Genomic DNA, 56,697 nt, shown 5'->3' with positions numbered 1-56,697 from the left:
GACGAGCAGCTGGCGCCCGTCGGGGGACCAATCGTAGCGGATGATCCCGGTCAGTGCGCCGATGCGCGCGCGCTCGCGCTGCATCTTCTCCGCCTCCGACAACGCCGCGCCGCTGCCGACGCGCGTGCTGTCCACCAGCATCCGCTCCTGCCCGGTGGCGGTGTCGCGCGCCCAGAGATCAAGGCGGAAGCGGTCGTCGGCGCGCGGGCGCAGGAAGGTGAGCAGCCGGCCATCCGGCGAGAGCTTGAGCGCGCGCGGCTGCTGGCCGCCGAGGTCGGGCGCGGCGAAGATGCGCTCGAGCGTGAGTCGCTGCGCCGCGGGTCGGGTCGCGCCGGCCTGCGCCTGGGCGGCGTCATCCACGAGCGCCCCTGTTGCTACCGTCGCAAGCGCCACCACCGCCAACCATGAACGCATCCATTCCTCCGGGATCGCGACCCGGGACCGGGCGCGCCGCCCTTATCGCGGCGCGCGGCGGCGAGGTAAAGCGTCACCCTTGCTGTCGTGGTGGGAGGATCCTCCGGGTGAAACGCCGATTCCGATGTCGGCGCCGACGCTAGCGCCGACGACGACGCGGGCGCTCCGTCACTACAAGCGCACCACCCCGGCGGACGCCGGGGTCCAGTTGGGAAGGCCTGCGTGGGCGTCACCAGCCTCCCCCACCTGGACCCCGGCGTCCGCCGGGGTGGCATCTAGAGACGTAAGGCATGTCCTATCCCACTGGCGTCATCCTGAGCTTGTCTCAGGATCGACTGTGCCGCGCACCCAATGGCCGGTGGTGATCGCGGACGGGTGGATCCTGAGACGAGCTCAGGATGACGCCGGCTACAGCGAACCGGCGGTGCGACGCCCCCCCTCCCCCACGAACAAGAAAGGGGCGCGGTGGTCTCCCACCGCGCCCCTCGCGCTCCGGCCAAAAACCGGGCGTCGCTTACTCGGCGGCCTGCGCCTGCGGGCGGTTGTCGCGGCGCTCGGCGATACGCGCCGACTTACCGGTACGGCCACGCAGATAGTAGAGCTTGGCGCGACGCACCGCGCCCTTGCGCACCACCTCGATCGAGTCGACGTTGGGCGAGTAGAGCGGGAACACGCGCTCCACGCCCTCGCCGAAGCTGATCTTGCGCACGGTGAACGACGAGCCCATGCCCTTGTTCGAACGCGCGATGCACACGCCCTCGAAGTTCTGGACGCGGGTGCGCTCGCCCTCGACCACCTTCACGCCGACCTTCAGCGTGTCGCCGGGGCGGAACTCGGGAAGCTTCTTGCTCTCGTGGAACTTGGCGATCTGCTCGGCCTCGAGCGTCTGGATCAGGTTCATCGCGTCAATCCTTACTTCCGTGCCGCGCGCCAGAGGGCGAGCCGACCCGAGCGCCCTCGTGACGCTCCCACAGGTCCGGCCGCCGTAGCCGTGTGTCGATCTCGGCCTGTGACTGACGCCACGCCGCGATCCTCGCATGATCCCCCGATCGCAGCACTTCGGGGATCGTGCGCCCTTCCCATTCGACAGGTCGGGTATAATGCGGATATTCGAGGAGGCCGCTCTCGAAGCTCTCCTCGTCCCCGCTCGAAGCCGCGCCCATTACCCCCGGAATCAGCCGAACGCAAGCGTCCAGCAGCACCAGCGCGGCCATCTCGCCGCCCGAGAGGATATAGTCGCCGATCGACAGCTGCTCGATCGCGCGCGCCTCGAACAGGCGCTCGTCGAATCCCTCGAACCGCCCGCACAGCAGCACCGCGCCCGGCCCGGCGGCGAGGTCGCGGACGCGGCGCTGGGTCAGCGGCGCGCCGCGTGGCGTGAGCGCGATCAGCGGTCGCCCGTCGGCGTGCGCGTCGACCGCGCGCGCGACGATATCTGCGCGCAGCACCATCCCCGCCCCGCCCCCCGCCGGCGTGTCGTCGACGGTGCGGTGACGGTCCTCGGTGAAGTCGCGGATGTTGACCGGGTCGCAGCTCCACCGCCCCTCGCGCAGCGCGCGGCCCGCGAGCGCGGCGCCGAGCGGACCGGGGAACATCTCGGGGTAGAGCGTCAGGATCGTGGCGCGGAAGGTCATCGGGTCCAATTCTCGACGGCGAGGCCGGGGATGCCGGCGAAGTCGCGCTCGTTGTTGGTGACGAGGATCGTGTTGGCGGCCAAGGCGTGCGCGGCGATCAGCCGGTCGAAACTGCCACGGCGGAACGGCAGCCGGGCATAGGCCCATGCTGCCGCCGCGTCGAAGGCAAGGACGTCGAACAGCCGCGTCACCTTCTCGAGAACCTCCGCCGAGGGGCGCTTGCCGCTCGCGCTACCCAAAGCGACCTCGGCCAAGGCAATCGACGAGAGGACGATATCGCCGCGGCGACAGCGCTCCACGCGCGCCCTCAAGGCGGCGGGCTCGCCGGCGAGCAGCGCGATCACGATGTTGGCGTCGACCATGTATCTCACCGGTCGGCTTCCGCCTTCCAACCGGCCCAGTCAGGATCGTCCCATGCTCGGGGCGACGGTTCGAACGCGCGCTCCTCCGCCGATCCCGACGCGAGCTCGGGACAGGCGCCCCAGACAGCGGAGAGATCGAGCCGATCGTCCGTCTCCACCGGTGCGAACTCATAATGGTCGCGCTCCTCGCGCACCACCATCTCCGTCCCCTCCTTCAGCCCCAGCGCCTTGGGCAGGCGCAGCGCGACCGAATTGCCGGACTTGAACACCTTGGCGCGATATTCGTTACTCATCGCCGATCTCCCGTATGCACGGGATGTATATACACGTGGGGACGACAGCAAGATGGACGACTGCCTGATCATCGGTGCCGGTCCCGCCGGACTGACCGCGGCGATCTATCTGGCGCGCTTTCACCTCTCGATCCGGCTGTTCGACTCGGGATCGAGCCGCGCCGCGATGATCCCGTGCACGCACAACCATGCCGGCTATCCCGACGGGATCGCGGGCACCGAGCTGCTGCGGCTGATGCTCACCCAGGCGGAGAGATATGGCGCGCGGCGGGAGGCGGTGAAGGTGATCGCGCTGGCGCGCGACGGCGACGGCTTCGTCGCCACCACCGACGAAGGCATGCATCGCGCACGCACCGTGCTGCTGGCGACCGGGGTAGTGAACCACCGCCCGCACGGGCTGCTCCCCGAGGTACACGACCCGGCGCTGGCGCGCGGGCTGCTGCGCTATTGCCCGGTGTGCGACGGCTATGAGGTGACCGACAAGCGGGTCGCGGTGATCGGCACCGGCGAGCGCGGCCGGCGCGAGGCGCTGTTCCTGCGCGGCTTCACCCGTGACATCACGCTGATCGCGCCCGAGGCAGAGCATCTGCTCGACCCGGCCTGCGCCGAAGCGCTCGACGCGGCGGGTGTGGTGCGGGTCGATGGTCCCTGCGGCGGCTATGCGATCGAGGGCGACCGATTGGCGCTCGACACCGCGCGCGGGCGGATGGCGTTCGACAGCGTCTATCCCGCGCTGGGCTCGCGCATCCGCTCGCATCTCGCGATCGAGGCCGGCGCGCGCGCGAGCGAGGACGGCTGCCTCGAGGTGGACGACCATCAGCGCACCAGCGTGCCGGGCCTGTTCGCGGCGGGAGACGTGGTGAAAGGGCTCGACCAGATCAGCCACGCCATGGGCGAGGCCGGCGTCGCCGCGACGACGATCCGCAACCTGCTGGCGGAGCAGCGCCCGCTGCGGCGATGAACGGTGTTCCTGCGGAGGCAGGTAACCAGGGTGATGAGGCGGGGCGATCGTGGCTCTGGGCTCCTGCGTGCGCAGGAGCACAACGCGATCAGGAGCGATTCGGCCTCCATGCTTCCGTCATCCCGAACTCGTTTCGGGATCCACCGTGCGGCATACTTAGCCGCGGCGCTCGCGGAACGGTGGATCCTGAAACAAGTTCAGGATGACGGCAGGAGTTAACGGCAGGGGTTGAGAGGGAACGGAGCCCCTGCTCACTCCACGAACGCCGCCTCGACCACCAGCCGCGTGCGATCCCACTCGGGCACGGCTCTGATCGGCACCATGAAGCGTTTGCCGCCGTCGCGCTCGATCTCGATCACGTCGCCGGCGCCGAAATTCTCCACCGCGACGACACGCCCGACCGGCTCGCCCGTGGTCGAGACCGCGGCGAGACCGAGCAGGTCGGCGTGATAATATTCGCCCTCGCCGAGCGGCGGCAGGTCAGCGCGGGCGACCGTCAGCAAGGTGCCGCGAAGCCGTTCCGCGGCGGTGCGGTCGGTCACCTCGGCGAAGCGCGCGATCGTGCCGTCGCGCAGCTTCACCAGCGTGAGCGCACCGCCGTTGAACGTGCGATGCGCGTCGAGCGCCTCGGCGAACACCTTGAGCCGCACCTCGCCGGCGATGCCATGCGCCCCCGTCACGGCGGCGAGCACCACCGCGTCGGGGTCGACCGGCGCCGCCTCAGGCCTGGTCGGGCGAGCCGGCGCCGCCGGCGGGGGCGTCGTCGTCCCCTTCGGCGGGCTGCTCGCTCGAGACACCCTGGTTCGTGGCGTCCTGGGTGGTCGAGTCGTCATTGTCGTCGGGCGCGGTGCGCGGGTCGGGATCGATCGTCATCGTGCAATCCTCTCGGCTCTCGATGGAGCCGCAGGTAACGCACGAGCGGACGATCGGCTTCCCGGCCGGCTTACTCGGCGCTCGCCGCCTCGGCCTCGGCCGGCTCGGCGGCCGGGGCCGCGGCGGCCTCCTGCTGCGCCTTCAGCTTCTCGGCACGCTCCTCGGCGCGCTCCTTGGCCTTCTCGCCCGGCTCGCCCTTCTTCGGGTTGCTGCGCGCGGCGCGCTCCTTCACGCCCGCGGCGTCGAGGAAGCGGGCGACGCGGTCGGTCGGCTGCGCGCCGACGCCCAGCCAGTGCTTGGCGCGCTCGGCGTCGAGCACGACGCGCTTCTCGTCGTCCTTGCCGAGCAGCGGGTTGTAGTTGCCGATCTTCTCGATGAACTTGCCGTCACGCGGGCTGCGCGCGTCGGCCACCACGATGCGGTAGTAGGGACGCTTCTTGGAGCCGCCGCGCGACAGGCGAATGCTGAGTGCCATGGTGTTCGTCTTCCTTCTGTCCGTTGGTGCCCCGGCACGCGCCGGGATCGTCTAGGTGATAATCGTTACGCCCGCGCCGCCGCGGCGGCGCGCATCGTTACTTCTTGAAACGGAACCCCGGCGGCAGGCCGCCGGGGATGTTGCCGGGCAGACCGCCGCCGGGAAGCCCGGGCAACCCCGGACCGCCGCCCGGCCCACCGAGCTTGCCCATCATGTCGCCCATGTCGGCGCCACCGATCGCGCTGCCCAAACCGCCGAGGCCGCCCTTGCCGAGCATCGCCATCATGCCCTTGAGCCCGCCCATCTTCTTGATCTTCTTCATGGCGGTCGACATCTCGAGGTGCATCTTGAGGAGCTTGTTGACCTCCTGCACGGTCGTCCCCGAGCCCTTGGCGATGCGGATCTTGCGCTTGGCGTTGATCAGCTCGGGCTTGGCGCGCTCCTTGACCGTCATCGAGCCGATCATCGCGTCGAGATGGACCAGCATCTTGTCGCTGCCCGGCACCGAGTCCATCGCCGCCTGCGCCTTCTTCATGCCCGGCAGCATGCCCGCGAGCGCGCCCAGGCCGCCCATGCGCTTCATCTGCGCGAGCTGGCCGCGCAGGTCGTTCATGTCGAACTGGCCCTTGGCGAGCCGGCTCGCCATGCGCTCGGCGTCTTCCTGCTGGATCGACTCGGCGGCACGCTCGACCAGGCTGACCACGTCGCCCATGCCGAGGATGCGGCCCGCGACCCGCGACGCGTGGAACGCCTCCAGCGCGTCGAGCTTCTCGCCGACGCCGGCGAACTTGATCGGCTTGCCCGTGACCGCGCGCATCGACAGCGCGGCGCCCCCGCGCGCGTCGCCGTCCATGCGGGTGAGCACCACGCCGGTGAGCGGGACCTGCTCGGAGAAGTTCTGCGCGACGTTGACCGCGTCCTGACCGGTCAGCGAGTCGACGACGAGCAGGATCTCCTGCGGCCTGGCCACCTCGGCGACCGCCTTCATCTCGTCCATCAGCGCCTGGTCGACGTGGAGTCGGCCGGCGGTGTCGAGCATCAGCACGTCGAAGCCCTGCAGCCTCGCGGCCTGGAGCGCGCGGCGCGCGATCTCGACCGGCTGCTGGCCCGCGACGATCGGCAGCGTCGCCACCTCGACCTGCGTGCCGAGCGTGGCGAGCTGCTCCTGCGCGGCGGGGCGGTTGACGTCGAGCGACGCCATCAGCACCTTCTTGGCCGAACGCCCGGTCATCGAGCTGCTCGACAGGCGCTTGGCGATCTTGGCGGTGGTCGTCGTCTTGCCCGAGCCCTGCAGGCCGACCATCATGACCACCGCTGGCGGCGCGACGTTGAGCTGGAGCTCGGCCGCGGCGGGATCGTCGCCGCCGAGCATCCGCACCAGTGCGTCGTTGACGATCTTGACGACCTGCTGCCCCGGCGTGACCGAGCGCAGGACGTTCTGGCCGACCGCTTCCTCGGTGACCTCGTCGACGAAGGCGCGCGCGACCGGCAGCGCGACGTCGGCCTCGAGCAGCGCGACGCGCACCTCGCGCATCGCGGCGCGCACGTCGGCCTCGGTCAGCGCGCCGCGGCCACGCAACCGGTCGAAGACGCCGCCGAGACGGTCGCTGAGGCTGTCGAACATCATCTATCCTTCTCATCCGCCGCCAAACGCAAAAGCGCCGGCGGGCGAAACCTCGCCGGCCAGCGGGCACCACATGGGCGCATGTCGATCGCGTTCAACGGTGGAACGTGCGGCGGCTGTTAGAGGAAGTGGCGGCGGGATGCAAGGTTGTGGGTGGGCGGGTGGTCACGGCGGGGACGAGTGGCTGTCCCGCCGGCCGCCGCTGCTTCAGCCACTTACCGTTTTGTGGCTTGCCCCCTACCCTCCTCCGTCATCCCGGACTTGTTCCGGGATCCACCCGTCCGCGTGCCTCACGGCTGGTGAGAAGGCGGCACAGTGGATCCCGGAACAAGTCCGGGATGACGGTAGGATGTGGGGGGAGCAAACGTGCCCCCCCAACGATGGTCGGGCGATCTCAGGCGGCAGCCGCCCGCCGGCCCCTATCCCAGCCGCGCCAACGCCGCGGCGAAGCGTTCCGCGTCCGCCGCCTTCTCGGCGTGGTCGGCGCGCGCCTTCTCCACCGCCTCGGGCTTGGCGCGCTCGACGAAGCTGGCGTTGCCGAGCCGCCCCGCCAGCGAGTCGCGCTCCTTCTCCGCCGCGGCGAGCGACTTCTGCAACCGCTGCCGCTCCGCCTCCAGGTCGATCACGCCCTCCAGGGCCAGCGCGAACGTCTCCGCCCCCCACAGGATCGGCGCGCGCGCGCCGCTCGCCTCGCCCGGCGTCAGCGTGACGCGCGCGAGCCGCTCCACATAAGGTGCGATCGTCGCCGGCACGCTGCCCGCCCCGGTATGGAGCGCGATGCGCGCGCCCGGCGGCACGTTGAGTTCGGCGCGCGCACCGCGGACCGCCTCGACCAGCTCGATCAGCCGCTCGACCTCCTGAGTCGCCGCCGGATCGAGCGCGCGTGCGTCCGCCATGGGCCAGTGCGCGACGATCAACTCGTGCTCGCGCGGCGCCAGCGCGTGCCACAGCTCCTCGGTGATGAAGGGCATGAACGGGTGGAGCAGCACCAGGATCTGGTCGAGCACCCAGCCCGCGACCCTCCGCGTCTCGTCTACCGCCGGCTGAAAGGTCTCGTAGGTCAGTCCATCCGGTGCGAGTTGAGGCTGGATCAAGCCCTTGATCAGCTCCAGATACCAGTCGCAGAAGCGGCTCCACACGAACTGGTAGATCGCGTTGGCGGCGGCGTCGAAGCGATAGTCGGCGAGCGCGAGGTCGACCGCCTGCACCGTCGCCACCGTCTCGGCGACGATCCACTTGTTGACCGCGTTGGACGCGAGCGGCGGCTCCAGCGTAGTCGAGCCGCCGATGCCGTTGGCCTGGGCGAAGCGGCTGGCGTTCCACAGCTTGGTGGCGAAGTTGCGATAGCCCTCGACGCGCTTCTCATCCATCTTGATGTCGCGCCCCTGGCTCTCCATCGCGGCCATGAAGAAGCGCAGCGCGTCGGCGCCGTAGCGGTCGATCAGCCCGAGCGGATCGACCGTATTGCCCTTGGACTTGGACATCTTGGCGCCGTCGGCGGCGCGCACCAGGCCGTGCAGGTAGAGCGTGCGGAACGGCACCTCGCCCATGAAGTGCATGCCCTGCATCATCATCCGCGCGTCCCAGAAGAACAGGATGTCGAAGCCCGAGACGAGCACGTCATTGGGGTAGCGGCCGCCGAGCGTGCGATCCGCCGCGTCGGGCCAGCCCATCGTCGCGAACGGCCAGAGCGCGCTGGAGAACCAGGTGTCGAGCACGTCGGGGTCGCGCGTCAGCGCCACGCCCGCGCCCGCCTCGGCCTGCGCCTCTTCCTCGGTCTCGGCGACATAGGCGCGGCCCTCCGCGTCGAACCACGCCGGGATCTGGTGCCCCCACCAGAGCTGGCGCGACACGCACCACGGCTGGATGTTCTCCATCCAGTTGAAGAAGGTCTTCTCCCACGACTTAGGCACCAGCTTGATCGCGCCCGAGCGCACCGCCTCGATCGCCGGCTTGGCCAAGGTGGCGGCGTCGACATACCATTGGTCGGTCAGCCACGGCTCGATCACCGCGCCCGAGCGGTCACCGAACGGCGTCTGGATCACGCGCGGCTCGGCGTCGTGCGCGACGCCTTCCTTGTCGACGTGCGGGAGCAGCACGCCCGCCTCCTTGAGTCGCGCGACCACCAGCCGGCGCGCGTCCTGCTCGGCCTTGGCGTCGTTGCCGGGCAGGCCGAGGAACTCAGCCGGGATCAGCCCGTCCGCGGTCTGCACCACGCGCGCCTTGGCATCGAGCATGTTGAGCATGTCGCGGGCCTCGATCCCAGCGCGGCGGCCGACCTCGAAGTCGTTGAAGTCGTGCCCCGGCGTGATCTTCACCGCGCCCGAGCCGAGCGCCGGGTCGGCGTGCTCGTCGGCGACGATCGGGATCAGCCGCCCGGTGATCGGTAAGCGCACCTGCTTGCCCACCAACGCGGTGTAGCGCGCGTCCTCGGGATGCACTGCCACCGCCATGTCGGCGAGCATCGTCTCGGGCCGCGTCGTCGCCACCTCGATCGAGCCCGAGCCGTCCGCGAGCGGGTAGCGCAGCCGCCAGAAGCTGCCGCGCACCTCGCGGGTCTCTACCTCGAGGTCGCTGATCGCGGTGCCGAGGCCCGGGTCCCAGTTGACCAGCCGCTTGTCGCGGTAGAGCAGGCCCTGGCGGTGCAGCTCGACGAACACCTTGAGCACCGCGCGCGAGAAGCCCTCGTCCATGGTGAAGCGCTCGTTCGCCCAGTCCATCGAGCAGCCGAGCCGGCGCAGCTGGCGCGTGATCTCGCCGCCGCTCTCCGCCTTCCACTCCCAGACGCGCGCGACGAACGCCTCCCGCGACAGGTCGGTGCGCTTCTCGCCCCTGGCGGCCATCTGGCGCTCGACCACCATCTGCGTGGCGATGCCGGCATGGTCGGTGCCGACCACCCACAGCGCGTCCTTGCCCTTGAGCCGGGCATGGCGCGTCAGAATGTCCTGCAGCGTGTTGTCGAGCGCGTGGCCGATATGGAGTGAGCCCGTCACGTTGGGCGGCGGGTTGACGATCGTCCAGGGCTCGGCGTTGGGGCGCTGGGGGCGGAACAGGCCCTTGTCTTCCCAGTGCGTGTACCAGCGGCGCTCGATCGCGGCCGGGTCGAAGGTCTTGGCGAGCTCGGTCATGCGCCGCGGCTATCCCGCGTCGCGCGAAAAGAAAAGGGCGCGGGTGACCGCCGCGGCCACGCCCGCGCCGACCCGCGCCGGTCCGCTCACACGCGCCCCGGCGGCGCTGCGGGGCTCAGCCTGCGCTCGCCTTGCCGGTCCAGCGATTCATCCAGCCGATCACCTCGCTATACCATTGGCGCGAGTCCTTGGGCTTGAGCACCCAATGGTTCTCCGCCGGGAACACGAGCAGCCGCGACGGGATCTCACGCCGTTGCAGCGCAGTGAACGCCGCCAGCCCCTGCGTATAGGGAATGCGGAAGTCCTTCTCGCCGGTGATCACCAGCTGCGGCGTCTTCCAGCGATCGACGTAATTGACCGGGTTCCACTTCTCGAACGCTTGCGGGTCCTCGAAATAGGCCTTGCCGCCATGTTCCCACTCGTCGAACCACAGCTCCTCGGTCTCGTACGCCATGGCGCGCGCGTCGAAGACACCGTCGTGCTGGACGATGCACTTGAAGCGATCGGGCCAGCGCCCCTCGATCCAGTTCATCATATAGCCGCCGTAGCTCGCGCCGAGCGCGCAGGCGTTGCCGCCGTCCATCCAGTCGAACCTGGCGGTCGCGGCGGCGAGGCCCTTCTGCAGGTCCTCGAGCGGCCAGCCGCCCCAATTGTCGCGGATCGCGTCGGTGAAGGCCTGGCCGTAGCCGGTCGAGCCGTGGAAATCGACCGCCACCAGCGCATAGCCCGCCCCGGCGAACACCGCCGGGTTCCAGCGATACGACCAGCTGTTGTTGCTCGATCCCTGCGGCCCGCCATGGACCATATAGGCGATCGGCAGCTTGCCGCTGCTGCCCGCCGGTCGCACCGCATAGCCCCAGACGGTGTCGTCGTTGGCGCCCTTGAAGCTGAACCGCTCGACCGCCGGCATGTCGATGCCCGCGAGCCTGGCGGCGTTGACGCTGGTGAGCCGCTGCGGCGCGCGCCCCGGCACCACGCGGTAGAAATCGTCGGGCGCGGTGAGGCTGTTCATCGCCACCACCGCGCCGCGCGCGCCGACCGCCACCGCGGCGACATTGCCCTGCTCGGTCAGCCGCGTGACCTGCCCGCTGCGCGCGTCGACGCGCCACAACGGGTTCTCCTGCGTGTCCTCGGCGGTGACGTAGAGCGAGCGCGAGTCGGGCGCCCAGCGCAACGACCCGACCGAGCGGTCCCAGCGCTCGGTCAGCGAGGTCGAGCGCCCGGTGGCGAGGTCGCGCAGCGTCAGGACGTAGCGGTCGGCCTCGTAGCCCGGCCGCCGCATCGCGAGATAAGCGAGCGTGCGGCCGTCGGGCGAGACGCTCGGCTGGGTGTCGGTGGCGCGGTTGGCGGCGGTGAGGTTGGTCGGCGCGGCGCTGGCGTCGGCGGGCACCTGGAAGACGTCGAGGTTGGTCGACAGCGGCTCGATCCGCCCCGCCTCGCGCAGCGCGAAATAGAGCGTGCGCCCGTCCGGGCTCCAGCTCACTTCCTCGCCGCCGCCAAACGGCTTGGACGGCGTGTCGCCGACCAGCCCGCCCATCACCGAGCGCCCGTTGCCGCGCGCGCCCTGCGCGGTGAGCGGCAGCACGAACAGCTGGGAGCGGGTGCCGTCCGCCCAGCTATCCCAGTGGCGCACGAACAGCTGGTCGTACGTGCGGCCCGCGCCGGCGTCGGCGCGCTTCTTCACCATCGGCAGCTCGAGCGTGGGCGCGCCGGGGTTGCGGTCGGCCCAGACCACAAGCTTGTCACCGGTCGGCGCGACCTTGAAGCCGCCGAAGCCGCCCTTGAAGTCGGTGAGCCGGCGCGGCGTACCGCCGGTCACGGGCACCGACCAGATCGCGTCGTCGGCGCTGAAATAGACGGTGGTGCCGACGATCTGCGGGTCGTTCTCGTCGAGCTTGGGGTCGGCGGCGAGCTTCTCGGGGGTCGCGCCGGGGCGGGTCAGATCGAGCCGCCAGAGATCGTAGCGGCCGCGGTCGGCGTCGAGGTCGGTCTCGCGCTGCGCCCACACCAGCCAGCGGCCATCGTCGGACATGGCGGGCGCGCCGACGCGGCTGAGCATCGTGACGTCCTCGATGGTGAGCTGACGCGCGGCGGCGGGAGTGGCGAGCGCGGCGGCGGCGAGCGCGAGCAGACTCGCGACGGAGGTGCGGTTCATGGCGCCACGATACAGCAGAAGGTGACGGCTGAGACAATCCGCGCGGTGGCGCGCGGTGGCGGCGACGCCCTCTCCGCTGCTCCGCTACCCCGGCGGGTCTCCGCTACTCCCGCGAGCGCAAGACCTTTGCGAGCGTCGCGTTTCCCTATCTTCCGTCATCCCGGACTTGTTCCGGGATCCACTCCACCGCGAGAGCAACTGGTGGTGAGTTCGCGGCACGGTGGATCCCGGAACAAGTCCGGGATGACGAGGGGGTTTTGCGAAGGTCCCGGGTTCGCCAGTGTCCAGGTGGGTGACGTCGCGTGTCGTCACTTCGGCCGTCCCAACTGGACCCCGGCCGCCGCCGCAGTGGCGGTCTAGGTGACGAGCACGTCCTCTCATCAGCGCGCCGTGCTCCCGCGCACGCAGGAGCCCGGATGCGGCGAACGCCACGCTCGCGACCCTGGGTTCCTTCGTTCGCAGGAACGCCGGCGCCCCGTCACGCCGCCGCGGTCGCCCCTTCCAGCGCCGCGCGGATCGCCGCGAGGGCCTCGGCCGCCTGCGATCCGTCCGGTCCGCCGCCCTGCGCCATGTCGGGGCGACCGCCGCCGCCCTGCCCGCCCAGCGCGGCGACGGCGCGGCGCAGCAGCTCGACCGCGTTGAAGCGCCCCGCCAGATCCTCGGTCACCCCGACCGCGATTGAGGCGCGCCCGTCGTTGACCGCGATCACCGCCGCCACGCCCGAGCCGATGCGCTGCTTGGCCTCGTCGACCGCGCCGCGCAGCCCCTTGGCGTCGAAGCCGTCGAGCACCTGGCCGACGAAGGCGACATCGCCGATCTGCTCCGGCCCCGCCGGCGCGCCGCCGGCACCGCCGCCGAGCGCCAGCGCCTTCTTCGCCTCGGCCAGCTCGCGCTCGAGCCGGCGCCGCTCGTCGAGCAGCGCGGTCACGCGCGCGGGCACCTCGTCGGGCGTGGTGCGCAGCGACGCCGCCACCGCGCGCAGCGTCTCGTCGCGCGCGCTCAGATACGCGCGCGCCGCCTCGCCGGTCAGCGCCTCGACACGGCGCACGCCGCTCGACACCGCGCTCTCGCCGACGATCTTGAACAGGCCGATGTCGCCGAGCGCGCCGACATGCGTGCCGCCGCACAGCTCGATCGAGTAGGTCGCGCCGTCGGCCTCGCGGCCCATCGACACGACGCGGACCTCGTCGCCATATTTCTCGCCGAACAGCGCCATCGCGCCCATCGCGATCGCGTCGTCAGGGGTCATCAGCCGCGTCTCGACCGCGCCATTGCCGCGAATCTGCGCGTTGACCGCCGCCTCCGCCTCGGCGAGCTCGGCGGGCGACATCGCGCTGGGGTGCGAGACGTCGAAGCGCAGCCGCTCGGGCGCGACCAGCGAGCCCTTTTGCGCCACATGGGTGCCGAGCCGCTGGCGCAGCGCCTCGTGCAACAGGTGAGTGGCGGAGTGATTGGCGCGGATCGCGCCGCGGCGCGCGTGATCGACCGTCAGCCGCACCGCGTCGCCGACTGCCAACTCGCCCGCGTCGAGCGTGGCGTGATGCACCCAGAGCTTGCCGAGCTGCTTCGACGTGTCGGTGACTCGCGCGGCGGCGCCCGCGTCGGTGGCGAGCGTGCCCGCGTCGCCGACCTGTCCGCCGCTCTCGCCGTAGAAGGGCGTCTGGTTGACGATCACGTCGACCGCGTCGCCCGCGGCGGCGCGCTCGACCCGCACGCCGTCCTTCACCAGCGCGAGCACGACGCCCTCGCCGCTCTCGCTGGCATAGCCGGTGAACTCGGTCGCGCCGAACTGGTCGGCGAGGTCGAACCACAATTCGTCCGAGGCCTTGGCGCCCGACCCCTTCCACGCCGCACGCGCCGCGCGCTTCTGCTCGGCCATCGCCGCGTCGAAGCCGGCGCGGTCGACGCGATAGCCCTGCGCGCGCAGCGCGTCCTCGGTGAGGTCGTAGGGGAAGCCGAACGTGTCGTAGAGCTTGAACGCGGTCTCGCCCGCCAGCGTGTCGCCCGGCTTCATCCCGCCGGTGGCGTCGTCGAGCAGGCGCAGGCCCTTCTCCAGCGTCTGGCGGAAGCGCGTCTCCTCCTGCTGCAGCGTCGCCTCGATCAGCGGCTGCGCGCGCACCAGCTCGGGGTAAGCGGCGCCCATCTCGGCGACGAGCGCGGGCACCAGCCGGTGCATCAGCGGCTCCTTGGCGCCGAGCAGGTGCGCGTGGCGCATCGCGCGCCGCATGATCCGGCGCAGCACATAGCCGCGCCCCTCATTGGCGGGCAGCACGCCGTCGGCGACGAGGAAGCCAGAGCAGCGCAGGTGATCGGCGATGACGCGGTGGCTCGCCTGATTGTCGCCGGTGGTGGCGGTGTGGGTCAGCGCGCCCGAGGCGGCGATCAGCGCCTTGAACGTGTCCGTGTCGTAATTGTCGTGGACGCCCTGCATCACCGCGGCGACGCGCTCCAGCCCCATGCCGGTGTCGATCGACGGGCGCGGCAGGTCGCCGACGATCGCGTCGGCCTCCTGCACGAACTGCATGAAGACGAGGTTCCAGATCTCGACGAAACGGTCGCCGTCCTCGTCCGGCGAGCCCGGCGGGCCGCCGGGGATATGCTCGCCGTGGTCATAGAAGATCTCCGAGCACGGCCCGCACGGCCCGTCCGATCCCATCGCCCAGAAATTGTCCTTGGTGGGGATGCGGATGATGCGGTGATCGGGCAGGCCGGCGATCTTCTTCCACAGGTCGAACGCCTGGTCGTCGGTGTGGAAGACGGTGGCGGTCAGCTTGTCGGCCGGCAGCCCCCATTCCTTGGTCAGCAGCGTCCACGCGTGCGTGATCGCCTGCTCCTTGAAATAATCGCCGAACGAGAAGTTGCCGAGCATCTCGAAGAAGGTGTGGTGGCGCGCGGTATAGCCGACATTGTCGAGGTCATTGTGCTTGCCGCCGGCGCGGACGCATTTCTGCGCGCTGGTCGCGGTAGTGTACGGCCGCGTTTCCAACCCGGTGAAGACGTTCTTGAACGGCACCATGCCCGCGTTGACGAACATCAACGTCGGGTCGTTCTGCGGCACCAGCGGCGCCGAGGGCACGATGCGATGCCCGCTGCCGCCGAAATAATCGAGGAACGAGCGACGAAGGTCGTTGGTCGAGGTGGTGCTGGTCGAGCTCATGGCGGGGTGACTTAATCGCCGATGACGGCGCTGCCTAGCCCGGGGCGTTGCAAACGCGCAACGCCGCGACAGGATCGCGCGGGAGCGATGCGACGGCGCTAGGTGAATGTAAGGTTAACATGTAAGGGGGCCGCATAGGAGCAGGGGGTTCTCACGACATGACGGTACGCAAGTGGCTTCTCGCCGCGGCGGCGGGTGCTGCGCTGACGCCGGCCGCCGCCTCGGCGGCGACGATCGTCGCGACGGACAATGAGCTGGTGATGAAGGGCATCGCCGGCTTCGACACGTCGCTCGGCACGCTCAACAAGGTGACGCTCGACGTCAACGTCACCAAATATCGCGCCTGGCAGCTGCGCCTGCCCAGCGGCGCGGCACCGTCGATGACCGACGCCAGCGTCGACTGGGCGGTGAACGGGACGTGGGAGCTGGCCGGCTTCGGCCTGTCCGCGCCGCTGCTGGTGGCGCTCACCGGCACCGGCACCAGCCCCGTCAACCTGATGAGCGGCGGCGGTTTCGACTTCGGCTTCTTCGAGGTGATGGGCAGCGGCAGCGCCTCGGTGACGCTCGACCCGAGCTTCTTCACCGATCGCTCCGCCATCTACTTCAACGGCTTCGATCGCGGCTTCCTCGCTTCGCCGGCCGGCGACACGACGCTGTCGGGGATCCCGGCGGGGGGCAGCGCGATCCATCTGTCGCGCTCGTGCGGGGTGATCGGCGGCTCGCCGGTTCCCGCGACCGACGATAGCTGCGGCGCGGTCAATTACACGCTGACCTATGATTACACACCCGTCGGCGCGGCGGTGCCCGAGCCCGCCACCTGGGCGATGATGGTGCTGGGCTTCGCGCTCGCGGGCGCGGCGATGCGGCGGCGCGGCGCGGCGGTGGCACGGGCCACCGCCTGAGCGGTCAGACGGGCCGCTCGATCGATTCGGGCGGCTCGCTGAACCAGCGCGGCCCGTCCGCGGTGACGTGGAAGCAATCCTCCAGCCGCACCCCGAACTTGCCCAGCAGGTACAGGCCCGGCTCGTCGGAGAAACACATGCCGGGCGCGAGCCGCGTCGTCTCGCCGTGGACGAGGTTGACCGGCTCGTGCCCGTCCATCCCGATGCCGTGTCCGGTGCGATGCGACAGCCCCGGCAGGCGATAGCCCGGACCATAGCCGAGCCGCTCGTAATAAGCGCGCACCGCGTCGTCGACCGCGCCCGCCGCGACGCCGACGCGCGCGGTGCGGAAAGCGAGTGCCTGCCCCGCCTTCACCTGGTCCCACACGCGGCGTTGCTCGGCGGAGGCGCTGCCATGGACCCAGGTGCGCGAAACGTCCGACTGATAGCCCTGGACGGTGCAGCCGCAGTCCATCAGCACCACCTGCCCGTCGGCGACGCGGCTCACCGCGCGGGTACCGTGCGGCAGCGCGGCGGCGGGACCGATCAGCGCCATCGCGAACTCCGATTCGCCGCCCAGCCGCGTGGTCGCCGCGGTCATCAGCGCGCCGATCTGCTGCCCGGTCATCCCCGCCTCGACGCGCGCGTGCGTCCAGCGATAGGCCGCCACCGTCACGTCGGTGGCGCAGCGCATCAGCGCGATCTCGGCCGCGGTCTTGATCATGCGGCAGCCGCGCACGACCGCGTCGGCGCCGACCAGCCGCACCCCCGGCAGCGCGCGCGCCAGCCCGGCCTGGACGAAATAGCGGACGCTCTCCTCCACCCCGACCGGGCGCGTGGCCAGCCCGCGGTCGCGCAGGAAGCCGGCGACCACGGCGAGCGGATCCTCGTCCTCCTGCCACACGCGCACCGACGCGGGCACCGCGAGCGACTGGCGCACCGAGGGCTCCTCGAAGAACGGCGTGACGACGCACGGTTCGCCCTCGACCGGGAGGATCGCGGCGGTGAGCCGCTCGCTGCGTCCCCAGCGCACGCCGGTGAAATAGATCAGGCTCGACCCCGGCTCGATCAGCACCGCGCCGATGTTGTTCGCGCGCATCAACGCCTGCGCGCGCGCCAGCCGCGCGGCGCGCTCGGCGGCGTCGATCGGGCGCGCCGCGGCGGTGAGGTCGCGCAGCTCGGCGAGGTCGGGGGCGGCGGCGCGCACCACCGCGGCGGCGTCGCCGCGTGCCGCACCGAGCGCCAGCAGCGCGGCGCCGCCGGCCAGCAGCTCGCGGCGCGCGGGACGATAGAGGGGTCGCGTCGTCATCTCCGGGGACGTAGGGCGCTTGACCGTATGCCCGCAATCCCCTTCCCTCGCGCGCGCATCAACCGGAGCGACGAATGGCCAAGCGGCTGACCCTCTACATCCTCGTCGGGCTCGCGCTCGGCCTCGTGCTGGGCCTCGTGCTCAACGTGTGGCTCGACGACGGCACGCCCGCCGGGGCCGCGCGCGCCACCGAGGTGGCGGGCTATTTCTCGATCGTCACCACCCTCTTCCTGCGGCTGATCAAGATGATCATCGCGCCGCTGGTGTTCGCCACGCTGGTATCGGGCATCGCGCAGATGGGCGACACGCGCGCGCTCGGCCGGATCGGCGCGCGCAGCCTCGCCTGGTTCCTGTCCGCCAGCCTGTTGTCGCTCACGCTCGGGCTGATCATGGTCAACCTGCTCCAGCCGGGCGTCGGCGTCGGGCTGGCGCTGCCGGCGGCGGGGGGCACCAGCGGGCTGGAGACCGCGGCGTTCAACCTCAAGGACTTCTTCACGCACATCGTGCCGTCCTCGATGGTCGATGCGATGGCCAAGAACGAGATCCTGCAGATCGTCGTGATGTCGGTCTTCGTCGGGGTCGCGATCACCGCGGTGGGCGAGAAGGCGGCGCCGCTGGTGCGCGCGATCGACGCGCTGGTGCACGTGATGCTCCAGGTCACCGACTATGTGATGCGCGTCGCGCCGCTGGCGGTGTTCGCCGCAGTGGCGGGGACGCTGACCGAGCGCGGTCCCGACGTGATCGGGCAGCTCGCCTTCTTCATGGGCAGCTTCTATCTCACGCTGCTGACGCTGTGGGCGGCGTTGCTCGGTGTCGGCTTCCTGTTCCTGGGCGCGCGGGTCGGCGCGCTGATCCGCCACGTGCGCGAGCCGCTGCTGGTGGCCTTCTCCACCGCCTCGTCGGAGGCGGCCTATCCGCGGATGCTCGAGGCGCTCGACCGCTTCGGCGTGCCGCCGCGGATCGCCAGCTTCGTGCTGCCGCTGGGCTATTCGTTCAACCTCGACGGCTCGATGATCTACATGACCTTCGCGTCGCTGTTCATCGCCCAGGCGTACGGCATCGACATGTCGCTGGGGCAGATGGTGACGATGCTGCTGGTGCTGATGGTGACCAGCAAGGGGATCGCAGGCGTGCCGCGCGCGAGCCTGGTGGTGATCGCGGCGACGCTGCCGATGTTCAACCTGCCCGAGGCGGGGCTGCTGCTGATCCTCGCCATCGACCATTTCCTCGACATGGGGCGCACCGCGACCAACGTGATCGGCAACGCGGTGGCGAGCGCGGTGATCGCCAAATGGGAAGGCGGCTTCGACCCGCCCGAGCCGGTCGCGATCGAGCCGCCGCGCGCGCCCTCGGGCGACGGACCGGCGCGCCCGGTGGACCGTTTCCGCGACGTGTGAGCCGGCGCGAGCGCGCGATCCGGGTCAGCCTCGCGCGCCGGTACGAGGCCGCGGCGCGCTATGATCGGTCATGGCGTCGTCCGATCCCCAGATCATCTCAGCCGGGGGCCGCGTCGCGGTGCGCGGCACGCTGTACCGCGCGGTCGCGGCCGAGCATCGCGACGCGGCGCTCGCCGGCTCGGTTCGTCCAGGCCGCTACTCGCGCGGGAACCAGCCGACCCTGTATCTGAGCGCGTCGCGTGCGGGCGCCACGGCGGCGGTCGCGGCGCACCCCTTCCCCGGCAACGAGCGTGTCGTGCTCGCCTTCGACGTCGCGGCGGACGCGATCGTCGACTTGCGCGACCCGCTCTTGCTCGCCGAGGTCCGGCGCGGCGCGGGCGATCCCTTCGCGCCGTGGCAGCCGTTCGTGGCGCGCGGCGAGCCAGCGCCGTCCTGGCTGGTGCGCGACCTGATCGAGCGCGGCGGCGCGCTGGGGCTGATCGACCCGTCACGGCGGATGCCCGGGCTCTGGCATCTGGTGCTGTTCGGCTGGAACGCCCCCGGGCTTCCCAGCGTGCGCTGAGCCGGCGCGCGCGGCGCTAGCGGGAGGGCGCCCGGCGCCGATAGCTCAGCGCCTCGGCGACATGCGCGCGGCCGACCTGACCGGCGCCCGCGAGATCCGCGATCGTCCGGCTGGTCCGCAGCACGCGGGTATAGCCGCGCGCGGAGAGGCGCAGCGTCGCCGCCGCCTCGGCCAGCAGCCCGCGCCCGGCCTCGTCCGGCGTCGCGAACCGGTCGAGCAGGTCGCCGTCGAGCTCGGCGTTGGTGCGCAGCCCCGCCCCCGCGTAGCGGGCGCGTTGCACGTCGCGCGCCGCCGCGACGCGCGCCGCCACCTCGGCCGAACCCTCGCCCGCGGGGGGCATCGCCAGCTCGGCCGCGGTCACCGCGCCGACCTCGACGTGCAGGTCGATCCGGTCGAGCAGCGGCCCCGACACGCGCGCCTGATAATCGGCGGCACAGCGCGGCGCGCGCGAGCACGACTGCGTCGGGTCGCCGAGGTGGCCGCAGCGGCACGGGTTCATCGCGGCCACCAGCTGAACGCGCGCGGGATAGGTCACGTGCGCGCTGGCACGCGCGATGCTGACGGTGCCGCTCTCCAGCGGCTGGCGCAGCGAGTCGAGCACCGCGCGCTGGAACTCGGGCAGCTCGTCGAGGAACAGCACGCCATTGTGCGCGAGACTCACCTCGCCGGGGCGGACGCGCTGCCCGCCCCCGGTCAGCGCGGCGATGCTGGCGGAATGATGCGGCGCGCGGAACGGGCGCACCCGCGTCAGCGCACCCCCCGCCAGCGTCCCCGCGACCGACTGGACCATCGACACTTCCAGCGCCTCGGCCGAATCGAGCGGCGGCAGGATGCCCGGCAAGCACGCCGCCATCAGTGACTTGCCCGCGCCCGGCGGACCGACGAAGAGCAGGTTGTGCGCGCCCGCCGCCGCGATCTCGAGCGCGCGCTTGGCGGTCTCCTGCCCGCGCACCTGGCGCAGGTCGGGGCCGTCGCGACGCTCGATCACCGCGCCGGGCCGCGGCATGGCGAGCAGCTGGCGGCCCTTGAGATGGTTGAGCAAGGCGACGAGGTCGGGCGCGGCCACCACCTCGATCTGCCCAGCCCAGGCCGCCTCGCTTCCCTGCGCAGCGGGGCAGATCAATCCTTTGCCGGCCGCGCCGGCGTGGAGCGCGGCGAGCAGCACCCCGGGCGAGGGCGCGAGCCGGCCATCGAGCCCGAGCTCGCCCACCACGACATAACCCGCCAGCGCCTCGGCATCGACCACCCCCATCGCGGCGAGCAGCGCCAGCGCGATCGGCAGGTCGAAATGCGATCCTTCCTTGGGCAGATCGGCGGGCGAGAGGTTCACCGCGATCCGCTTGGGCGGCAGCGACAGCCCCATCGCCGCCACGGCGCCGCGGACGCGCTCGCGGCTCTCGCCCACCGCTTTGTCGGCGAGCCCGACGAGATTGAACGCGGGCAGCCCCGGGATGAGCTGTACCTGCACCTCGACCGCGCGCGCCTCCAGCCCGAGATAGGCCAGGGTGGAGACGATCGCGACCATGGCCGCCAGCGAGACAGCCGGTACCCCCGGCTTGTCAACGCAGGTGCCCCGCCCCACCTGACCCGCCATGGCCGATCCCGCCGCTTCGCCGCACCCGCGTTGACTTTCGCGCATCGTTCGCTTAGCGGCCCGGATCGTTCGGGCCGTCCGCGTGGCGGCCCTTTGCCATTCGAATTCGGGAAATGACTCATGAAGCGGACCTTTCAGCCGAGCAATCTGGTGCGCGCCCGCCGTCACGGCTTCCGCGCGCGGATGGCCACGGTCGGCGGCCGGTCGGTGATCCGGGCGCGTCGCGCGCGCGGCCGCAAGAAGCTGTCGGCGTAATCGAGCGCTCGGCCGGCCCGGAGCCACGAATGGCTGTCGGCCGGATGACGAAGCGGTCGGACTATCTGGCCGCCAATGCCGGGCGTCGCGCGCCGATGCCCGGCTTCGTGCTGCTGGTGAGGGCGCGCGACGACGGCGACTCCACCATGCGGCTCGGCATCACCGTCACCAAGAAGGTGGGCAATGCCGTGGTGCGCAACCGCATCAAGCGGCGCTTCCGCGCGCTGGCGCGCGAGGTCCTGCCCCAGCACGGCACGACGGGCGCCGACCATGTCCTGATCGGCCGGCTGGCCGCGAAGGACCGCGACTGGGCGCAGCTCGGCGCCGATCTCACCCGCGCGCTGGCGAAGACACGCAGGTGATCGCGCGCGCGCTGATCTGGGTGGCGCGCGCCTGGCAGCTAGGGCCGTCGCTGGTGCTGCCGCCCTCGTGCCGCTTCCAACCATCATGTTCCGCCTATGCAATCGAGGCGCTGGGCCGCTATGGCGCGGTCAAGGGCGGGTGGCTGGCGGTGCGGCGGATCGCGCGCTGTCACCCCTGGGGCGGGCACGGCCATGATCCGGTGCCATAAGGAAAGCTTGGGACGGTTGTGAAGGACGAGAGCAAGAACTTCGTGCTGTTCGCGGTGGTGGCCGCGCTCATCCTGTTCGGATGGCCGCTGGTGCAGAACCGCTTCTTCCCGACCGCGAACCCGCCCGCGACCAAGGTCGAGCAGGGCAAGTCGCGCGCGCTGCCGCAGCCGAACGCCGACCCGACCGCCGACTCGCCCGCCGCGCTGCGCGACCGCCAGCAGGTGCTGGCGGAGAGCCCGCGCGTCCGCATCGAGACGCCCGCGCTCAAGGGCTCGATCAACCTCAAGGGCGCGCGGATCGATGATCTGGTGCTGACCCGCTACAACGAGACGGTCGCCGAGAACTCGCCGCCGATCCGCCTGTTCTCGCCGGCGGGCACGCAGGACGCCTATTTCGCCGCCTTCGGCTGGCGCGACGAGGGGCTGCGCCCCCCCGCCGCCGACGCGCTATGGACCGCCTCCGCGCCCGTGCTCACCCCGGGCAAGCCGGTGACGCTCACCGCCAGCAACGCGCAGGGCCAGCGCTTCGCGATCGAGCTGGCGGTCGACAACGACTATCTGTTCACGGTCAAGCAGACCGTCGCCAACGCCGGCCGCGGCGCGGTGCCGGTGGCGGCTTACGGCCTCGTCAACCGCATCGGCGTGTCGAAGGACCCGGACAGCTGGACGATCCACACCGGGCCGATCGCCTCGGACGGTGCGCGCGCGAATTACGATATCTCGTTTGCGAACCTCGACGGCAAGGAGCCGAGCTTCTTCGCCAAAATCTTCGGGACGAGCGCCGTCGCCGGTACCAACCGGATCAGTGGTCGTGACGGCTGGATTGGGTTTACCGACAAATACTGGCTTGCGGCGCTGGTGCCGGACGACCGACGCCCGTTCGACGGTAGCTTCAGGGCAGGTCCCAACCGTTCCTACCAGGCCGACTTCACCAGCGCCCCTGTGCTGCTTCGGCCGGGCCAGAGGATCACGCAGGCGACGCAGGTGTTCGCCGGCGCGAAGGAAGTGAAGCTGCTCGACCGGTACACCGACAGCGGCGCGGTGACGAAGCTGGACTATGCGATCGACTGGGGCTGGTTCCGCCTCGTCGAGAAGCCGATCTTCTATTATCTCGATCTGCTGTTCCGCCTGATCGGCAATTTCGGCGTCGCGATTATCATCCTGACGCTGACGATCCGGCTGCTCGTTTTCCCGATCGCGCAGCGCCAGTTCGCCAGCATGGCGGCGATGCGCGCGCTCCAGCCCAAGATGAAGGCGATCCAGGAGCGCTACAAGGACGACAAGCCGCGCCAGCAGCAGGAGATCATGGCGCTCTACAAGGCCGAGAAGGTCAACCCGCTGGCGGGCTGCCTGCCGACGCTGATCCAGATCCCGATCTTCTACGCGCTGTACAAGGCGCTGCTGCTGACGATCGAGATGCGGCACCAGCCGTTCGCGCTGTGGATCAAGGACCTCTCCGCGCCCGATCCGGCGACGATCCTCAACCTGTTCGGCTATATCCCGATCACTTTGCCGCACTTCCTCGCCATCGGCGTGGTGCCGGTGCTGCTGGGCATCTCGATGTTCTTTCAGTTCCGGCTCAACCCGGCGCCGATGGACGACGCGCAGAAGCAGGTGTTCGCGATCCTGCCCTGGGTGCTGATGTTCGTGATGGCGCCGTTCGCGGTCGGGCTGCAGATCTACTGGATCACCACCAACTGCATCTCGATCCTTCAGCAGAAGTGGCTCTACAGCCGCCACCCGCAGCTCAAGCAGGCGCCAGCGAAATGAGCGAGGACGGCGCCACCTTCGACGAGGAGCTGATCGAGGCGGCGCGCAAGCGCTTCGCCGGGCCGGTCGAGTTCCTGAAGTCGGCGCCCGCGCTCGAGTATCTGCCGCCGGCGGAGATGCCCGAGGTGGCGTTCGCCGGGCGCTCGAACGTCGGCAAGTCGTCGCTGCTCAACGCGTTGGTCGGCCGCAAGGCGCTGGCGCGCACCTCGGTGACGCCGGGGCGGACGCAGGAGCTCAATTTTTTCGACGTCGGCGAGCCGGCGATGTTCCGGCTGGTCGACATGCCCGGCTACGGCTTTGCCAAGGCGCCCAAGGACGTCGTCAAGAAATGGCGCTTCCTGGTGAACGACTATCTGCGCGGGCGGCAGGCGCTGAAGCGCGCGCTGGTGCTGATTGACAGCCGCCACGGCATCAAGGAGGTCGACCGCGAGGTGCTCGCGATGCTCGACAAGGCGGCGGTGAGCTATCGCCTGGTGCTGACCAAGGCGGACAAGGTGAAGGCGACCGACCTCGCCGCGGTGCTGGCGCGTACCGAGGAGGAGGCGCGCCAGCGCCCCGCGGCGCACCCGCAGATCCTGCAGACCTCGAGCGAGACCGGGATGGGCATGGCCGAGCTGCGCGCCGCGGTGATCGAGTCGATCGGCTAGCCGCCGCCCGGCGCAATATTTCCTCGGACCCGCGCATCGCGTAGCACCGCGCCGATGGACCGCCCCAATTACATCACCCCCGCCGGCTTCGCGGCGCTGCGCGCCGAATATGACACGCTGTTCGCCACCGAGCGTCCCGCGCTGGTGGAGACGATCGCCTGGGCCGCGGGCAACGGCGATCGCTCGGAGAACGGCGATTACATCTACGGCCGCAAGCGGCTGCGCGAGATCGACCGGCGACTCGGCTGGCTGTCCAAGCGGATGAAGGCGGCCAAGGTGGTCGATCCCGCGGCGCAGCCCGATCGCACGCGCGTGTGGTTCGGCGCGAGCGTCACCATCGCCGACGAGGACGATCATCAGCGCGCGCTGACCCTGGTGGGCGACGACGAGGCCGACGCGGGCGCGGGTCGGATCGGCTGGAACGCCCCGCTCGCGCGCGCGCTGCGCGGCGCGGCGGTGGGCGACCTGCGCCGCGTCCACCTCCCCGCGGGCGAGCGTGACTATGAGATCGTCGCGATCACTTATCCGGCCGGATGAGGAACGGCGCCCCGCCGCGGCCCGTTGGTGCCTGCGAAGGAGAGAGCCGATGGCCGACGAGAACCCGCGTACCCAGAGCGCGCGCGCGCATGACGACAAGCAGGTGATCGAGGGCATGATCCCCGCGGGCGAGGCGGTGCCCGGCAGCGCCGGCGGCGCGCTGGCACGCGACCTGGGCAGCCGCGCCGATCTGGCGCAGGTCGACGCCCCCGACGCCGAACAGCGCGCGACCAAGCAGGACGACATCGATTCGGGCCAGGCCTATGGCAGCGACCGACGCTGACGCCGTCCCGATCCGCACCGCCGCGGCGCGCCAGCACGCACTGGTAAAACGCTGGCGCGCCGCCTAGCGTGCGCCGATGCAGTTCCTGAAGCTCCTGTTCTGGTGCCTGATGGCGTTCCTCGCCGCGGTGTTCACCTTCGGCAACTGGACCACCATCTCGATCCAGCTGTTCGGCGGGCTGGTGGCGGAGGTGAACCTCCCGCTGCTGCTGCTCACCACCTTCCTGCTCGGCTTCGTGCCGACGCTGGTCTATCAGCATTTGATGCGCTTCCGGCTGCGCCAGCGGCTCACCGCCGCGGAGCGCGCGCTGGAGACCGAGCGCGCGCTCGCCGCCGCGCGCGCGGGCGATCCCGCCGTGCCGGCCACCGTCGCGCCGTTTGCCCCGCCACCGCCCGCCGCGGTGCCGGGTGCCGTGCCGCCGGGAGTCGCGTGATGAGCAGCCGGGTCTTCGTCGCGCTCGACACCCCCGATCTGACGCGCGCGCAGGCGCTCGCCACCAAGGTCCGGCACCATGTCGGCGGGATCAAGCTGGGGCTCGAGTTCTTCTGCGCCAACGGCCCCGCGGGGGTGCGCGCGATCGAGGAGATCGGGTTGCCCGTCTTCCTCGACCTCAAGCTCCACGACATCCCCAACACCGTGGCCAAGGCGGTGCAGTCGCTCGCGCCGCTCGCCCCCGCGGTGCTGACCGTCCACGCCGCCGGCGGTCGCGCGATGCTGGAGGACGCCAAGGCCGCAGCGCATCCCGACACCAGGGTGGTCGCGGTGACGATGCTGACCAGCCTCGACGAGCGCGACCTCGCCGACACCGGCGTGGCGGGCAGCGCGCACGACCATGTGCTGCGCCTCGCCGAGCTGGCGCGCGCCGCCGGGTTGGACGGGATCGTCTGCTCGGGCGCCGAGGTGCGCGCGGCCAAGGCGGCATGGTCGGACGGCTTCTTCGTGGTGCCCGCCGTACGCCCGGCGGACGGCGTCGTCGGCGACCAGAAGCGCGTGGTGACGCCGCGCCAGGCCGCCGACGACGGCGCCTCGATCCTGGTGATCGGCCGCCCGATCACCCAGGCCGAGGACCCCGACGCCGCCGCGCGCGCGATCGCCGCGACGCTGTAGGACCCTTGGGGGCTACCGCGCAGCCACGACCCGCACCTAGGTTGGCGTAGAAGCTGTCCTCCTCCACTCCTGCCGTCATCCCGGACTTGTTCCGGGATCCACCGTGCCGCACTTTCTGACGGCGTTGCTCCCGCCGAAGGGTGGATCCCGGACCAAGTCCGGGATGACGGGGAAGAAGTAGGGCTGCCGCCACGAAGGTCCCGCCCCACATGACGCCGTTCTCCGCGTCGCCCTCCAAGCGTGGCATTCCCGCCCCGCCACGCCTATGTCGCCGCCTCCACCGCTCGAGTCCGTCATGCCCGTCACCGCCAAGATCTGCGGCCTCTCCACGCCCGACACGCTCGACGCCGCGCTCGCCGGGGGCGCGAGCCATGTCGGCTTCGTCTTCTTTCCGCCCTCGCCGCGTCACCTCGCCTTCGACCAGGCGGCCGCGCTCGCCGCGCGCACCGGCGATCGCGCGCGGCGCGTCGGCGTCTTCGTCGACCCCGACGACTCGCTCGTCGCCGAGGCGGTCGCCGCGGCGCGGCTCGACGCGATCCAGCTCCACAAGGTGACTCCCGGGCGCGCCGCCGCGCTGCGCCGAACCGCCGGTGTCGAAACCTGGGTCGCGCTGGCGGTGAAGACCGCCGCCGACCTCGCCGCCGCGCCCACCTTCGCCGGCGCCGCCGACCGGCTGCTCTACGACGCCAAGACCCCCGACGACGCCGCTTTGCCCGGCGGGATGGGCGTGCGCTTCGACTGGCGGCTGCTCGACGGCGCACGCCACCCGCTCCCTTGGGCGCTGTCGGGCGGGCTCGACGCCGGCAACGTCGCCGAGGCCGCGGCGCTGACCGGCGCGCGGCTGGTGGACGTCTCCTCCGGCGTCGAGCGCGCGCCCGGCGTCAAGGACGTGGACAAGATCGCCGCCTTCCTGCAACGGGTCGCCCAGCTATGACCGACACGCTCATCCCCGATCTCGACCCGGCGGCCCGCGCCAACAGCCTGCGCCAGCAGCCCGACACGCGCGGCCATTTCGGCGACTACGGTGGCCGCTACGTCGCCGAGACGCTGATGCCACTGATCCTCGAGCTCGACCGCGCCTATCGCTCGGCGCGGCAGGACCCCGCGTTCAAGGCGCAGTTCGACGACCTGCTCGAACATTATGTCGGCCGCCCCTCGCCGCTCTACTACGCCGAGCGGCTGACCGAGACGCTGCGCCAGAGCGCCGGCGAAGGCATGGGCGCGCAGGTCTGGTTCAAGCGCGACGAGCTCAACCACACCGGCGCGCACAAGATCAACAATTGCATCGGCCAGATCCTGCTCGCGATCCGCATGGGCAAGACGCGGATCATCGCCGAGACCGGCGCGGGCCAGCACGGCGTCGCCACCGCCACGGTGTGCGCGCGCTTCGGCCTGCCGTGCGTGATCTACATGGGCGCCAAGGACGTCGAGCGGCAGCAGCCCAACGTCTTCCGCATGAAGCTGCTCGGCGCCGAGGTGCGCGCGGTGGAGAGTGGGGCGCGCACGCTCAAGGACGCGATGAACGAGGCGCTGCGCGACTGGGTCGCCAATGTCCACGACACCTTCTACATCATCGGCACCGCCGCCGGCCCGCACCCCTACCCCGAGCTGGTGCGCGACTTCCAGAGCGTGATCGGGCGTGAGGCGCGCGCGCAATTGCTCGATCGCACCGGCCGCCTGCCCGACCTGCTCGTCGCCGCGATCGGCGGGGGGTCGAACGCGATCGGGCTGTTCCACCCCTTCCTCGACGATGACGTCGCGATGCTCGGCGTCGAGGCCGCCGGAGAGGGGCTCGACGCCAAGCACGCCGCCAGCCTCGCGGGCGGCTTCCCCGGCGTGCTCCACGGCAACAAGACCTATCTGCTCCAGGACGAGGACGGGCAGATCGCCGAGGCGCACTCGATCTCGGCCGGGCTCGATTATCCCGGCATCGGCCCCGAGCATGCCTGGCTCAAGGACATCGGCCGCGTCGAGTATACCGCGGTGACCGACACCGAGGCGCTCGACGCCTTCCAGCTGCTCTGCCGCACCGAGGGGATCATCCCCGCGCTCGAGCCGTCGCACGCGATCGCCGCGGTGGCACAGCGCGCCAAGCAGATGCCGGCGAACCGCATCATCCTCGCCAACCTCTGCGGGCGCGGCGACAAGGACATCTTCACCGTGGCGGCGGCGCTGGGAGTGAGCATGTGACGCGGCTGTCCGACGCCTTCGCCAAGGGCCGCGCCGCGCTGGTGTGCTTCGTCACCGCGGGCGACCCTGACGCGACCGCGACGCCGGCGATCCTCGACGCTTTGGTCGCTGGCGGCGCCGACGTGATCGAGCTCGGCATGCCCTTCACCGACCCGATGGCGGACGGTCCCGCGATCCAGGCGGCCAACATCCGCTCGCTCGCCGCGGGCACGCGCACCGCCGACATCCTGCGGATCGCGACCGACTTCCGCGCGCGCCACCCGCACGTGCCTTTGGTGCTGATGGGCTATGCCAACCCGATGCTGCGGCGCGGCCCGGACTGGTTCGCCGCCGCGGCGCGCGACGCGGGGGTGGACGGCGTGATCTGCGTCGACATCCCCGCCGAGGAGGATGAGGCGCTCGGCCCGGCGCTGCGCGACGCGGACGTGGCGATGATCCGCCTCGCCACCCCCACCACCGTGGGCGAGCGCGTCGGCGAGGTGCTCGCGGGCGCGGACGGCTTCCTCTACTACGTCTCCGTCGCGGGCATCACCGGCAAGCAGCAGGCGGTGCAGGCGTCGATCGAGGAGGCGGTGGCGCGGCTCAAGGCGGCGACCGACCTGCCCGTCGCGGTCGGCTTCGGCGTGCGCACCCCTGAGCAGGCGGGCGCGATTGCGCGCGTCGCCGACGGCGTGGTGGTCGGCTCGGCGATCGTCGAGCTGGTCGCGCAGCACGGCGCGGCCGCGGCGGCGCCCGTCACCGCCTATGTCCAATCGCTCGCGGCGGCCCTCGCGGCCACCGCCGAGGCAAGAGAGATGACCGCATGAGCTGGCTCAGCAACGTCCGCAACGCGATCGGTGGCTTCGTGCCCGGCGCCAAGACGCAGGGCGCCGACACCCTCTGGCACAAGTGCAAGGGCTGCGGCACGATGGTGTTCAACAAGGAGCTGGAGGACAACCAGTTCGTCTGCCCGAACTGCGACCACCACGAGCGCATCGGGCCGAAGCAGCGCTTCGCCTATCTGCTCGACGAGGGCAGCACCGAGGTGCTGGCGCCGCCGCGCGCCGCCGAGGACCCGCTCAAGTTCCGCGACTCGAAGCGCTATGCCGACCGGCTCAAGGCGGCGCGCGCCAGCACCGGCGAGCAGGACGCCTTCGTCAACGCGCGCGGCACGATCCACGGCCAGCGAGTCGTGATCGGCGTGCAGGACTTCGCCTTCATGGGCGGCTCGATGGGCCAGGCGGTCGGCGAGGCGTTCGTCCAGGGCGTCGAGGCCGCGATCAAGGACCGCGCGCCCTTCATCGTCTTCACCGCCAGCGGCGGCGCGCGCATGCAGGAGGGCATCCTCAGCCTGATGCAGATGCCGCGCAGCACGGTGGCGATCCAGCTGCTCCACGACGCCGGCCTGCCCTATATCGTCGTGCTGACCGATCCGACCTCGGGCGGCGTGATGGCGGCCTATGCGATGCTGGGCGACGTCCAGATCGCCGAGCCCAAGGCGACGCTCGCCTTCACCGGCCGCCGCGTGATCGAGAACACGATCCGCGAGAAGCTGCCCGAGGACTTCCAGACCAGCGAATATTATCTCGAGCACGGCCTGATCGACATGGTGGTCCACCGCCGCGAGCTGCGCGACCGCCTCGCCACCGTAATCGGCTATCTCTGCGGCGAGCGCCGCGCCGCCTGAGGCGACGCGCCCCCGCCCGATGGCCGACCACGCCGTCTCCGCCGACCCGCGCGTCCAGGCGCAGCTCGACCGGCTGTGGGCGCTCTCGCCCGGCGCCGACGTGCTCGGGCTGGAGCGGATCACGCGGCTGCTCGCGCGGCTCGGCGACCCGCAGCGCGATCTGCCGCCGGTGTTCCACGTCGCGGGCACCAACGGCAAGGGCTCGACCTGCGCCTATCTGCGCGCCGCGCTGGAGGCGGCGGGGCACCGCGTCCACGCTTATACCAGCCCGCACCTCGTCCGCTTCAACGAGCGCATCCGCCTCGCCGGCCGTCTCATCGACGACGACGCGCTCGCGCCGCTGCTGGCGGAGGTGCTCGACGTCGCGGGCGACCTCGGCGCGAGCTTCTTCGAGGTGACCACCGCCGCCGCCTTCCTCGCCTTCGCGCGCGCGCCCGCGGACGCCTGCGTGATCGAGGTCGGGCTCGGCGGCCGGCTCGACGCCACCAACGTGCTGCCCGCGCCGCTGGTCTGCGGCGTCGCCGCGCTGGGGATCGACCACCAGGCCTTCCTCGGCGACACGCTCGCGCAGATCGCGGCGGAGAAAGCGGGGATCGCCAAGCCGGGCGCGCCGCTGGTGACGATGCTGTACCCGCCCGAGGCGGCCGAGCCGGTGGCGCGCGCCGCCGCGGCGGCCGGCGCGCCCCTGCTGGCCGAGGGCGCGGCGTGGCAGCACCGCGTGACCGAGGCCGGCGTCGAGTTCAGCGACCGGCGCGGCAGCGTCACCCTTCCGCTCCCCGCGCTGCCGGGCGCGCACCAGGCGCACAATCTCGCGCTCGCCGCGGCGATGCTGCGCGCGCAGGACCGGCTCGCGGTCGGCGACGCCGCGCTCGCCGAAGCGGCGCGCGGCGCACGTTGGCCGGCGCGGCTCCAGCGGCTCGGTGACGGTCCGCTCACGGCGCCGCTCGGCGCCACCCCGGTGTGGCTCGACGGCGGCCACAATGAATCAGCCGGCCGCGCGCTCGGTGCCGCGATCGACCGGGTCGCCGGCGCGGGCGAGGCGCGCTCGCTCGCCTTGGTGCTCGGCATGCTGGCGAACAAGGACCCGCGCGGCCTGCTCGCGCCGATCGCGCACCGCGTCGGGCAGCTCGTCGCGCTGCCCGTGCCCGGCCATGCGCACCACGATCCGGCCGATCTCGCCGCCTTGGCGCGCGAGCTGGGCGTGCCCGCCACCGCGACCGCGGGCTCGCTCGGCGCGGCGATCGACGCAGTGGCGCAGGCGGCGCCCGGCGCGCTGCTGATCCTCGGCTCGCTGTACCTCGCCGGTGAGGTGTTGAAGGCGAACGACGAGCTGCCCGACTAAATCCAAGTTTGCGATTGACTATCAATAGCGCGTGAACGACCTTGCGGGACGAACGAGGAGTCGCCCGTATGTCCGAGCTGTCCGCCGCCGCCACCCTCCAGGCCCTGCCCTATGCCTTGCCCGAGTGCGGCAACGCCCGCGTCGTCCTGTTCGCGATGCGGCGGATGGGCGCGCATGGACTGGCCGACGCGCGCGCGGCGCACGCGCTGTTCACCGCCTTCGGCGAGGCGTTCCGCCGCCCGCTGACGCTGATCCGCGCGCTGATGGCGGACATGGCCGCCAACGCCGCCGCGCCGATCGCGATCGCGCCGTGCTGCTGCGCGCGCATGACACCCTCGGAGCAGGTGCTGCTCTCGGTGCTCGCGCGCGTCGAGACCCGCGTGGAGAGCGCGCGCCTGCTGATGCAGGACCTGCTCGGCCAGCGCCACGTCGACGGCGTGCTCGCCAGCGCTGCGGCGGTGGCGATGGCCTTCGCCGACGAGGGACGGCCGGTGTCGCTGTGAGGCTGGGGCGCCCGCCCTTCTTCCCACCTGCGTGGTCGAAGAAGGGATGACGCGCCTCGTCCCGCGCGATGGCCCTATGCCATCCGCCCGTCGCGCGCGTCGCCCGGTCCCTCGGTGCCGGCGCTGCCGACCGAGCGGTCGATCAGCCCCGAACGCCCCATCCAGAAGAACAGCAGCACGCCCGGCAGCGCGGCCGCGACCGTCAGCCAGTAGAAGCCGACATAGCCGAACCGCTCCACCAGCGCACCCGCGGTGGTGCCGGTGACGATCCGCCCCACGATGCTCGAGGCGGCCGAGATCAGCGCATATTGCGCGGCGGTGAAGCGCAGGTCGCACAGCGCCGAGAAATAAGCGACCACGGTGACCCCGCCGATCCCGGAGGCGACGTTCTCGAAGATCATCGCGCCCGCCAGCCCCAGGTTGCTGTGCCCCGTCGCGGCGAGCAGCGCGAAGCTGACGTTGGACACCGCCATCAGCACGAGGCTGAGCAGCACCGAGCGCTTCATGCCCAACCGCGCGTAGAGCCAGCCGCCGATGAAGATGCCGACGAGGAAGGCCCAGAAGCCGACCCCGACGTCGTACAGCGCGATCTCGTCGTTGCTGAAGCCGAGTGAGTCGAGCAGCAGCCGCAGCACCAATTGCCCCAGCGTGTCGCCGATCTTGTGGATCAGGATGAACAGCAGGATCACCACCGCGCCGGGCCGCTGGAAGAATTCGGTGAACGGCTGCCACGTCGCCGCGAGCGCCTCGCCCATGCCGCGGCGGCGCACCGGATCGCGGTGGCGGCGCGGCTCGCCCACCACCAGCGCGGCGAGCATGGCGGGCAGCGCCAGCGTCGCGCAGGCGCAATAGGCCGCGGTCCAGCCGTAGCGCGCCGCCACGATCAGCGCGAGCGACGCCGCCCCGGCCGAGCCGATGCGCCAGCCATATTGGCTCATCCCCGATCCGACGCCGAGCTGGCGCGGCTCGAGGATCTCGATGCGATAGGCGTCGATGACGATGTCATAGGTCGCCCCCGCGACGCCGACGAGCACCGCGGCGACCGCGGTCGCGGCGATGCTGGCCCGCGGGTCGGCGAAGGCGAGATGCACCACCGCGGCGATCACCAGCGTGCCCGCGAACAGCAGCCACGACACGCGCTGGCCCAGCCGCCCGATCACCGGCAGCCGCACGCCGTCGACCACCCAGGCCCAGAGGAACTTGAGATTATAGGCGAGGAAGGCGAGGCTGAACGCGGTGACGGTCTTCTTGTCGATCCCGTCCTGCGCCAGCCGTGTCGTCAGCGTCGCGGCGATCATGGCGTAGGGGAAGCCCGAGGACACACCCAGCGCGAACGCCGCGACGGGGCCGCGTTCGACATAGGGCCTGATCCCGTCCCGCCAGGTCGTGCCGTCCGCGCGTGTCGCCATCAACTCGATCCGCTCCGTCTTCCTCTCCGGCGGCGAGACGCGCCGGATGGGCCGCGCTAGACGATCGTGACGCCGGCGTGAAGCCGCGCCACCGCGCCGCGACGGCGCTACGCGGTCGGCCGGTCATCGCGCTGGCCGGGTCGCACGGGGAGGCGCGATCCGTCGTCTGCGACACGGGAGGAGAGACGCCGCGGCCGCGCCGGTCGGCCGACCTCGCCGCGACGGGTGGGCGGCGCCAACGGGCAGCGCCGCCGGCCCTCAACCCTCGCCGCGGTAGATCGCGACCAGTTTCTCCAGCATCGCCAGCGCCTCGCCGCGCTCGCGCTGGAAGGTGTTGCGGCCGATGATCGAGCCGTTGCCGCCGCCCGCCAGAATGTCGCGCGCGTCCTGATAGACCGCGTCGGTCCCCTTGGCCGCGCCGCCCGAGAACACGACGATGCGCCGCCCCGCGAAGCTCGACTGCACGACGTGGCGGACGCGATCGGCCTGGTTCGACCAGTCGGTGCCCTCATAGGCCTTCTGCGCCTCGGGCTGCTCGATATGCGCGGTCGGCAGCTTGACCTTGATGATGTGCGCGCCGAGCAGCGCCGCCATGTGCGCGGCATAGGCGCCGACGTCGAGCGCCAGCTCGCCGTCCTTGCTGAGCTTGCCGCCGCGCGGATAGCTCCAGATCACGGTGGCGAGGCCCGCCGCGGCGGCCTCCTCGCGCAGCCCGCGGATCTGCTCCATCGACTCGAAGATGTCCTCCGAGCCGGGATAGATGGTGAAGCCGATCGCGGCGCAGCCGAGCCGCAGCGCGTCCTCGACGCTGCCGGTCTGCGCCTGCGCGTTGCGGGTCGCCCAGCTGTTCGAGCTGTTGAGCTTGAGGATGGTCGGGATGCGCCCCGCGAACGTATCCGCCCCGGCCTCGAGCGAGCCGAGCGGCGCGGCATAGGCCGACAGCCCGGCGTCGACCGCGAGCTGGTAGTGGTAGTGCGGGTCGTAGGCCGGCGGGTTGACCGCGAAGCTGCGCGCCGGGCCGTGCTCGAAGCCCTGGTCGACCGGCAGGATGATCAGCTTGCCCGTGCCGCCCAGCTTGCCGTGCATCAGGATACGCGCGAGATTGGCTTTGATCGCCGGGCTGGTGGCCTCATACTTGTCGAGGATGGACTTCACGATCGGAGTCATATTTCGTCCCTATCCAGTTGTACTTAAAGCGCTAACCAGCGGCGCAATGCCTGATCGACCTGCTCCATGCGGGTCGCCGACGCATGGCCGATCACTTTGACGATGCGGTGACGCCGCACCGAGGTGATACGGTCCACCTGCACCTCGCACTCGACCGTCAGCCCGGTATGTTCCTGCGGCGAGATGGCGACGCGGAAGAGCGACTCGCCCCCCACCACCGCGGTGAGCGGGCAGAGCGTGACGGTGGCGTGCGTCTCGTTGAATAAATCGGCCTGCACCACGACACACACGCGCGCACCGCCGGCCGCCTCCTCTGGTGCGGCAAGCTCGACGATGGCGCCGTGCGTGATCGCGGGCGCGGTGTCGGCCGCGCCGGTCGCCTGCTCGGCCAGCGTCACCGCCATGCCGAATCCTCCGCCTCGATCGTCTCCCAGAAGGCATAATCCTGCCGCGTATCGCGGCGCGACGCGCGCTGCGACTGGCGCCGCGCCTCGCGCCGGAACGCCTCGTCGTGCAGCTCGACATAGCGCCGCACCGCCTCGCGCGCGATGTCGCTCTTGCTACGCCCCTGCGTGCGCGCGACCGCCGCGAGCCGCTCCTCCAGTTCCGTGTCGAGCCTGACGCCGAGCAACCGCACCTCCGTTTAACGCGTTAAACGATAGGGTGCCTTGGTGGGGTTGGCAAGCCTTGTCTGTCCGACATCGGTGAGGCTGTGCGAGGATCGCGGCGCTCTTTCTCCCGTCGACATGACGGGCGTGTGCGCCGGCCCGGTCGCGATTGTTACGTCATGCTGCGCCAGCCATTCAACTTTCTCAACATTCGCTTGCTGAGGAGAGCGGGATGCGTGGAGGCGCGAGGGGTTGCGGATCGGGGTGCGGGGGCTGCATGCGTGACCCAGATCCTCCCCGGCGCGGGAGGATTTAGCGCGCCATCACCCTCTCTCCCAGATACCGCACCAGCGCCGCCACGTCCGGAAGGTCCGCCACCAGCAGCGCCTCCCGCTCGGCCGCTTCGGACAGCCCGAGCCGGGCCGCCGCGTCGAGCGCCACGTCCTCCACCTCCGCGCGGTCGAGCTTGAGGAAGCGACGCAGCGTATCCTCCGGCCGCGGCACCACGCCCGCGCCATAGTAGGGCGCGAGCGCGTCCCGCACCGCCGGCGCGACGCCGGGGTCCAGCTCGGGGAAACAGGCGTCGAAGTCCGCCGCGGCCCAGGCCGCGCGCGCTGCCACCGCGCCGCGCACGCGCCGCACCATCAGCCAATTGGCCCAGAGCGCGCCGATCACGTACAGCGCGGTGAGCGCGCCGACCTTCTCCCAGCCGGTCACGCCCGCGTCAGGCGCGCGCGATCGCGCCCGCCTCGTTGTAGCGCAAGGCGGTCAGCACGGTGCGCACGATCGCGTCGGCGTCGAGCCCCGCCTCGGCGTATTGGACGTCGGGCTTGTCCTGGTCCTGAAACAGATCGGGCAGCCGCATCGTGCGGATGCGCAGGCCGGCGTCGGTCAGCCCCTCGTCGGAGGCGAGCGTCAGCACGTGCGCGCCGAGGCCGCCGATCGCGCCCTCCTCGATCGTCACCGCCACCTCGTGCGAGGTGAGCAGGCGACGGATCAGCGCCTCGTCGAGCGGCTTGGCGAAGCGCAGGTCGGCTACCGTGGTCGAGAGGCCCTTGGCATCGAGCGCGTCGGCCGCCTTGAGCGCCTCGCCCAGCCGCGTGCCGAGCGAAAGGATCGCCACTTTCTTGCCCTCGCGCACGATCCGGCCCTTGCCGATCTCGAGCGCCTTCGGCTCGGCAGGCAGCGCCACGCCGGTGCCGTTGCCGCGCGGGTAGCGTACCGCGATCGGGCCGGAGTCGTGCTCGACGCAGGTCTGCACCATATGCGCCAGCTCGGCCTCGTCCGCCGCCGCCATCACCACCATGTTGGGCAAGGTGGCGAGATAGGTGACGTCGAAGCTGCCCGCATGGGTGGCGCCGTCGGCGCCGACCAGCCCGGCGCGGTCGATCGCGAAACGCACCGGCAGGTTCTGGATCGCGACGTCGTGGACCACCTGGTCATAGGCGCGCTGCAGGAAGGTCGAGTAGATCGCGCAGAACGGCCGCATCCCCTGCGCGGCGAGGCCGGCGGCGAAGGTCACGGCGTGCTGCTCGGCGATGCCGACGTCGAAGAAGCGCTCGGGATGGGCAGTGGCGAACAGGTCGAGCCCGGTGCCCGAAGGCATCGCCGCGGTGATCGCGCAGATCCGCTGGTCCTTGTCGGCCGCGGCGCTGAGCACCTGGCCGAACACGTTCTGATAGGCCGGCGGCCCCGGCGGCGCCTTGGCCTGGGTGCCGGTGATCACGTCGAACTTCTGCACGCCGTGATATTTGTCCGCCGCGTTCTCGGCGGGGGCATAGCCCTTGCCCTTCTTGGTGACGACATGGACGAGGATCGGCCCCTCCTCCGCGTCGCGCACATTCTCCAGCACGGGGATGAGATGGTCGAGATTATGGCCGTCGATCGGCCCGACATAATAGAAGCCGAGCTCCTCGAACAACGTGCCGCCCATGGTCATGCCGCGGGCATATTCGTCGGTCTTGCGCAGCGAAGTGTGGAACGGCCGCGGCAGCCGGCGCGCGAAGCGCTTCATCAGCTCGCGCACGCTGAGGAACTCGCGACTCGACACCATGCGCGACAGATAGGCCGACAGCCCGCCCACCGGCGGCGCGATCGACATGTCATTGTCGTTGAGGATCACCACCAGCCGGTTGCCCGCCGTCTCGGCGTTGTTCATCGCCTCATAGGCCATGCCCGCGGACATCGCGCCGTCGCCGATCACCGCGATCGCCTTGCCGGGCGCGCCGCTCAGCTTGTTGGCGGTGGCGAAGCCGAGCGCGGCCGAGATCGACGTCGAGCTGTGCGCCGCGCCGAACGGGTCATAGTCGCTCTCGCTGCGCTTGGTGAAGCCCGACAGCCCCCCGCCCTGCCGCAGCGTGCGGATGCGATCGCGCCGTCCGGTCAGGATCTTGTGCGGATAGCATTGGTGGCCGACGTCCCAGATCAGCCGGTCGCGCGGGGTGTCGAAGACATAGTGGATCGCCACGGTGAGCTCGACCACGCCCAGGCCGGAGCCGAGGTGGCCGCCGGTGTGGCCCACGGCGGAGATCGTCTCCTGGCGCAGCTCGTCGGCGAGCTGGCGGAGCTGGTCGGGCTTCAGGGTGCGGAGCGCGTCGGGCGTCTCGACCGTGTCGAGCAGCGGGGTATCGGGGGCATCAGCCATCTAGCCGGAATAGCTGAGCGACATCAGCCTGTCGATTACCGGTTTCGGCGATCGGGACGAGATCGGCACGCGGATGCGCGCGCGCGATGGCTCAGTGCGTCGCCGCGGAACAGTCACGACAGCGGCCGCGCAACTCGATCACCGGCCGCTCGGCCGCGAAGCCCGACGCCGCCGCGGCGTCGCGCAAGCCGCGGGTGAGCGAGTCGTCGTCGAAATGAGTCGTCGCGCCACAGCCGTCACAGACCAGGAAGATGCAGTCGTGGCGGCAGCCGGGATGCGCGTTGGCGACATAGGCGTTGGCGCTCTCCACCCGCTGCGCCAGATTGGCGGCCACGAACAGATCGAGGATGCGATAGACGCTGTTGGCCGCGATCCGCCGCCCCTGCGCCTGCGACACCGCCTCGGCGATATCATAGGCGGACGCGGGCTTGGTGAAGCCGCTCAGCGCCGCATAGACGCTCTCGCGCATCGCGGTCCATTGCTCGCCGGATCGCTCCAGCGTGTTGCGTGCCGCGGCGAGCAGCGCCGCGCCCTCGGGTTCGTGATGTCGGTGCCCCATGATCGCTCCAAGTTAGGGCCGCGGGCACGTGCCAGCAAGCCGCCCGCCGTCTCAATCCCGGGCGGTGCGGTTCACCATATGCCCGGCCGCGAGCAACACCACGCCGGCGACGGTGAGCAGCGACTCCACCACATGCGATTCGCCGTGCGGGACGATCACCGCGGTCGCCATCAGCGCCAGCCCGGTGCCGCCCAGCGCGACCGGCAGCAGCCGGCGATGCGCCAGCATGCCCCGGCCGAAGGCGACCAGCCCGAGCGCCAGCGCGAGCACCAGCCCGACCTCGTGGATCATCGGGCTGCCGAGCAGCCCGCCCGCGGTGGAGAGCACCGCGACCATCACGGTGGTGGCGAGGCAGTGGACGACGCACGCCGCCGACAGCCAGATCGCCCAGCGGTCGATCCGGCCGGCGCGATCGCGATCGGGGGCATGGGACGTCGGCACGGCGCCCAATTAGGCGCTCGCGTCCCATGTTACAACGTCTCATCCGCAGATTTTTTGCGCCCCGCGGGAGGCGTGGTGTCGCCGGACGCGATCGGCTACGGGGCTGGGCATGCGCCACGTTCTCGATGTCGAGCGCTCGATCCTCGGCCAGCCCTGGCGCTGGCGCGCGCTGGCGACCGACCAGCGCGAGCGGTTCGTGCCCGACGACCTGTTGACCCAGTTGCTGCTCGCGCGCGGCTGCCCGCGCGACGGGCTGGACGCGCACAAGGCGCCGTCGATCCGGCTGTTCATGCCCGACCCGTCGATCTTCCGCGACATGGACGCCGCCGCGACGCGGCTCGCCGATGCGGTGGTGGCGGGCGAGCAGGTGGCGGTGTTCGGCGACTATGACGTCGACGGCGCGACCTCGTCGGCGCTGCTGGCGCGGCTGCTCGGGGCGCTGGGCCGCGCGCCGCGCGTCTATATCCCCGATCGCCTCACCGAAGGTTATGGCCCGAGCGTCGCGGCGATGGAGCGGCTGGCGACGGAGGGCGCCACGTTGATCGTGACGGTCGATTGCGGCGCGCAGGCGTTCGAGGCCCTGGCGGCCGCGCGCACCGATGTGATCGTCGTCGATCACCATCAATGCGCCACCGAGCTGCCCCGCGCGCTCGCGGTGGTGAACCCCAACCGCCGCGACGAGACCGACGGCGCCGCGCACGGGCATCTCGCCGCTGTGGGGGTGGCGTTCCTGCTCGGCGCCGCGCTGCTGCGCGTGCTGCGCGGCCGCGGCCATTTCGCGGCGCGCGCCGAGCCGCGGCTGCTCGATCTGCTCGATCTGGTGGCGCTCGGCACCGTGGCCGACGTGGCGCAGCTGCGCGGGCTCAACCGCGCCTTCGTCGCGCAGGGGCTCAAGGTGCTGGCGCAGCGGCGCAACATCGGGCTCGCCGCGCTCGCCGACGCGGCGCGGCTGACGCGCGCGCCGACCGCGACCGACCTGGGCTTCGCGCTCGGGCCGCGGATCAACGCGGGCGGCCGCGTCGGCCGCGCCGATCTCGGCGTGCGGCTGCTCACCACCGAGGATCCGGTGGAGGCACGGGCGCTCGCCGCCGAGCTCGACCGGCTCAACGAGGAGCGCCGCGCGATCGAGGCGATGGTGCAGGAGGCGGCCGAGGCGGTGCTGCGCCAGGACCGCGCGGTCGGTGTGGTGGCCGGACAGGGCTGGCATCCCGGCGTGATCGGGATCGTGGCGGGACGGCTCAAGGAAAAGACCGGGCGCCCCGCGATCGTGATCGCGCTCGACGAACAGGGGATCGGCAAGGGATCCGGCCGCTCGATCACCGGGGTCGATCTCGGCGCCGCGATCCTGGCCGCCCGCGAGCAGGGATTGTTGCTCGCCGGGGGCGGCCACGCGATGGCGGCGGGGCTGACCATCGCGGCGGATCAGCTCGGCACCTTCGCCGACTGGCTCGAAGCCCGGCTGGCGGACGCGGTCGCGACCGCTCAGGCGGGGCGCGCGTTGCTGGTCGATTCGGTGGTGGCGCCGGGAGGGGTCACCCCCGCGCTGGTGGAGACGCTCGAGGCGGGCGGCCCTTATGGCAGTGGCTGGCCCGCGCCGCGGGTGGCGGTGGGGCCGGTGCGCACGATCAAGGTCGACGTGGTCGGCAACGGCCATGTCCGCGCCATCGTCGCGGGCGACGACGGCCGCAGCCTCAAGGCGATGGCCTTTCGCGCCGCGGACACGCCGCTGGGCCAGGCGCTGCTCGCCGCCGGGCCGTCGCGGCGGCTGTGGCTGGCGGGGCGCGCGCGGCTCGACGAATGGAGCGGGCGCGGCACCGCCGAACTGCACCTCGACGACGCCGCCTGGGCGGGCTGAGCGCACGGCGAAGCGGCTTGACCCTCCGCCGCTTTCGCCCTAGGCGACCAACCGCCGCATGGCCCCTTCGTCTAGTGGTTAGGACGCGGCCCTTTCACGGCTGAAACACGGGTTCGAGTCCCGTAGGGGTCACCACATCGCCGACGGGCAACACCAGCCCCGGCCGCATTCCGGTCGCTGCTGACGGAGAAGCCCGCGCCTCATTCCGACACCTCCGCGACGTCGGCCGCGGTCATGGTCGGCGCCGATGCCTGCTCGGCCATCGTCACATAATCGAGCTTGCCCGTGCCCAGCACCGGCAAGGAGCCGACCACCCGGACGTCCTTGGGGACCGACAGTTCAGCGATGCCGTTGCCGCGTGCCCAGTGTTGCAGTGCGCCGGCGGTCGCCCCCGGGCGGGTCGTGAACAGCACGAGCTGCTCGCCCTTGCGGGGGTCGGGGCGGGTCACCACGGCGTGCTCGCCTTCCGGCCATAGGCGCGCAGCATAGCTCTCCACCGCCGGCAGCGACACCATCTCGCCACCGATCTTGGCGAAGCGCTTGGCGCGGCCCTTGATCGTCACATAGCCCGCGTCGTCGATCGTCACGATGTCGCCACTGTCGTGCCACCCGCCCGCGGGCGGTTGCAGCACGCCCGGCGCATCGGCCTTCAGATAGCCCGCCATGATGTTCGGCCCGCGGATCGACAGGCGCCCGCCGTCCGCGATCCCCGGCACCGCCTCGACCTTGGCCTCGACGCCGGGCAGCAGCCGCCCGACGCTGCCCGCCTTGAAGTGCATCGGGGTATTGACCGCGATCACCGGCGCCGCCTCGGTCGCGCCATAGCCTTCGAGGATGCGCAGGCCGAACTTCTCGGCATAGGTCCGCCGCGTCTCCTCTCGCACGCGCTCCGCCCCCGCGAAGATGTAGCGCAGGGCGTAGAAGTCGTAGCCATGGGCCATGCGCGCATAGCCCGCCAGGAAGGTGTCGGTGCCGAACAGGATGGTCGCGTTGGCGTCATAGGCCAGCGCGGGCACGATCCGGTAATGGAGGGGGCTGGGGTAGAGCAATGTCTTCACCCCCGACAGGATCGGCAGCAGCGTCCCGCCGGTCAGGCCGAAGCTGTGGAAGACGGGTAGCGCGTTGAGCACCACGTCGGCGGAGTTGAAATCGATCCGGGCCGACAGTTGGAGGCAGTTCGACAACAGGTTGCGGTGGGTCAGCACGACCCCCTTGGGCAATCCTTCCGACCCGCTGGTGAACAGGATCACCGCGGGCGCGTCGGGCGACACGTGGTGCCGGCGGTGCAGCCGCCCGGCCCAGCGGGTCGCGAGCAGCGCGCGCAGCTTCGCCAGCCCGCCGATGGTGGCGCCGACATCCTCCAGATAGACGATCCGCAGCCCCGTCGCCTCCAGCCCGGCGATCACCTCGCCCAGCTTCGCCTGCTGGACGAACGCGCGCGCGGTAATGACGGTGCGCAGCTGAGCGGCGGTGCAGGCCGCCGTCAGACTGGCGAGTCCGGCGGTGTAGTTCAGCATCGCCGGCACGCGACCGATGCCCTGGAGCGCGAAGAAGGTCGCGACCACCGCATTGACGTTGGGCAGCATCAGCCCGACCGCCTCGCCGGGCCGCGTCATCTGCGCCAGCGGACGCCCCAGCGCGATGCTGCCGGTCAGCAGCCGCCCATAGCTCATCGCTTCCCGCTTGACGTCCTCCACCACGCGGCGGCTGGCGCCATGCACCGCGCTGGCGTCGAGCAAGGCCTGGTAGAGCGTGCGATCGGCGTCCGAGGTCGCGAAGATCATGTCGCTCATCACGTCGTACAGCTTCGCACCCGCGGCGGCGCGACGTTGCCGCGCCGTCTCTCCCTCCACCTCGAACCGGCGTGGTGGGAGGATGGTGAGGTCGATCTTCGGGAAGGTCCGCAGCCGCACCTTGCCCTTCAGCCGCGAGAAGGGCGTGAACTGCGCGCCCGCGATCCGCACCGGGATGATCGGCGCCTCGGCCTTGTCCGCGACCATGCCGGGACCGTCGAACACCTTCATCAGCGCGCCGGTGACGGTGATCCGGCCTTCGGGGAAGATGACCAGCGTGCGTCCCTCGCGCACCGCCTTGACCATCGCCTTCGCCGCCATCGGATTGGTGGGGTCCACCGGGAAGGCGTCGAACATGCCGAGGAACGGCTTCACCCACCACGCCTTAGCGATCGAGGTCGCGACCGCGAAGGTCGGCTTGCCCGGCAGGAAGGCGGCGAGCAGCAGCCCGTCGAGGAACGAGACATGGTTGACCACCACGACCGCGCGCTCACCCGGCTGCGGCATGTTCTCGGCGCCATGTACGTCGACGCGATAGAACAGCACCAGCAGCGCCCGCACCAACGACTTGAACACCGTCTCCGGCAACAGCCAGCAGGAGATCAGCGCGACCGCCAGTGTCGCGAAGCCCATCGCACCGATGATGCCGGGCACGCTGGTGCCCATCGCCAGCAGGACCGTGACGATCACCACCATGACGACGGTGACCATGGCGTTGACGATGTTGTTCGCCGCGATGACGCGCGAGCGCTCGGCGGGATCGGTGCGGACCTGGAGGATGGCGTAGAGCGGCACGATGAACACGCCGCCCGCGAAGGCGAGGCCGGCGAGCCCGAGCAGGATCGGCCAGCTTCCCTCACTCGCCACGAAGGCACCGACGTCGGCGCCGCGCGCGGCGATCGTGTAGTGGCGCGTCGCCAGCCACAGCTCGATCAGGAACGCCGCCACGCCCAGAGCGGCGACCGGCACGTAGCGCGCCGACACCTCGCCGCCGAGCAGCTTGTTGACCACCAGCGATCCGGCCGCCACCGAGACCGAGAAAACCAGCAGGAACAGCGTCACCACCCCCGCCCCCGCGCCCAGCGTCCCGCTGACCAGCGGCGCGAATTCGGACAACAGGATCGCGCCGACCGAGAAGAACCAGCTGATGCCGAGGATCGCCAGCCACACGCCGCGTCGCGCGCGCGCGACCGACAGGATCTGGACCGTGCTGCGCCAGACGTTGCGTTCGATCGTCAGCCCCGTGACCAACGACGGTGCGCTCGGCACCGCCAGGCTGGCGAGGAAGCCCAGCAGCGCCACGCCCGTCGCGACCAGCCCCGCTTCCCACGCCGGGATCAGCCCGCCCGCGAGCTGCCCCGCCAGGATCGCGAGGAACGTGCCCGCCTCGATCAGCCCGGTGCCGCCCATCAGCTCGTGCCGCCCGAGATGCTGCGGCAGGATCGAATATTTGACCGGGCCGAAGATCGTCGAATGCACCCCCATCAGGAAGAGGCAGGCGAGCAGCACCGGCACCGACTGGGACCAGAAGCCGCCCAGCGCCAGGAGCATGATACCGACCTCGGCGGCCTTGACCGCGCGCACCAGCACCGCTTTGTCCCACTTGTCGGCAAGCTGTCCCGCCAGCCCCGACAACAGGAAATAGGGCAGGATGAAGAGCCCGGTCGCGACCGTCGCCAGCAACTCCGCCTTGGCCGGCGCCGCGGCGTAGAGCGTGAAGTTGGCGAGGAACAGCATCGCGAACTTCAGCAGATTGTCGTTGAAGGCGCCCATGAACTGGACGGCGAACAGCGGCGCGAACCGACGGGTGCCGAGCAGTGACAGATCTGGTGCGGACATGATGGCAACTCCCCGGGGTACGAGGCGATAGCGTTGGAATCTTAACGGGATGCGTCGGGCAGGTAGCGGCTGTACAGCCACCCTACCCCGATCAGGCTGAAACCCAGCACCGCGAAGGATGCGATGCGTGCCAAGCCGTCGAGGCCCGCGGCGTCGAAGAGGAACACCTTGACGACCGCGGCCAGCATCAGCGCCAGGCTGGCGCGCCGCCAGTCTCGTGCCTTCCGGACGATGCCGATCGCCAGGAACAGCCCCGCGAGCAGCAATGCCATGATCGACCGGGCGATCTGCTCGCCCGCCCCGGTGCCGGTCCGGAGCGGCATCGGGGCGTGGCTCGCCTGACGCAGCAGCGTGAAGGCGGCGACGACGATGAGCAGCATCAGCGCTACGTCCGGCATCCGGCCCATCCCCGGCACCGCCGAGCGGGCGCGCCACAGCAGCGCTCCCGCGACGCCGTAGGAGATCGCCAGCCAAGGGCCGGGCTGCTGGAGCACGAACAGCGGGTTGAGCACCAGGCCCGTGAACCACAGGCCATGCGCCAGAGCGATCCCAGCCAGGATCGTCGCGGCGTCCCGCGCACCGGACCGCCATGCTGCCGCCGCGGCCAGCGCCAGCAGCACTTCCCAGAGCGACCGCGCCATCATCGTGCGCGCGACGAAGGTCGCACGGCTGTCGATCCCGATCGCGTGCTGCAGCACGACATGGACGGTGACTCCCACCAGCAGGCCGCCCAGGGCGAGGCCGACGCGACGCCTCTGCGCCGGTTGCGGCAGGAGAAGCGCCGCGGCCAGCAACGCGGCCCCGGGAAGTGCCAGTCGCAGCACCGCGTCCAGCAGCCCGGGCCAATCGCCCGCCACCACCATGGCGCCGCTTGCCGCGCTCGACGCCGCCCGCGTCCAGTCGAGCAACGGCAGCAACGACCAGCCCGCCGCGATCACCATCGCCGCGACGGCTGCCGGCAGCACGGTGACGCGCCGCGTCATGGCCAGTCCGAGCAACAGTCCCGCGGGAACGAGCGGCAACAGGTCAGCCGATAGCAGCTGCGCCGCCGCGCCATAAGCGATCACCACCGCCGCGGGCTGGAGCGCCACGGCGCGACGCCCGCGCGAACGGAGCGTCATCCCGATCGCGGTACATGCGGGTACGATCCACGCCGCGAAGGAACCGCTACCGGACGCGCCGACCAATCGACCGATCCCCCCGTCCACGCCGAGCAACGCGAGCGTCGCGACGCCGAAGACCCATCCGGCTCGCGCGATCCGCGGGTCCTCGGCCGCGTCCGCGAGAATGATCATCGCGGCGGCGAGCAACGCCGCGGCCGACGCCCATCCGGCGAACGTCAACATCTGCGCCGCCGCCAAGGCGCTGCACGCCGCCGCCGCGATCGCGAGCGTCGCGAAGCGCGTGTCCTCGGTACGTCCGGGCACCTTCCATCCGCGCGCCGCCACGCCCGCGGCCAGCGCCGCACCGACCAGCGTCACGGCTCCCATCGGCGCGAAATGCAGCGCCGGCAGCACGCCGAGCGCGACCGCGACCGCCGCCACCATCGGCGCGTCGATCGGGCGGGCACCCTCGCGCCAGACCCGCGAGGCGGCAGGCACGCCGTGGATGGCGACGAGCGCGGTCAGCAGCACGACCATGTCCCAGCCATCCGGCGCGGGCCAGGCAGCGCCGAGCAGGATCGCCACGCCCAGGGCCAAAGCGGGAAGACCGGCGAACACGGCGTCGCGCCGCGACAGCCACAGGATCGCGACCGAGATCAGCCCGAACAGCCCCCAGTCCAGCGGCGCGAACCCCTTCAGGGCGACCAGCGCGGCGAGTTGCGCGCAGCCGAGCACGCCCGCCCCCACGCGCAGCGTCGCGGCGCGGTCCCCGGTCAGGAGCAGCGGCAGCGCGATGGCGAGCACGATCGTGTAAAGCCCGATCGACAGCGACGCCGCGAGGTCGAGCGCGCCGCCGATGATCAGCCACGCTCCCCAGCCGAAACCGCCTGCCAGCGCCAGCGCGCCCAGCCACCATGAACGCTGCTGCTTCCCGAGCGCGCACAGCCCGCCGACGGTCAGCGCGAGATACAGCGTCAGCAGCGGCACGTCGGGTTCGCCGGCGCCGACCAAGGCGGGCGCGGCGAGGCCACCGGCCAAGCCCAGCAGCGCACTCGGCGCGCCGAAGCGCATCGCCAGCGTACAGGCGAGCACCGTCACCAGCGCCATCGCCATGAAGGCCACGCCCGGCGAGATCAGGCCATAGAGATGGACGGTCGCCAACGTCACGGCATAGAGCGTCGCGATCCCGGCGCCCGCCAGCGACTGCCGCACGCGCGGATCGCGCACCGCGGCGTCGCGACGCAGCGCCAGCTCCGCACCGCCGATCAGCCCGGCGCCGAACATCAGCCCGAGCACCACCCGCACCCAGGGCGAGAGCAATCCCGCCTCGATCGAATAACGGACGATCAGCACGCCCGCGACCGCCAGCGTCAGTCCCCCCGCCCAGATCGGCAGCCGCCGCCCGAACACATCTTCGAAGCGCGGCGTCGGGGTCGGGTCGGCGACCGGCGGCTCAGGCTCCGGGAAGGCGTCGTCGTGCGGCGGTGACGGATCGACGGCGGGCACCGCCACGGCGATCACCGGCGCCGGCGCCCGCTCCTGATCGGTGACAAGTGGTGCGGGCGCGTCAGCGACATCCTCGAACCAGGGCGGAACTGAGGACGCGACGCCCGACGCCTCCAGCAGCTCGATCCGTTCGCGCAGCCGCACCACCTCCTGCCAGACCAGTGCCAGCAGCACGGACAGGACGATCAACAGCACCGACGACATCGATCAAACTCCTCGATTCGACGGCACGCTACCATAAATTAAGCACCGCTCAATAGATAAATTGGACAGCGCTCAATTACACGGCTATGCCGAGCGAATGGGACGTCGATCAGACCATAGCCGCGTCGAACTGGAGGAGTTGATCCTGTCGACCGGCTCGGCGGTCATGGCCGAGACCGGCCTGGCCGGCTTTTCGGCGCGCGAGGTCGCGCGACGGATCGGCTATTCGATCGGCACGATCCACCATGTCTTCGGCACCGCCGATCGGCTGATCGCGGCGATCAACACGCGCAGCTTCGCCGACTGGGCCGCCTCGCTGCGCGAGCGGCTCGACGCGGCGGGGCCGGATGGCGACCGGATCGCGGCGCTGGTCGCCGGCTATTTCGGGTTCGCGCGCGAGCATCCGCATCGCTGGACCGCGATCTTCGATCACCGTCTGCCGGCGGACGGCGGCCTGACCGAGGCGGACGAGACCGGACGCGGCCTGCTGACCCAGATCGTCGTCGAGGAGATCGCGCGTGCCGCCGGTGGCGAGGTCGACGACGATATCGCTACCCTGTCCCGATCACTGATCGCGACGGTCCACGGTCATTGTGCCTTCGCCATCAGCGGTGCCTGGGCGCTCATGGGGGAAGCGGCACCCGAAGCGGCGGCGCTCGCGCGGGTGCGGGAGGCGCTCGCCGCTCGTTCGGCGCGCTGACCAGCGGGTCCGACCCTGGCTCAGCGCGCCGCGATGCTGCCGCTCGCCAGAAGCGCCAGCACCGCCGTTCCCGCGGCGAGCCGGTAGATGACGAAGGGCAGGAAGCTGCGCGTCCGAAGCAGGCGCAGGAACGCGACGATCACCCCATAGCCGACGGCGAACGCGATCATGGTGGCGAGCAGGGTCGGCCCCGCCCCCACCGGGTTCGCCTTGCCCCAGCTGTCGGCCAGCTCGAACAGGCCGGAGGCGAGCACCGCCGGGATCGCCAGCAGGAAGGAGTAACGCGCCGCCGCCTCGCGCGTGTAGCCGACCAGCAACGCCGCGCTGATCGTGCCGCCGGAGCGCGACACGCCGGGCACGAGCGCCAGCGCCTGCGCGACGCCGAGCAGCAGTCCGTGGCGCCAGCCGAGTCGCTCGATCGACCGGCAGCGCGCACCGATCCGGTCGGCCAGCCCGAGCACCAGCCCGAAGCCGATGAGCATGGTCGCGGTGACGTAGAGGTTGCGCAGATTGCCCTCGATCTGATGCTTGAGCGCGAGCCCGAGCACCGCGATCGGCAGCGTGCCGAGCAGGATGAGCCAGCCGAGCCGCGCGTCAGGCAACAAGGCCGCGCGCGGCCGCGTCAGTGCGCCGCACCACGCCGCCGCGATCCGCCAGATGTCGCGGCGGAAGTAGAGCAGCACCGCCGCCTCGGTCCCGATCTGGGTGATCGCGGTGAAGGCTGCGCCGGGATCGCTGCCAGAGGGCAGCAACGCCCCGGCGATGCGCAGGTGCGCGCTCGACGACACCGGCAGGAACTCGGTCAGTCCCTGCAACAGGCCGAGGAACGCGGCCTCCAGCCAGCGCCCGGTATCGGCGGCGATCATGCGCGATCGGTCCTTTCTGTGGTCGCGCGCCGACGCTCGCGCGGGCGGCGCAGCGCCGCGGCCTCGAGGCTGACGAACAGCAGCAGACCGATGGCGAGCGGGATGAGGTAATAGACGACGCGGAAGATCAGCAGCGCGGCGAGCAGCGCGGCCCGGTCCACCTGCGGCAGCGCGACCAGCATGATCGCCTCGAACACGCCGAGCCCGCCGGGCGCGTGGACGACCAGACTGGCGATGATGGCGATGAGATAGCTCACCAGCAGGGACTGATAGAGTTCCAGGCTGGCGGCGGGCAGCAGCACGAACAGCACGCCGGCGGCGACCAGCAGGTCGATCACCCCGAGCGCGAGCTGGAGCAACGCCACGCGCCAGCCCGGTAGCGGCAGCCGCCAGCCGAACAGACACAAGGGTGCGCCGCCTCGCCGCGCGAGCAGCAGGAGATAGCCGCCGAGCACGGCGAGGATCGCGACCGCCACGGCGCTTTGCACCGCGGGGGAAACGACCCAGCCGCCGATCGTCGGCACCGTCGGCACGATCAGCAGCGCCACGCCCAGCAGCAGCAGCGCGCCGAGCCAGAAGGTGATGCCCGCGGTCAGCATGATCTGCCCGACCTCGGACGCGGAGAGGCCGTGCCGCCGATAGATGCGATAGCGCGCGCTGCCCCCGGTCAGCACCGCGAACCCGAGATTGTGGCTGAAGATGTAGCTGGTGAACGACGCGATCGCGGCGATAGGGTAAGGGACGTGTCGGCCGATCAGGCGCAGCGACAGCACGTCATAGCCGGTCAGCACGCCATAGCTGGCCGCGCTCAACGCCAGCGCCGCGGCGAGCGCCGGCACGGGCATGGCGTGGAGTGCCGCTCGCACCGTGTCCCAGTCGGTCCCCGCGAGGATCTCGCGCAGCGCCATGCCCGCCACGGCCAGCACCGCGACCGTCAGGGTCGTCACGATCAGGGTACGGATCACGTGAAGTTGGTCTCGGCGTCTCACGCCGCGCGTGCCGACGTGCCGCTTTGCGCGGTCGGGTCCGCAGCGCGACGGGCCGCCGCGATGGGTCACATCGCTCCTGCGGCGGCTCGCTTACACGAACCTTACCGGGGCGCGCGCGGTCCCGCCACGATCAGGGCATCCGCTCCGAGGGCACGATCTCGACGATACAATCGCCCGCCTCGAGACGCTGCGCCGCCGGCTCCCAGAAACCGATCGCTCTCCCGCCGCGATGGATCCGGACGCCGAGCCCGGTGGTGAGCTGCGACAGCGCTTTCCCGACCTCGGCCGCGGTCACGTCGCGCTCGTGCAACGCGACGCGGCCGCCATGCGCCGCGAGGTCGGCGATGTAATCGGCGAGATGCTCGCCGTGGGTCGACCCCGCCAGCAGCACCCCGGCGAAGCTGGCGGGGTTGATGACCGTGGTCGCGCCCGCCTGGCGCGCCAGCGGCTCGTTATCCTCCGAGCGGATGACGACGCTGAGCGGTACGTTCGGCGCCAGCCCGCGCGCGGTCAGCAGGATCAGGATGGACGTGTCGTCCCGCCCCGCCGCGACGATCACCGCTTTAGCGCGGGTGATCCTCACCGCCTCCAGCGTCGCGTTGCGCGTCGCGTCGCCCTGGAGCACGTTGACGCCCAGCTTCTCGGCCGCCTCGATCGCGGCGCTCCGCTCGTCGACGACCACGATCATGGCGGGCGGCGCGCCACGGCGGATGAGCTCCGCGACCGCCTCCACGCCCGAGGTGCCGTAGCCGGCGACGACGACATGGCCCTCGAGCCGCTGCTGGATCACGCGCATGCGCCAGCCGTCCCACACGCGTCGGAAGAGAAAATCATAGGCGGATCCCAGGAAGATGAGCCAGACGAACAGGCGGATGGGCGTCACCACGAAGGTGTCGAACAGGCGCGCGTGGACGGTCACCGGGACGATGTCGCCATACCCCACCGTCGTCACCGTGATCATGGTGAAGTACAGCACGTCGGCGAAGCTCACCCGCCCGTCGATGTTGTCGCGCAGCCCGTCGCGATCGAACCAATGGCCGGCGAGCGCGATGCCGATCAGCGCCATCACCAGCGCCACCCGCCACAGCAGCGAGAGCCAGACCGGCAGCGCGGTCCGGCGACGCAGCGGCGCCGAGGTCGCGGTGATTCGCGGCGGGACGGATCGCCGGATCACCGTTCATCGCTCCGCGGCGCGCGACCCCTATCGATCGCGACTCTTCCCATGCCGCGCGGGATGGTCAGGGTCGCCGATCGCGCCGCTCGCGACCGCCGCCTCACGTGTTGGCCGTCGCCGCCGGCGTGTCCCGCGCCGGCGCCTCGAACGTCGCCCAGTCGCTGTCCTCGCTCGGCCGCGGCGGCGCGCCGGCGATGCTGTCGGGCTCGTGGATCGCCCCCACCCGGAGGCGGTGCAGATGCACCTTGGCGATCATGTTGGCGGAGATCGGCGCGGTGATGAACAGGAACAGCGCGATGAGCAGCTCGTGCGCGGTCCAGACCCCCAGTTCGGCGCGGAAGTAGATCACCGACGCCAGCAGCAGCGCGCCCAGCCCGAGCGTCGTCGCCTTGGTCGGCCCGTGCAGCCGCTCCATCGTCGAGGGCAGCCGCACCAGCCCCCAGCTGCCGATCAGGACGAAGCTGGCGCCCAGCAGCAGCAGCCCAGTGACGGCGATGTCGGCCAGGATGGTCATTCCACGATGTCCCCGCGCAGCACGAACTTGCAATAAGCGATGGTGCTGACGAAGCCCACCATCGCGAGCAGCAGCGCGGCCTCAAAATAGATGTCGTCGCCGCCGATCATCCCGACCAGCACGATGAGCGCGATGACGTTGATCACCATCGTGTCGAGCGCGACGATCCGGTCCCCCAGCGCCGGCCCGCGCAGCAGCCGCCATCCGTTGAGCAACAGCGCGAGCGCCACCGCGCCCGCGGCGATGTGGAGCGCGACGGCGATCATGCGAACACCCGCCGCAACCGCGCCTCGTAGCGCGTCTTGATCCGCGTCACCTCGGCCGCGGGGTCGCCGACGTCGAGCGCGTGGACCAGCAGGTGGCGGCCGTCCGCCGACACGTCCGCCGACACCGTGCCCGGGGTGAGGCTGATCGTCCCCGCCAGGATCGTGATCGCCTCGGGCGTGGCGAGATCGATCGGTACCACCAGCCAGCGCGAACGCAGGTCGCGGTTGCGGCGGAACAGGATCAGCCACGCGACCTGGAAGTTCGCGACGACCACGTCCCACAGCACGATCGCGAGATAGGCCACGAAGGTGCGGCCGAAGCGCATCCGCGGCCGCGCGGGCCAGAACGGCTGGGTGAACTTGGGCAGCACCAGCGCGAGGACGGCGCCGAGCAGCAGTCCGCCGACGGTGAGGCTGTTGGCCAACAGCAGCCAGACGATCAGCAGCATCGCGGACAATGCGGGGTGCGGCAGCAGCCACCTCATCGCGCGGGCGCTCCCAGCACCGCAGCGACATAGCGCTCGGGCGCCATCAGCTGGCGCGCGGCGCCGCGCGTCTGCGTCGTGACCCAGCCCGCGCCGACGCTCATCGCGGCGAGCAGCACGAGCAGGACCACCGGCGCGGCGAACTCGCGCCGCGCGCGCGGCGGGCCGCTGATCGGGCTGGTCCCCTCCGGCGCTGCCTTCCAGAACAGCGTGCTGCCGGCGCGCGCGAAGCCGACGACCCCCAGCAGCGTCGTAGCCAGGATCGTCGCCCAGATCGCCTGCCATCCGGGCAGCATGAAGCTGCTCTCCAGGATCAACAACTTGCCGACGAAGCCGGCGAGCGGCGGCAGTCCCACGCAGGCGATCGCCGCGGTGAGGTACAGCAGCGCCGCCGCGTCCTGCCCGGCGAAGCGCGGGCTGGAGGCCAGCGCGTCGCCGTAGCTGCCGCGACGCCGCAGCGTCACGTCGGCGACCAGGAACAAAGCGGCGCCGGCCAAAGTCGCCTGCACCATATAATAGATGCCCGCCGCGAGCGTCGCCTCGCTCCAGCGCGCCACCGCCATCAGCAGCGTGCCCGTGGAAGCGATCAGCGCGAACGCCGCCTGCTCGCGCAGCCCGCGCGCGACCAGCACGCCGACGAAGCCCACCACCGCGCCGAGGATCGCGGCAGGGAGCAGATAGGGCGCAGGCACCCAGGCGGCCGCGCCGGCCCGCTCGCCCAGGATCAGCGGCACGACGCGGATCATCGCGTACACGCCGACCTTGGTCATGATCGCGAACAGCGCGGCGACCAACGGCATCGCCGCGGCATAGGTGCGCGGCAGCCAGAGGTGCAGCGGTACCACCGCCGCCTTCAGCGCGAACACCGTCATCAGCAGCAGCGCGGCGACGCGCAACAATCCCTGGTCGGCCGACCCGAGCGCGGCGACGCGCCGCGCCAGATCGGCCATGTTGAGCGTGGCGGTGAGCCCGTACAGCAGGCCCATCGCGACGAGAAACAGCGCCGAGCCGACGATGTTGACCACCACATAGGCCACGCCCGCCTTCAGCCGCAGCGCCCCCTGCCCGTGCAGCATCAGCCCGTAGGAGGCGATCAGCAGCACCTCGAAGAAGACGAAGAGGTTGAAGAGATCGCCGGTGAGGAAGGCGCCGTTCAGCCCCATCAGCTGGAAGTGGAACAAGGGGTGGAAGTGCCAGCCGCGGCGGTCCGCGCCGGTGACGAGCGCGTGGACGAGCACCATCGTCGCCAGCACGGCGGAGAGCAGCAGCATCGCTGCCGCCAGCCGGTCGAGCACCAGCACGATACCGAAAGGCGCCGGCCAGCCGCCGACCGCATAAGCGCGGATGGCATCGTCCTGCACCCTGCCGAACAGCAGCACCGCCGCGACCAGCCCGACGATGCACCCGCCCAGCGACAGGTACGGGCCCGCGAGCGGCCGCCGGCGCGCCGCCAGCATCGCGGCGGGCGCCGTCGCCGCGGGGACGACGACCGGCGCGACCAGCAGATGGTCGAGCAAAGTCATGCCGCGCCCTCGTCGTCGGCGCGGCCGTCGACCTGATCGGACCCGCTCTCGAGGAAGCTGCGCAGCGACAGGATCACCGTCAGCGCGGTCATCCCGAAGGTGATGACGATCGCGGTCAGCACCAGCGCCTGCGGCAGCGGGTCGGCGTGTTCGGTGACGCCCTCGACGAACAGCGGCGGCCGGTCGACGATCAGCCGGCCGGTCGCGAACAGGAACAGATTCACCGCATAGGACAGCAAGGTGAGCCCCAGCACGACCTGGAAGGTCCGCCCGCGCAAGGCGAGATAGACGCCGCCCGCGACCAGCACCGCCACGGCGGAGGCGACCAGGAACTCGAGGCTCATGCCTCCTCCTCGGCCTGCCGCGCCGCGCGCTGCGCGACGTGCGACAGCTGCGCCAGCGCCATCATCACCGCGCCGACGACGACGAGCGCGACGCCCAGGTCGAACAGCATCGCGGTGGCCAGCTCGACCTCACCGATGAGCGGCAGATGCGCGTAGCCGAAGCTGCTCGACAGGAACGGCGCGCCGAACAGCAGCGATCCCATTCCCGTGGCCACCGCGGTCAGCACACCCAGGCCGATCAGCCGGTGCTCGCCGAAGCGCCGGCGCTCGTCGGTCCAGTCGAAGCCGGAGGCGAGATATTGCAGCAGGATCGCGATCGAGAACACCAGAGCGGCGACGAAGCCGCCGCCCGGCTGGTTGTGCCCGCGCAGGAACAGGTAGAGGCCGACCAGCAGCGCGAGCGGGAGGAGCAGCCGCGTCGCCATCACGAACATCATCGGGTGCCGCTCGGGGGAATGGCGATCCTGCGAGCGCCACGCGCGCAGTCGCCGCCCCGCCACGCCGCGCGCGGCCGGCTCCAGCAGCGCGAAGGTCGCCAGCCCGGCGATGCCGAGCACGATGATCTCGCCCAGCGTGTCGAAGGCGCGGAAGTCGACCAGGATGACGTTGACGACGTTGGTGCCGCCCCCGCCCGAATAGCTGTTCTCCCAATGGTAGCGCGAGATTCCCGCGCGGACCGGACGCGTCATCACCGCCCAGGCGAGCCAGCCCGCTCCCGCGCCGCTCGCGATCGCGACGGCGGCGTCGCGCAGCCGGCGCGGCACGCTCGACAGCCGCGGCGGGTTGCCCGGCAGAAGGTGCAGCGCCAGCAGCAGCAGCAGGATCGTCACGACCTCCACCGCGATCTGCGTCAGCGCGAGGTCGGGAGCGGACAGGCGCACGAAGGCCAGCGCCATGATCAGGCCGATGACGCTGACGAACAGCAGGGCCAGATAGCGGCGCCGATCGACCGCGATCACCGCCGCGGTGGCGATCACCAGCGCGGCCCAGGCGACCACGTCGACAGCGGACGCGGGCGTGGTCGCGGCGCCTCCGGCCAGTACCCCGGCGCGCGCCGCCGCGTCCAGCCCGAGCAGCAGCGCCACTGCGAAAAGCACGAGCAGATAGCGCTGCAGCGCGGCGACGTGGAGCGCGGTGGAGGCGCGACGCAGCGCGGTGACGATCGCTTCCATCGCGGCGTCGAACAGCCGCTTGGCGTCGGGGGCTGGCCAGCGCGCGACCGCGGCGGCGACCGGCCGGTGGCAGCGCAGCAGCGCCAGCGCCGCGGCGACCGCGCCGACGCTCATCAGCAGCGCCGCGCTGACGCCGTGCCACAAAGCGAGGTGGAGCTCGGGCAGCGCGCCGCCCGTCACCACGGCGCTCGCCGTCGCGACCAGCCGACCCGCGAGCGCCATCGGCGCCAGCCCCAGCCCCAGTGCGAGCGCAGCGAGGATCGCGGGCGGTGCGAGCAGCGCCGCGCCGGGGTCGTGCGGCGCGGCGGCCTCGCCGGTGCGGCGCGCGCCGGCATGCAGCGCGATCGCGTAGCGAAGCGAATAGGCCGCCGACAGCGAGGCGGCGAGCGTCGCCAGCGCGGGGACGAGCAGCGTCCGCCCGCCGAGCATCGCGTGCGTGCTCTGCTCCAGCATCATCTCCTTGGAGATGAACCCGCCGAGCGGCGGCAGCCCCGCCATCGCCGCGGCCGCCAGCACGCCCAAGGTGGCGGTGAGCGGCATCAGCGCGGCGAGCCCGCCGAGGCGGCGGTGGTCGCGCGTGCCGGTCTCGTGGTCGACGATGCCGGCGTGCATGAACAAAGCGGCCTTGAAGGCGGCGTGGTTGAGCAGGTGGAACAGCGCCGCGACCACCGCCGCGTTGGTGCCGAAGCCCAGCAGCATCACCATCAGCCCCAGCTGGCTGATCGTCGAATAAGCGAGGATCGCCTTGAGGTCGTGACGGAACAGCGCGACCGCGGCGCCCAGCACCATGGTGGCGAGCCCGACCGACGTGACGATGCCGACCCACAGGCCGGTGCCCGCGAGCACCGGCCACAGCCGCGCGAGCAGGAACACGCCCGCCTTCACCATCGTCGCCGAGTGGAGGTAGGCGCTGACCGGCGTCGGCGCGGCCATGGCGTGCGGCAGCCAGAAGTGGAACGGGAATTGCGCCGATTTGGTGAAGGCGCCCAACAGGATGGTGACGAGGATGACGGGATAGAGCGGCGACGCCCGGACGATCTCGCCGCGCGTCAGGATCGTCGCCAGCTCGTACGATCCCGCCACCTTGCCCAGCATCACCATGCCCGCGATCAGCGCGAGCCCGCCGCCGCCGGTGACGGTCAGCGCCATGCGCGCGCCCTGCCGTGCGTCGGCGCGGTCGCGCCAGAAGCCGATGAGCAGGAAGGACGCGACGCTGGTCAGCTCCCAGAAGATCAGCATCAGCAGCACGTTGTTCGAGAGCGCGATGCCGATCATCGCGCCCTGGAACAGCATCAGGAACGACAGGAAACGCGCGGTGGCCTCGCCCGCGGCGAGATAGCCCGCCGCATAGATCACGACCAGCAGCCCTATGCCGAGGATCAGACCGGCGAACAGCAGGGCGAGCGGATCCAGCCACAGGCTGAGATCGAGGCCAAGCTTCGGTATCCAGGTCAGCCGGAAGGTCTGCGTCGCGCCGGCGAGCACCGCGGGCGCGCGATACAGCAGCATCGCGAGACCGGCCGCGCTGGCGCCGCCGGCCAGCGCCAGATGAGCGCCGCGCCCGGCGTGGCGGATACCGAGCAGCGCGACCGCGGCGACGAACGGCAGGCACGTCAGCGCCGGGAGGGCGGCGGCGACGGTCACGGTGCCACGCCGATGGTCATCGCCGACATCAAGGCTGGGATTGGCGCCGAGCAGAAGCGGCAGTCGACGAAGAGGCAATTATGATCGGGCAAGCCGATGCTCCGGGCAACAGGTCACGTCGCTGGCGGCCCGACCAACGTGAGAACCTGCCTGATCGAGCGATCAGGCACCCGAATCCGTTCATCGCATCATGGGAGAGCGC

54 protein-coding genes and 1 tRNA gene (1 of these 55 only partly in view) are annotated in these 56,697 nt (G+C 71.2%); 22 read left to right on the top strand and 33 right to left on the bottom strand.

Translation table 11 applies throughout. The annotated features are described in order from the left end of the window. The 5 genes from EV292_RS17770 to EV292_RS17750 form a co-directional block, all read right to left on the bottom strand. On the bottom strand, positions 1-414 hold the beginning of the coding sequence (locus EV292_RS17770; RefSeq protein ID WP_132910576.1) for a S9 family peptidase. Its footprint begins 1,824 nt before the window's first position; the window shows 414 of its 2,238 coding nt (coding positions 1-414); it begins with the start codon at positions 412-414; its stop codon lies off the left edge, out of view. Between the two features lie 514 nt (positions 415-928). Further along, a complete protein-coding gene (rplS, locus tag EV292_RS17765; protein ID WP_132910575.1) occupies positions 929-1,315 on the bottom strand; it encodes a 50S ribosomal protein L19 in 387 nt (128 codons plus the stop codon). A 4-nt stretch (positions 1,316-1,319) separates the two neighbouring features. Continuing rightward, complete coding sequence (trmD, locus tag EV292_RS17760) at positions 1,320-2,048, bottom strand: tRNA (guanosine(37)-N1)-methyltransferase TrmD (RefSeq protein ID WP_132910574.1); 729 nt, start codon at positions 2,046-2,048, stop codon at positions 1,320-1,322. Continuing rightward, a complete protein-coding gene (locus EV292_RS17755; protein ID WP_347812604.1) occupies positions 2,045-2,410 on the bottom strand; it encodes a type II toxin-antitoxin system VapC family toxin in 366 nt (121 codons plus the stop codon). The genes trmD and EV292_RS17755 overlap by 4 nt, the downstream gene beginning before the upstream one ends. A gap of 5 nt (positions 2,411-2,415) precedes the next feature. Continuing rightward, on the bottom strand, positions 2,416-2,703 hold the full coding sequence (locus EV292_RS17750; RefSeq protein WP_132910572.1) for an AbrB/MazE/SpoVT family DNA-binding domain-containing protein: 288 nt from the start codon (positions 2,701-2,703) through the stop codon (positions 2,416-2,418). Positions 2,704-2,755: 52 nt separating this feature from the next. Here EV292_RS17750 and EV292_RS17745 point away from each other — a divergent pair, with 52 nt between their 5' ends. Next, entirely contained in the window at positions 2,756-3,664 is a 909-nt protein-coding gene (locus EV292_RS17745) for an NAD(P)/FAD-dependent oxidoreductase (RefSeq protein ID WP_132910571.1), read from the top strand. Between the two features lie 251 nt (positions 3,665-3,915). Here the strand turns inward: EV292_RS17745 and rimM are convergent, their stop codons facing one another. The 7 genes from rimM to alaS form a co-directional block, all read right to left on the bottom strand. Next, positions 3,916-4,359: a ribosome maturation factor RimM gene (gene rimM, locus EV292_RS17740; protein ID WP_132910570.1), complete on the bottom strand. Its 444-nt coding sequence runs from the start codon at positions 4,357-4,359 to the stop codon at positions 3,916-3,918. 25 nt (positions 4,360-4,384) lie between these two features. Next, positions 4,385-4,537, bottom strand: coding sequence for a hypothetical protein (locus EV292_RS22750; RefSeq protein WP_165927167.1), 153 nt, complete (start codon positions 4,535-4,537; stop codon positions 4,385-4,387). 70 nt (positions 4,538-4,607) lie between these two features. Next, entirely contained in the window at positions 4,608-5,012 is a 405-nt protein-coding gene (gene rpsP, locus EV292_RS17735) for a 30S ribosomal protein S16 (RefSeq protein WP_132910569.1), read from the bottom strand. Between the two features lie 97 nt (positions 5,013-5,109). Then, positions 5,110-6,636, bottom strand: coding sequence for a signal recognition particle protein (gene ffh, locus EV292_RS17730; protein WP_132910568.1), 1,527 nt, complete (start codon positions 6,634-6,636; stop codon positions 5,110-5,112). A 419-nt stretch (positions 6,637-7,055) separates the two neighbouring features. Continuing rightward, positions 7,056-9,764, bottom strand: coding sequence for a valine--tRNA ligase (locus EV292_RS17725; protein WP_132910567.1), 2,709 nt, complete (start codon positions 9,762-9,764; stop codon positions 7,056-7,058). Between the two features lie 115 nt (positions 9,765-9,879). Beyond that, positions 9,880-11,919 carry a S9 family peptidase gene (locus tag EV292_RS17720; RefSeq protein ID WP_132910566.1) on the bottom strand — a complete coding sequence of 680 codons (2,040 nt, stop codon included), beginning with the start codon at positions 11,917-11,919 and terminating at the stop codon, positions 9,880-9,882. Positions 11,920-12,397: 478 nt separating this feature from the next. Beyond that, a complete protein-coding gene (gene alaS / locus EV292_RS17715; protein WP_132910565.1) occupies positions 12,398-15,076 on the bottom strand; it encodes an alanine--tRNA ligase in 2,679 nt (892 codons plus the stop codon). A gap of 158 nt (positions 15,077-15,234) precedes the next feature. Here alaS and EV292_RS23180 point away from each other — a divergent pair, with 158 nt between their 5' ends. Continuing rightward, the gene (locus EV292_RS23180) at positions 15,235-15,978 is read left to right on the top strand and encodes a PEPxxWA-CTERM sorting domain-containing protein (RefSeq protein ID WP_243693838.1); all 744 of its coding nucleotides are present in this window, start codon (positions 15,235-15,237) and stop codon (positions 15,976-15,978) included. A gap of 4 nt (positions 15,979-15,982) precedes the next feature. Here the strand turns inward: EV292_RS23180 and EV292_RS17705 are convergent, their stop codons facing one another. Then, positions 15,983-17,266, bottom strand: a complete 1,284-nt coding sequence (locus tag EV292_RS17705; RefSeq protein ID WP_132910564.1) for a Xaa-Pro peptidase family protein — start codon at positions 17,264-17,266, stop codon at positions 15,983-15,985. A 74-nt stretch (positions 17,267-17,340) separates the two neighbouring features. Between EV292_RS17705 and EV292_RS17700 the strand changes: the two genes are divergently transcribed. Next, positions 17,341-18,663 carry a dicarboxylate/amino acid:cation symporter gene (locus EV292_RS17700; protein ID WP_132910563.1) on the top strand — a complete coding sequence of 441 codons (1,323 nt, stop codon included), beginning with the start codon at positions 17,341-17,343 and terminating at the stop codon, positions 18,661-18,663. A gap of 70 nt (positions 18,664-18,733) precedes the next feature. After that, positions 18,734-19,225 (top strand): RES family NAD+ phosphorylase, encoded by a 492-nt coding sequence (locus EV292_RS17695; RefSeq protein WP_132910562.1) that lies wholly within the window; start codon positions 18,734-18,736, stop codon positions 19,223-19,225. Between the two features lie 16 nt (positions 19,226-19,241). On the opposite strand, the gene EV292_RS17690 is transcribed toward EV292_RS17695, so the two are convergent. Beyond that, the gene (locus EV292_RS17690; RefSeq protein WP_132910628.1) at positions 19,242-20,750 is read right to left on the bottom strand and encodes a YifB family Mg chelatase-like AAA ATPase; all 1,509 of its coding nucleotides are present in this window, start codon (positions 20,748-20,750) and stop codon (positions 19,242-19,244) included. A 189-nt stretch (positions 20,751-20,939) separates the two neighbouring features. Between EV292_RS17690 and rpmH the strand changes: the two genes are divergently transcribed. The 15 genes from rpmH to EV292_RS17615 all read left to right on the top strand — a co-directional run bounded on the left by rpmH (position 20,940) and on the right by EV292_RS17615 (position 31,690). After that, positions 20,940-21,074, top strand: a complete 135-nt coding sequence (gene rpmH, locus EV292_RS17685) for a 50S ribosomal protein L34 (protein WP_076743215.1) — start codon at positions 20,940-20,942, stop codon at positions 21,072-21,074. A 44-nt stretch (positions 21,075-21,118) separates the two neighbouring features. Further along, positions 21,119-21,436 (top strand): ribonuclease P protein component, encoded by a 318-nt coding sequence (gene rnpA / locus EV292_RS17680; RefSeq protein ID WP_132910561.1) that lies wholly within the window; start codon positions 21,119-21,121, stop codon positions 21,434-21,436. Next, positions 21,433-21,645, top strand: a complete 213-nt coding sequence (gene yidD / locus EV292_RS17675) for a membrane protein insertion efficiency factor YidD (protein ID WP_132910560.1) — start codon at positions 21,433-21,435, stop codon at positions 21,643-21,645. Before rnpA ends, yidD begins: the two co-directional genes overlap by 4 nt. Positions 21,646-21,663: 18 nt before the next feature. Further along, complete coding sequence (yidC, locus tag EV292_RS17670) at positions 21,664-23,415, top strand: membrane protein insertase YidC (protein WP_132910559.1); 1,752 nt, start codon at positions 21,664-21,666, stop codon at positions 23,413-23,415. Further along, on the top strand, positions 23,412-24,062 hold the full coding sequence (gene yihA / locus EV292_RS17665; protein WP_132910558.1) for a ribosome biogenesis GTP-binding protein YihA/YsxC: 651 nt from the start codon (positions 23,412-23,414) through the stop codon (positions 24,060-24,062). Before yidC ends, yihA begins: the two co-directional genes overlap by 4 nt. Positions 24,063-24,116: 54 nt before the next feature. Further along, a complete protein-coding gene (greB, locus tag EV292_RS17660) occupies positions 24,117-24,599 on the top strand; it encodes a transcription elongation factor GreB (RefSeq protein WP_132910557.1) in 483 nt (160 codons plus the stop codon). Between the two features lie 49 nt (positions 24,600-24,648). Then, positions 24,649-24,882, top strand: a complete 234-nt coding sequence (locus tag EV292_RS17655) for a hypothetical protein (protein ID WP_132910556.1) — start codon at positions 24,649-24,651, stop codon at positions 24,880-24,882. Between the two features lie 76 nt (positions 24,883-24,958). Continuing rightward, entirely contained in the window at positions 24,959-25,315 is a 357-nt protein-coding gene (locus EV292_RS17650) for a lipopolysaccharide assembly protein LapA domain-containing protein (RefSeq protein ID WP_132910555.1), read from the top strand. Continuing rightward, a complete protein-coding gene (gene pyrF / locus EV292_RS17645) occupies positions 25,315-25,989 on the top strand; it encodes an orotidine-5'-phosphate decarboxylase (RefSeq protein ID WP_132910554.1) in 675 nt (224 codons plus the stop codon). Before EV292_RS17650 ends, pyrF begins: the two co-directional genes overlap by 1 nt. Positions 25,990-26,284: 295 nt before the next feature. Next, a complete protein-coding gene (locus EV292_RS17640; RefSeq protein WP_132910553.1) occupies positions 26,285-26,923 on the top strand; it encodes a phosphoribosylanthranilate isomerase in 639 nt (212 codons plus the stop codon). Continuing rightward, positions 26,920-28,179, top strand: a complete 1,260-nt coding sequence (gene trpB / locus EV292_RS17635) for a tryptophan synthase subunit beta (RefSeq protein ID WP_132910552.1) — start codon at positions 26,920-26,922, stop codon at positions 28,177-28,179. Before EV292_RS17640 ends, trpB begins: the two co-directional genes overlap by 4 nt. Next, positions 28,176-28,985, top strand: coding sequence for a tryptophan synthase subunit alpha (gene trpA, locus EV292_RS17630; protein ID WP_132910551.1), 810 nt, complete (start codon positions 28,176-28,178; stop codon positions 28,983-28,985). The genes trpB and trpA overlap by 4 nt, the downstream gene beginning before the upstream one ends. Beyond that, positions 28,982-29,845, top strand: a complete 864-nt coding sequence (accD, locus tag EV292_RS17625; protein ID WP_132910550.1) for an acetyl-CoA carboxylase, carboxyltransferase subunit beta — start codon at positions 28,982-28,984, stop codon at positions 29,843-29,845. Before trpA ends, accD begins: the two co-directional genes overlap by 4 nt. Before the next feature lie 19 nt (positions 29,846-29,864). After that, positions 29,865-31,187, top strand: coding sequence for a bifunctional folylpolyglutamate synthase/dihydrofolate synthase (locus EV292_RS17620; RefSeq protein WP_132910549.1), 1,323 nt, complete (start codon positions 29,865-29,867; stop codon positions 31,185-31,187). Between the two features lie 68 nt (positions 31,188-31,255). Further along, positions 31,256-31,690 carry a DUF6628 family protein gene (locus tag EV292_RS17615; RefSeq protein ID WP_132910548.1) on the top strand — a complete coding sequence of 145 codons (435 nt, stop codon included), beginning with the start codon at positions 31,256-31,258 and terminating at the stop codon, positions 31,688-31,690. 74 nt (positions 31,691-31,764) lie between these two features. On the opposite strand, the gene EV292_RS17610 is transcribed toward EV292_RS17615, so the two are convergent. From EV292_RS17610 to EV292_RS17575, 8 genes are all read right to left on the bottom strand, one after another. Next, positions 31,765-33,099, bottom strand: a complete 1,335-nt coding sequence (locus tag EV292_RS17610; RefSeq protein WP_132910547.1) for an MFS transporter — start codon at positions 33,097-33,099, stop codon at positions 31,765-31,767. A 258-nt stretch (positions 33,100-33,357) separates the two neighbouring features. Further along, entirely contained in the window at positions 33,358-34,266 is a 909-nt protein-coding gene (locus tag EV292_RS17605) for a class I fructose-bisphosphate aldolase (protein WP_132910546.1), read from the bottom strand. Between the two features lie 23 nt (positions 34,267-34,289). Next, entirely contained in the window at positions 34,290-34,670 is a 381-nt protein-coding gene (locus EV292_RS17600; protein WP_132910545.1) for a type II toxin-antitoxin system PemK/MazF family toxin, read from the bottom strand. After that, the gene (locus tag EV292_RS17595) at positions 34,661-34,903 is read right to left on the bottom strand and encodes a ribbon-helix-helix protein, CopG family (protein WP_207913466.1); all 243 of its coding nucleotides are present in this window, start codon (positions 34,901-34,903) and stop codon (positions 34,661-34,663) included. The genes EV292_RS17600 and EV292_RS17595 overlap by 10 nt, the downstream gene beginning before the upstream one ends. A 283-nt stretch (positions 34,904-35,186) precedes the next feature. Beyond that, positions 35,187-35,591: a hypothetical protein gene (locus tag EV292_RS17590; RefSeq protein WP_132910543.1), complete on the bottom strand. Its 405-nt coding sequence runs from the start codon at positions 35,589-35,591 to the stop codon at positions 35,187-35,189. 7 nt (positions 35,592-35,598) lie between these two features. Beyond that, a complete protein-coding gene (gene dxs / locus EV292_RS17585) occupies positions 35,599-37,518 on the bottom strand; it encodes a 1-deoxy-D-xylulose-5-phosphate synthase (protein WP_132910542.1) in 1,920 nt (639 codons plus the stop codon). 91 nt (positions 37,519-37,609) lie between these two features. Continuing rightward, entirely contained in the window at positions 37,610-38,077 is a 468-nt protein-coding gene (locus tag EV292_RS17580; RefSeq protein WP_207913465.1) for a transcriptional repressor, read from the bottom strand. A gap of 51 nt (positions 38,078-38,128) precedes the next feature. After that, positions 38,129-38,518 (bottom strand): MerC domain-containing protein, encoded by a 390-nt coding sequence (locus EV292_RS17575; protein ID WP_132910540.1) that lies wholly within the window; start codon positions 38,516-38,518, stop codon positions 38,129-38,131. Positions 38,519-38,627: 109 nt separating this feature from the next. Here EV292_RS17575 and recJ point away from each other — a divergent pair, with 109 nt between their 5' ends. Together recJ and EV292_RS17565 are read left to right on the top strand one after the other, a co-directional pair. Beyond that, positions 38,628-40,373: a single-stranded-DNA-specific exonuclease RecJ gene (gene recJ, locus EV292_RS17570; protein WP_132910539.1), complete on the top strand. Its 1,746-nt coding sequence runs from the start codon at positions 38,628-38,630 to the stop codon at positions 40,371-40,373. A 60-nt stretch (positions 40,374-40,433) separates the two neighbouring features. Next, a tRNA-Glu gene (locus tag EV292_RS17565) sits at positions 40,434-40,508 on the top strand. Between the two features lie 65 nt (positions 40,509-40,573). On the opposite strand, the gene EV292_RS17560 is transcribed toward EV292_RS17565, so the two are convergent. Beyond that, positions 40,574-44,005, bottom strand: coding sequence for an acyl-[ACP]--phospholipid O-acyltransferase (locus EV292_RS17560; protein ID WP_243693837.1), 3,432 nt, complete (start codon positions 44,003-44,005; stop codon positions 40,574-40,576). A 41-nt stretch (positions 44,006-44,046) separates the two neighbouring features. Further along, entirely contained in the window at positions 44,047-46,818 is a 2,772-nt protein-coding gene (locus tag EV292_RS17555) for a DUF2339 domain-containing protein (protein WP_132910538.1), read from the bottom strand. A gap of 97 nt (positions 46,819-46,915) precedes the next feature. Here EV292_RS17555 and EV292_RS17550 point away from each other — a divergent pair, with 97 nt between their 5' ends. Further along, positions 46,916-47,518: a TetR/AcrR family transcriptional regulator gene (locus EV292_RS17550; RefSeq protein WP_132910537.1), complete on the top strand. Its 603-nt coding sequence runs from the start codon at positions 46,916-46,918 to the stop codon at positions 47,516-47,518. 20 nt (positions 47,519-47,538) lie between these two features. Here the strand turns inward: EV292_RS17550 and EV292_RS17545 are convergent, their stop codons facing one another. From EV292_RS17545 to EV292_RS17505, 9 genes are all read right to left on the bottom strand, one after another. Continuing rightward, positions 47,539-48,384 (bottom strand): undecaprenyl-diphosphate phosphatase, encoded by an 846-nt coding sequence (locus EV292_RS17545; protein WP_132910536.1) that lies wholly within the window; start codon positions 48,382-48,384, stop codon positions 47,539-47,541. After that, complete coding sequence (locus tag EV292_RS17540; RefSeq protein WP_132910535.1) at positions 48,381-49,349, bottom strand: lysylphosphatidylglycerol synthase domain-containing protein; 969 nt, start codon at positions 49,347-49,349, stop codon at positions 48,381-48,383. Before EV292_RS17540 ends, EV292_RS17545 begins: the two co-directional genes overlap by 4 nt. 154 nt (positions 49,350-49,503) lie before the next feature. Continuing rightward, on the bottom strand, positions 49,504-50,439 hold the full coding sequence (locus EV292_RS17535) for a potassium channel family protein (RefSeq protein ID WP_132910626.1): 936 nt from the start codon (positions 50,437-50,439) through the stop codon (positions 49,504-49,506). A 208-nt stretch (positions 50,440-50,647) separates the two neighbouring features. Further along, on the bottom strand, positions 50,648-51,061 hold the full coding sequence (locus EV292_RS17530) for a Na+/H+ antiporter subunit G (protein WP_132910534.1): 414 nt from the start codon (positions 51,059-51,061) through the stop codon (positions 50,648-50,650). Beyond that, on the bottom strand, positions 51,058-51,327 hold the full coding sequence (locus tag EV292_RS17525; RefSeq protein WP_132910533.1) for a K+/H+ antiporter subunit F: 270 nt from the start codon (positions 51,325-51,327) through the stop codon (positions 51,058-51,060). The genes EV292_RS17530 and EV292_RS17525 overlap by 4 nt, the downstream gene beginning before the upstream one ends. After that, positions 51,324-51,812, bottom strand: coding sequence for a Na+/H+ antiporter subunit E (locus EV292_RS17520; protein ID WP_132910532.1), 489 nt, complete (start codon positions 51,810-51,812; stop codon positions 51,324-51,326). The genes EV292_RS17525 and EV292_RS17520 overlap by 4 nt, the downstream gene beginning before the upstream one ends. Further along, positions 51,809-53,335 (bottom strand): monovalent cation/H+ antiporter subunit D, encoded by a 1,527-nt coding sequence (locus EV292_RS17515; RefSeq protein ID WP_132910531.1) that lies wholly within the window; start codon positions 53,333-53,335, stop codon positions 51,809-51,811. Before EV292_RS17515 ends, EV292_RS17520 begins: the two co-directional genes overlap by 4 nt. Continuing rightward, complete coding sequence (locus EV292_RS17510) at positions 53,332-53,679, bottom strand: Na+/H+ antiporter subunit C (protein WP_132910530.1); 348 nt, start codon at positions 53,677-53,679, stop codon at positions 53,332-53,334. Before EV292_RS17510 ends, EV292_RS17515 begins: the two co-directional genes overlap by 4 nt. Then, positions 53,676-56,495, bottom strand: coding sequence for a monovalent cation/H+ antiporter subunit A (locus tag EV292_RS17505; protein WP_132910529.1), 2,820 nt, complete (start codon positions 56,493-56,495; stop codon positions 53,676-53,678). The genes EV292_RS17510 and EV292_RS17505 overlap by 4 nt, the downstream gene beginning before the upstream one ends. Between the last annotated feature and the right edge of the window lie 202 nt (positions 56,496-56,697).

Source organism: Sphingomonas sp. BK235 (assembly GCF_004345855.1).
In the GTDB taxonomy this organism is placed as follows: domain Bacteria; phylum Pseudomonadota; class Alphaproteobacteria; order Sphingomonadales; family Sphingomonadaceae; genus Sphingomonas.
The sequence above is the reverse complement of the archived record's forward strand: the minus strand, read 5'-3'. Positions and strand labels throughout refer to the sequence as shown.

Coding starts and splice junctions, on each gene's coding strand:
- rplS (WP_132910575.1), bottom strand. CDS start 1,315: ATGAACCTGATCCAGACGCTCGAGGCCGAGCAGATCGCCAAGTTCCAC.
- trmD (WP_132910574.1), bottom strand. CDS start 2,048: ATGACCTTCCGCGCCACGATCCTGACGCTCTACCCCGAGATGTTCCCC.
- EV292_RS17755 (WP_347812604.1), bottom strand. CDS start 2,410: ATGGTCGACGCCAACATCGTGATCGCGCTGCTCGCCGGCGAGCCCGCC.
- EV292_RS17750 (WP_132910572.1), bottom strand. CDS start 2,703: ATGAGTAACGAATATCGCGCCAAGGTGTTCAAGTCCGGCAATTCGGTC.
- EV292_RS17745 (WP_132910571.1), top strand. CDS start 2,756: ATGGACGACTGCCTGATCATCGGTGCCGGTCCCGCCGGACTGACCGCG.
- EV292_RS22750 (WP_165927167.1), bottom strand. CDS start 4,537: ATGACGATCGATCCCGACCCGCGCACCGCGCCCGACGACAATGACGAC.
- rpsP (WP_132910569.1), bottom strand. CDS start 5,012: ATGGCACTCAGCATTCGCCTGTCGCGCGGCGGCTCCAAGAAGCGTCCC.
- ffh (WP_132910568.1), bottom strand. CDS start 6,636: ATGTTCGACAGCCTCAGCGACCGTCTCGGCGGCGTCTTCGACCGGTTG.
- EV292_RS17725 (WP_132910567.1), bottom strand. CDS start 9,764: ATGACCGAGCTCGCCAAGACCTTCGACCCGGCCGCGATCGAGCGCCGC.
- EV292_RS17720 (WP_132910566.1), bottom strand. CDS start 11,919: ATGAACCGCACCTCCGTCGCGAGTCTGCTCGCGCTCGCCGCCGCCGCG.
- alaS (WP_132910565.1), bottom strand. CDS start 15,076: ATGAGCTCGACCAGCACCACCTCGACCAACGACCTTCGTCGCTCGTTC.
- EV292_RS23180 (WP_243693838.1), top strand. CDS start 15,235: ATGACGGTACGCAAGTGGCTTCTCGCCGCGGCGGCGGGTGCTGCGCTG.
- EV292_RS17705 (WP_132910564.1), bottom strand. CDS start 17,266: ATGACGACGCGACCCCTCTATCGTCCCGCGCGCCGCGAGCTGCTGGCC.
- EV292_RS17700 (WP_132910563.1), top strand. CDS start 17,341: ATGGCCAAGCGGCTGACCCTCTACATCCTCGTCGGGCTCGCGCTCGGC.
- EV292_RS17695 (WP_132910562.1), top strand. CDS start 18,734: ATGGCGTCGTCCGATCCCCAGATCATCTCAGCCGGGGGCCGCGTCGCG.
- EV292_RS17690 (WP_132910628.1), bottom strand. CDS start 20,750: ATGGTCGCGATCGTCTCCACCCTGGCCTATCTCGGGCTGGAGGCGCGC.
- rpmH (WP_076743215.1), top strand. CDS start 20,940: ATGAAGCGGACCTTTCAGCCGAGCAATCTGGTGCGCGCCCGCCGTCAC.
- rnpA (WP_132910561.1), top strand. CDS start 21,119: ATGACGAAGCGGTCGGACTATCTGGCCGCCAATGCCGGGCGTCGCGCG.
- yihA (WP_132910558.1), top strand. CDS start 23,412: ATGAGCGAGGACGGCGCCACCTTCGACGAGGAGCTGATCGAGGCGGCG.
- greB (WP_132910557.1), top strand. CDS start 24,117: ATGGACCGCCCCAATTACATCACCCCCGCCGGCTTCGCGGCGCTGCGC.
- EV292_RS17655 (WP_132910556.1), top strand. CDS start 24,649: ATGGCCGACGAGAACCCGCGTACCCAGAGCGCGCGCGCGCATGACGAC.
- EV292_RS17650 (WP_132910555.1), top strand. CDS start 24,959: ATGCAGTTCCTGAAGCTCCTGTTCTGGTGCCTGATGGCGTTCCTCGCC.
- pyrF (WP_132910554.1), top strand. CDS start 25,315: ATGAGCAGCCGGGTCTTCGTCGCGCTCGACACCCCCGATCTGACGCGC.
- EV292_RS17640 (WP_132910553.1), top strand. CDS start 26,285: ATGCCCGTCACCGCCAAGATCTGCGGCCTCTCCACGCCCGACACGCTC.
- trpB (WP_132910552.1), top strand. CDS start 26,920: ATGACCGACACGCTCATCCCCGATCTCGACCCGGCGGCCCGCGCCAAC.
- accD (WP_132910550.1), top strand. CDS start 28,982: ATGAGCTGGCTCAGCAACGTCCGCAACGCGATCGGTGGCTTCGTGCCC.
- EV292_RS17620 (WP_132910549.1), top strand. CDS start 29,865: ATGGCCGACCACGCCGTCTCCGCCGACCCGCGCGTCCAGGCGCAGCTC.
- EV292_RS17615 (WP_132910548.1), top strand. CDS start 31,256: ATGTCCGAGCTGTCCGCCGCCGCCACCCTCCAGGCCCTGCCCTATGCC.
- EV292_RS17610 (WP_132910547.1), bottom strand. CDS start 33,099: ATGGCGACACGCGCGGACGGCACGACCTGGCGGGACGGGATCAGGCCC.
- EV292_RS17605 (WP_132910546.1), bottom strand. CDS start 34,266: ATGACTCCGATCGTGAAGTCCATCCTCGACAAGTATGAGGCCACCAGC.
- EV292_RS17600 (WP_132910545.1), bottom strand. CDS start 34,670: ATGGCGGTGACGCTGGCCGAGCAGGCGACCGGCGCGGCCGACACCGCG.
- dxs (WP_132910542.1), bottom strand. CDS start 37,518: ATGGCTGATGCCCCCGATACCCCGCTGCTCGACACGGTCGAGACGCCC.
- EV292_RS17580 (WP_207913465.1), bottom strand. CDS start 38,077: ATGGGGCACCGACATCACGAACCCGAGGGCGCGGCGCTGCTCGCCGCG.
- recJ (WP_132910539.1), top strand. CDS start 38,628: ATGCGCCACGTTCTCGATGTCGAGCGCTCGATCCTCGGCCAGCCCTGG.
- EV292_RS17560 (WP_243693837.1), bottom strand. CDS start 44,005: ATGTCCGCACCAGATCTGTCACTGCTCGGCACCCGTCGGTTCGCGCCG.
- EV292_RS17555 (WP_132910538.1), bottom strand. CDS start 46,818: ATGTCGTCGGTGCTGTTGATCGTCCTGTCCGTGCTGCTGGCACTGGTC.
- EV292_RS17550 (WP_132910537.1), top strand. CDS start 46,916: ATGGGACGTCGATCAGACCATAGCCGCGTCGAACTGGAGGAGTTGATC.
- EV292_RS17545 (WP_132910536.1), bottom strand. CDS start 48,384: ATGATCGCCGCCGATACCGGGCGCTGGCTGGAGGCCGCGTTCCTCGGC.
- EV292_RS17535 (WP_132910626.1), bottom strand. CDS start 50,439: ATGGCGCTGATCGGCATCGCGCTCGCCGGCCATTGGTTCGATCGCGAC.
- EV292_RS17530 (WP_132910534.1), bottom strand. CDS start 51,061: ATGACCATCCTGGCCGACATCGCCGTCACTGGGCTGCTGCTGCTGGGC.
- EV292_RS17525 (WP_132910533.1), bottom strand. CDS start 51,327: ATGATCGCCGTCGCGCTCCACATCGCCGCGGGCGCGGTGGCGCTCGCG.
- EV292_RS17520 (WP_132910532.1), bottom strand. CDS start 51,812: ATGAGGTGGCTGCTGCCGCACCCCGCATTGTCCGCGATGCTGCTGATC.
- EV292_RS17515 (WP_132910531.1), bottom strand. CDS start 53,335: ATGACTTTGCTCGACCATCTGCTGGTCGCGCCGGTCGTCGTCCCCGCG.
- EV292_RS17510 (WP_132910530.1), bottom strand. CDS start 53,679: ATGAGCCTCGAGTTCCTGGTCGCCTCCGCCGTGGCGGTGCTGGTCGCG.